At 71.7% G+C, this 57671-nt stretch carries 45 protein-coding genes (1 of these 45 running past the window's edge); 15 read left to right on the top strand and 30 right to left on the bottom strand.

Annotated elements, in window-relative coordinates:
* Positions 1-574, bottom strand: the 5' portion of a protein-coding gene (locus tag ACIRPK_RS13930) for an ABC transporter substrate-binding protein (protein ID WP_403037532.1). 770 nt of this gene lie to the left of the window's left edge; only the first 574 of its 1344 coding nucleotides appear in the window; it begins with the start codon at positions 572-574; its stop codon lies off the left edge, out of view.
* A gap of 283 nt (positions 575-857) precedes the next feature.
* Here ACIRPK_RS13930 and ACIRPK_RS13925 point away from each other — a divergent pair, with 283 nt between their 5' ends.
* The gene (locus tag ACIRPK_RS13925) at positions 858-2789 is read left to right on the top strand and encodes a DUF2264 domain-containing protein (RefSeq protein ID WP_403037529.1); all 1932 of its coding nucleotides are present in this window, start codon (positions 858-860) and stop codon (positions 2787-2789) included.
* A gap of 5 nt (positions 2790-2794) precedes the next feature.
* Positions 2795-3574, top strand: a complete 780-nt coding sequence (locus ACIRPK_RS13920; protein WP_403037844.1) for a sugar phosphate isomerase/epimerase family protein — start codon at positions 2795-2797, stop codon at positions 3572-3574.
* 25 nt (positions 3575-3599) lie between these two features.
* Here ACIRPK_RS13920 and ACIRPK_RS13915 read toward each other — a convergent pair whose 3' ends face one another.
* Entirely contained in the window at positions 3600-4670 is a 1071-nt protein-coding gene (locus ACIRPK_RS13915) for a substrate-binding domain-containing protein (protein WP_403037527.1), read from the bottom strand.
* A gap of 194 nt (positions 4671-4864) precedes the next feature.
* Here ACIRPK_RS13915 and ACIRPK_RS13910 point away from each other — a divergent pair, with 194 nt between their 5' ends.
* From ACIRPK_RS13910 to pcaB, 3 genes are all read left to right on the top strand, one after another.
* Positions 4865-5341: a GNAT family N-acetyltransferase gene (locus ACIRPK_RS13910; protein WP_403037525.1), complete on the top strand. Its 477-nt coding sequence runs from the start codon at positions 4865-4867 to the stop codon at positions 5339-5341.
* Between the two features lie 291 nt (positions 5342-5632).
* On the top strand, positions 5633-7537 hold the full coding sequence (locus ACIRPK_RS13905) for an FAD/NAD(P)-binding protein (protein WP_403037522.1): 1905 nt from the start codon (positions 5633-5635) through the stop codon (positions 7535-7537).
* Positions 7534-9003: a 3-carboxy-cis,cis-muconate cycloisomerase gene (gene pcaB, locus ACIRPK_RS13900; RefSeq protein WP_403037519.1), complete on the top strand. Its 1470-nt coding sequence runs from the start codon at positions 7534-7536 to the stop codon at positions 9001-9003. Before ACIRPK_RS13905 ends, pcaB begins: the two co-directional genes overlap by 4 nt.
* Positions 9004-9033: 30 nt before the next feature.
* Here pcaB and ACIRPK_RS13895 read toward each other — a convergent pair whose 3' ends face one another.
* From ACIRPK_RS13895 to ACIRPK_RS13840, 12 genes are all read right to left on the bottom strand, one after another.
* Positions 9034-10428 (bottom strand): DUF1254 domain-containing protein, encoded by a 1395-nt coding sequence (locus ACIRPK_RS13895; RefSeq protein WP_403037517.1) that lies wholly within the window; start codon positions 10426-10428, stop codon positions 9034-9036.
* 230 nt (positions 10429-10658) lie between these two features.
* The gene (locus tag ACIRPK_RS13890) at positions 10659-11729 is read right to left on the bottom strand and encodes a PP2C family protein-serine/threonine phosphatase (RefSeq protein ID WP_403037514.1); all 1071 of its coding nucleotides are present in this window, start codon (positions 11727-11729) and stop codon (positions 10659-10661) included.
* 381 nt (positions 11730-12110) lie between these two features.
* Complete coding sequence (locus tag ACIRPK_RS13885; RefSeq protein WP_403037511.1) at positions 12111-15641, bottom strand: hypothetical protein; 3531 nt, start codon at positions 15639-15641, stop codon at positions 12111-12113.
* 354 nt (positions 15642-15995) lie between these two features.
* Entirely contained in the window at positions 15996-17090 is a 1095-nt protein-coding gene (wecB, locus tag ACIRPK_RS13880; RefSeq protein ID WP_403037508.1) for a non-hydrolyzing UDP-N-acetylglucosamine 2-epimerase, read from the bottom strand.
* A gap of 135 nt (positions 17091-17225) precedes the next feature.
* Positions 17226-19718, bottom strand: a complete 2493-nt coding sequence (locus tag ACIRPK_RS13875) for an SdrD B-like domain-containing protein (RefSeq protein ID WP_403037506.1) — start codon at positions 19716-19718, stop codon at positions 17226-17228.
* Between the two features lie 49 nt (positions 19719-19767).
* Positions 19768-20193, bottom strand: coding sequence for a hypothetical protein (locus tag ACIRPK_RS13870; protein WP_403037503.1), 426 nt, complete (start codon positions 20191-20193; stop codon positions 19768-19770).
* A gap of 512 nt (positions 20194-20705) precedes the next feature.
* On the bottom strand, positions 20706-22070 hold the full coding sequence (locus tag ACIRPK_RS13865) for a glycosyltransferase family 2 protein (RefSeq protein ID WP_403037500.1): 1365 nt from the start codon (positions 22068-22070) through the stop codon (positions 20706-20708).
* The gene (locus ACIRPK_RS13860; RefSeq protein ID WP_403037497.1) at positions 22070-22555 is read right to left on the bottom strand and encodes an exosortase/archaeosortase family protein; all 486 of its coding nucleotides are present in this window, start codon (positions 22553-22555) and stop codon (positions 22070-22072) included. Before ACIRPK_RS13860 ends, ACIRPK_RS13865 begins: the two co-directional genes overlap by 1 nt.
* A gap of 222 nt (positions 22556-22777) precedes the next feature.
* On the bottom strand, positions 22778-25879 hold the full coding sequence (locus ACIRPK_RS13855) for a hypothetical protein (RefSeq protein ID WP_403037494.1): 3102 nt from the start codon (positions 25877-25879) through the stop codon (positions 22778-22780).
* A 329-nt stretch (positions 25880-26208) separates the two neighbouring features.
* Positions 26209-27000: a hypothetical protein gene (locus ACIRPK_RS13850; protein WP_403037492.1), complete on the bottom strand. Its 792-nt coding sequence runs from the start codon at positions 26998-27000 to the stop codon at positions 26209-26211.
* Positions 26997-28388: a nitrous oxide reductase family maturation protein NosD gene (locus ACIRPK_RS13845; protein WP_403037489.1), complete on the bottom strand. Its 1392-nt coding sequence runs from the start codon at positions 28386-28388 to the stop codon at positions 26997-26999. The genes ACIRPK_RS13850 and ACIRPK_RS13845 overlap by 4 nt, the downstream gene beginning before the upstream one ends.
* Positions 28389-28473: 85 nt before the next feature.
* Positions 28474-29523 (bottom strand): Dyp-type peroxidase, encoded by a 1050-nt coding sequence (locus tag ACIRPK_RS13840; RefSeq protein WP_403037486.1) that lies wholly within the window; start codon positions 29521-29523, stop codon positions 28474-28476.
* A gap of 269 nt (positions 29524-29792) precedes the next feature.
* Here ACIRPK_RS13840 and ACIRPK_RS13835 point away from each other — a divergent pair, with 269 nt between their 5' ends.
* Positions 29793-30629 carry a hypothetical protein gene (locus ACIRPK_RS13835; protein ID WP_403037483.1) on the top strand — a complete coding sequence of 279 codons (837 nt, stop codon included), beginning with the start codon at positions 29793-29795 and terminating at the stop codon, positions 30627-30629.
* A 25-nt stretch (positions 30630-30654) separates the two neighbouring features.
* On the opposite strand, the gene ACIRPK_RS13830 is transcribed toward ACIRPK_RS13835, so the two are convergent.
* From ACIRPK_RS13830 to ACIRPK_RS13820, 3 genes are all read right to left on the bottom strand, one after another.
* Positions 30655-31326, bottom strand: a complete 672-nt coding sequence (locus ACIRPK_RS13830; protein ID WP_403037481.1) for a class F sortase — start codon at positions 31324-31326, stop codon at positions 30655-30657.
* Positions 31319-31642, bottom strand: coding sequence for a hypothetical protein (locus ACIRPK_RS13825; RefSeq protein ID WP_403037478.1), 324 nt, complete (start codon positions 31640-31642; stop codon positions 31319-31321). Before ACIRPK_RS13825 ends, ACIRPK_RS13830 begins: the two co-directional genes overlap by 8 nt.
* Positions 31643-32422: 780 nt before the next feature.
* Positions 32423-33163 (bottom strand): hypothetical protein, encoded by a 741-nt coding sequence (locus tag ACIRPK_RS13820; protein ID WP_403037476.1) that lies wholly within the window; start codon positions 33161-33163, stop codon positions 32423-32425.
* A 474-nt stretch (positions 33164-33637) separates the two neighbouring features.
* Between ACIRPK_RS13820 and ACIRPK_RS13815 the strand changes: the two genes are divergently transcribed.
* A complete protein-coding gene (locus tag ACIRPK_RS13815) occupies positions 33638-34816 on the top strand; it encodes a hypothetical protein (RefSeq protein WP_403037474.1) in 1179 nt (392 codons plus the stop codon).
* 60 nt (positions 34817-34876) lie between these two features.
* Here ACIRPK_RS13815 and ispG read toward each other — a convergent pair whose 3' ends face one another.
* Genes ispG through ACIRPK_RS13795 form a run of 4 tightly spaced genes read right to left on the bottom strand, consistent with a single transcriptional unit; the run spans position 34877 to position 39815 of the window.
* Positions 34877-35977, bottom strand: a complete 1101-nt coding sequence (gene ispG, locus ACIRPK_RS13810; RefSeq protein WP_403037472.1) for a flavodoxin-dependent (E)-4-hydroxy-3-methylbut-2-enyl-diphosphate synthase — start codon at positions 35975-35977, stop codon at positions 34877-34879.
* An 18-nt stretch (positions 35978-35995) separates the two neighbouring features.
* A complete protein-coding gene (locus tag ACIRPK_RS13805; RefSeq protein ID WP_403037469.1) occupies positions 35996-37816 on the bottom strand; it encodes a 1-deoxy-D-xylulose-5-phosphate synthase in 1821 nt (606 codons plus the stop codon).
* Positions 37813-38778 carry a 4-hydroxy-3-methylbut-2-enyl diphosphate reductase gene (ispH, locus tag ACIRPK_RS13800; RefSeq protein WP_403037466.1) on the bottom strand — a complete coding sequence of 322 codons (966 nt, stop codon included), beginning with the start codon at positions 38776-38778 and terminating at the stop codon, positions 37813-37815. The genes ACIRPK_RS13805 and ispH overlap by 4 nt, the downstream gene beginning before the upstream one ends.
* Positions 38775-39815: a polyprenyl synthetase family protein gene (locus ACIRPK_RS13795; RefSeq protein WP_403037464.1), complete on the bottom strand. Its 1041-nt coding sequence runs from the start codon at positions 39813-39815 to the stop codon at positions 38775-38777. Before ACIRPK_RS13795 ends, ispH begins: the two co-directional genes overlap by 4 nt.
* Before the next feature lie 343 nt (positions 39816-40158).
* Here ACIRPK_RS13795 and ACIRPK_RS13790 point away from each other — a divergent pair, with 343 nt between their 5' ends.
* The gene (locus ACIRPK_RS13790) at positions 40159-41385 is read left to right on the top strand and encodes a hypothetical protein (protein WP_403037461.1); all 1227 of its coding nucleotides are present in this window, start codon (positions 40159-40161) and stop codon (positions 41383-41385) included.
* A gap of 44 nt (positions 41386-41429) precedes the next feature.
* Here ACIRPK_RS13790 and ACIRPK_RS13785 read toward each other — a convergent pair whose 3' ends face one another.
* The 3 genes from ACIRPK_RS13785 to ACIRPK_RS13775 form a co-directional block, all read right to left on the bottom strand.
* Positions 41430-42497 (bottom strand): family 2 encapsulin nanocompartment cargo protein terpene cyclase, encoded by a 1068-nt coding sequence (locus ACIRPK_RS13785; protein ID WP_403037842.1) that lies wholly within the window; start codon positions 42495-42497, stop codon positions 41430-41432.
* 42 nt (positions 42498-42539) lie between these two features.
* A complete protein-coding gene (locus ACIRPK_RS13780; protein WP_403037458.1) occupies positions 42540-43841 on the bottom strand; it encodes a hypothetical protein in 1302 nt (433 codons plus the stop codon).
* A gap of 1142 nt (positions 43842-44983) precedes the next feature.
* On the bottom strand, positions 44984-45235 hold the full coding sequence (locus tag ACIRPK_RS13775; protein WP_403037455.1) for a hypothetical protein: 252 nt from the start codon (positions 45233-45235) through the stop codon (positions 44984-44986).
* A gap of 226 nt (positions 45236-45461) precedes the next feature.
* Here ACIRPK_RS13775 and ACIRPK_RS13770 point away from each other — a divergent pair, with 226 nt between their 5' ends.
* Entirely contained in the window at positions 45462-46379 is a 918-nt protein-coding gene (locus ACIRPK_RS13770; protein ID WP_403037454.1) for a glutaminase, read from the top strand.
* Positions 46380-46495: 116 nt separating this feature from the next.
* On the opposite strand, the gene ACIRPK_RS13765 is transcribed toward ACIRPK_RS13770, so the two are convergent.
* The gene (locus tag ACIRPK_RS13765; RefSeq protein ID WP_403037453.1) at positions 46496-46795 is read right to left on the bottom strand and encodes a DUF4193 domain-containing protein; all 300 of its coding nucleotides are present in this window, start codon (positions 46793-46795) and stop codon (positions 46496-46498) included.
* A 1171-nt stretch (positions 46796-47966) separates the two neighbouring features.
* Positions 47967-48419, bottom strand: a complete 453-nt coding sequence (locus tag ACIRPK_RS13760) for an SgcJ/EcaC family oxidoreductase (protein WP_403037451.1) — start codon at positions 48417-48419, stop codon at positions 47967-47969.
* A 95-nt stretch (positions 48420-48514) separates the two neighbouring features.
* Between ACIRPK_RS13760 and ACIRPK_RS13755 the strand changes: the two genes are divergently transcribed.
* Entirely contained in the window at positions 48515-49009 is a 495-nt protein-coding gene (locus ACIRPK_RS13755) for a MarR family winged helix-turn-helix transcriptional regulator (RefSeq protein WP_403037449.1), read from the top strand.
* 7 nt (positions 49010-49016) lie between these two features.
* Here ACIRPK_RS13755 and ACIRPK_RS13750 read toward each other — a convergent pair whose 3' ends face one another.
* Positions 49017-50294 carry a YncE family protein gene (locus tag ACIRPK_RS13750; protein WP_403037446.1) on the bottom strand — a complete coding sequence of 426 codons (1278 nt, stop codon included), beginning with the start codon at positions 50292-50294 and terminating at the stop codon, positions 49017-49019.
* A 141-nt stretch (positions 50295-50435) separates the two neighbouring features.
* Here ACIRPK_RS13750 and ACIRPK_RS13745 point away from each other — a divergent pair, with 141 nt between their 5' ends.
* The gene (locus ACIRPK_RS13745) at positions 50436-51086 is read left to right on the top strand and encodes a TetR/AcrR family transcriptional regulator (protein WP_403037444.1); all 651 of its coding nucleotides are present in this window, start codon (positions 50436-50438) and stop codon (positions 51084-51086) included.
* 159 nt (positions 51087-51245) lie between these two features.
* Here ACIRPK_RS13745 and ACIRPK_RS13740 read toward each other — a convergent pair whose 3' ends face one another.
* Positions 51246-52082 carry an undecaprenyl-diphosphate phosphatase gene (locus tag ACIRPK_RS13740; protein ID WP_403037442.1) on the bottom strand — a complete coding sequence of 279 codons (837 nt, stop codon included), beginning with the start codon at positions 52080-52082 and terminating at the stop codon, positions 51246-51248.
* Positions 52083-52297: 215 nt separating this feature from the next.
* Between ACIRPK_RS13740 and ACIRPK_RS13735 the strand changes: the two genes are divergently transcribed.
* Positions 52298-52858 (top strand): carboxymuconolactone decarboxylase family protein, encoded by a 561-nt coding sequence (locus ACIRPK_RS13735; RefSeq protein ID WP_403037440.1) that lies wholly within the window; start codon positions 52298-52300, stop codon positions 52856-52858.
* Between the two features lie 427 nt (positions 52859-53285).
* On the opposite strand, the gene ACIRPK_RS13730 is transcribed toward ACIRPK_RS13735, so the two are convergent.
* Positions 53286-54647 (bottom strand): tannase/feruloyl esterase family alpha/beta hydrolase, encoded by a 1362-nt coding sequence (locus ACIRPK_RS13730; RefSeq protein WP_403037438.1) that lies wholly within the window; start codon positions 54645-54647, stop codon positions 53286-53288.
* 212 nt (positions 54648-54859) lie between these two features.
* On the opposite strand from ACIRPK_RS13730, the gene ACIRPK_RS13725 reads away from it, so the two are divergent.
* Positions 54860-56059 carry a sensor histidine kinase gene (locus ACIRPK_RS13725; protein WP_403037436.1) on the top strand — a complete coding sequence of 400 codons (1200 nt, stop codon included), beginning with the start codon at positions 54860-54862 and terminating at the stop codon, positions 56057-56059.
* Positions 56056-56706, top strand: a complete 651-nt coding sequence (locus ACIRPK_RS13720) for a response regulator (RefSeq protein ID WP_403037434.1) — start codon at positions 56056-56058, stop codon at positions 56704-56706. Before ACIRPK_RS13725 ends, ACIRPK_RS13720 begins: the two co-directional genes overlap by 4 nt.
* 94 nt (positions 56707-56800) lie before the next feature.
* Here the strand turns inward: ACIRPK_RS13720 and ACIRPK_RS13715 are convergent, their stop codons facing one another.
* The gene (locus ACIRPK_RS13715; RefSeq protein WP_403037431.1) at positions 56801-57178 is read right to left on the bottom strand and encodes a DUF5958 family protein; all 378 of its coding nucleotides are present in this window, start codon (positions 57176-57178) and stop codon (positions 56801-56803) included.
* Between the two features lie 141 nt (positions 57179-57319).
* Here ACIRPK_RS13715 and ACIRPK_RS13710 point away from each other — a divergent pair, with 141 nt between their 5' ends.
* The gene (locus tag ACIRPK_RS13710) at positions 57320-57592 is read left to right on the top strand and encodes a hypothetical protein (RefSeq protein ID WP_403037428.1); all 273 of its coding nucleotides are present in this window, start codon (positions 57320-57322) and stop codon (positions 57590-57592) included.
* Positions 57593-57671 lie beyond the last annotated feature (79 nt).

Genomic DNA, 57671 nt, shown 5'->3' with positions numbered 1-57671 from the left:
TCAGCTTCTCCGCGTCGGCGCGGTACTCGTCCCAGGTCTTCGGCGGGGCGGTGATGCCGGCCTTCTCGAACAGGTCCTTGCGGTAGAAGAAGGCCTGCGGGGCCGCGTCCAGCGGCAGCGCCCAGTTCTTGCCGCCGAGCGTGGTGAGCTCCACCGACTGCGGCAGGTACTTGCCCTTGAGGTCGCTGGACACCAGCTTGGAGATGTCCTGCACCGCGCCCTGGCTGACGAAGTCCGGCAACTGCCCGTACTCGGTGTTGAACAGGTCAGGGGCGTTGCCCGCCTTGACCGCGTTGGCGATCTTCGCGTAGCCGCCCGCGGCGCCGGAGGGGATCGCCTCGAAGGCGACCTGGACGTCCTTGTGCGAGGCGTTGAACGCGTTCACGACCTCCTGGGTCCCCTTGGCCCAACCCCAGAAGGTGATGGTCACAGGCTGCCCGTCACCGGCGGGGGCGGCACTGTCACCGCTGCTGCCGCAGCCCGCGACGAGCGCGACGGAGACGGCGGAGGCGGCGAGGGCGATGGCGGTGCGGCGGGTTCTGCGGCTGCGGGCGGGGGAAGGGCTGCTGGTCATGGCGCGGCTCCTGGGGAGGGGGCGGGGTGCCGGATCTGCCGGTCCTCGAATGACTGGCCGGCGAGTGGGATCATCCTGCGACCGATCTCCGATCGGAGTCAAGAGCACTGGATCACTTGATCCGAAGTGATCGGATCGAGACCGACGGAAAATGCTCCCCCTATCCCTGAACTGCGGCCAGGTCACAGAGCGATTTAGAGCAACGATCATTTGGTCAATATGACTTGACGGTTGATCCGACTCTTCCTAGATTCGATCGACAGCCCCGACCTAGGAGCCGGCCATGCCCTCGATCGAGCTTCCCCCCGAGGACCGAACGCTCAGCCCGTACACCGGATGGACCAGGGCGCACTGGGAGGCGGTCGCGGACGCCCTGCTGGCCGCGGTCCGGCCGCACGCCGGCCCCGACCACGCCCTCCTCGACCTTCCCGGCGGTCGCCCGAGCCGGTCCGGACGGCGCTCCGACGCCCTGGAGGGTTACGCCAGGACGTTCCTGCTCGCGGCCTTCCGGGTGGCCGGAGCCGGCGGCGAGGACCCCGCCGGCCTGCTCCGCGACTACGCCCGGGGGCTGGCCGCCGGCACCCGGGCCCCGACCGCCGAGCGCGATCTCGCCGACGGCGACCAGGTCTCCTGGCCGGACATCGCCACCTGCCCCCAGGCCCTGGTGGAGGCCGCCTCGATCGCCGTCGCGCTGCGCCTCACCCGGCCGTGGCTCTGGGACACCCTGGACGAGCCGACCCGCGAACAGGTCCGCGCCTGGCTGGCCCCGGGCCTGCGGCCCTCACCGGTGGACAACAACTGGTGGCTCTTCCCCGCCATGGTGGGCGCCTTCCTGGCCGAGGTCGGACTCGACCACGACGGCAGCGCACAGCGTGCGGCCGACCGAGGACTCGAGCGGATCGAGCAGTGGTACCTCGGCGACGGCTGGTACACCGACGGACGCCCGCGCGCCTTCGACCACTACAACGGCTGGGCCCTCCACCTCTACCCCCTCCTGCACGCCCACCTGAGCGGCGACCAGCACCTGCTCGACACCTACGGCCCCCGCCTCGCCGCACACCTGGAGGGCCACGCCCGCACCTTCGGCGCCGACGGGGCACCGATGCACCAGGGCCGCTCCCTCATCTACCGCTTCGCCGCCGCGGCGCCGCTGTGGGCCGGAGCCCTCACCGGACACACCCCGCTCACCCCCGGCGCCACCCGCCGGATCGCCTCCGGCGCACTGCGGTACTTCCTCGACGGCGGCGCCGTGGACGCGGACGGACTGCTCGCGCTCGGCTGGTTCGGCCCCTTCGACCCCATGGTCCAGACGTACTCCGGGCCCGCCTCCCCCTACTGGGCGAACAAGGGCTTCCTCGGTCTGCTCCTGCCCGACCGCCACCCCGTCTGGACGGCCACCGAGGAACCGGGACCGACCGAGGCGGCCGACGCCGTCCTCGCACTGCCGCAGCCCGGCTGGCTGGTCCACTCCACCGCCGACGGCCTGGTCCGCCTGCACAACCACGGCAGCGACGACCAACCCGCCGACCAGGTCCTGCCCGACAACCCGCTCTACGCCCGGCTCGCCCACTCCACCGCCACCGGCCCGGTCTTCGAGGGCCCTCCCGACAACCACTTCGGCCTGGTGATCGGCGGGCGGACCAGCGAACGCGGCCGGATCCACCCGCTCGGCACCGGCGACGGCTGGGCCGCCTCCCTGCACCATCCCCGCATCGAGGGCCGTGAACTGCCCGGTGTCACCGTCACCTCGGTGGTCCTCGTCTCGGGGTCCGACGAGATCCATGCCCACCTGGTCACCGGTGCCGAACCCGGCACCGAGGTGCGGCACAGCGGCTGGGCCGTCGCGGGAGCCGGAGCCGAGACCCGGACGGCCGGACCGCTCGCCCACTGCTGCGCCACCGACCGGCGGGGAGGACACCTGACCTCCACCCTGCGGAACGTCGACGGCTTCACCGCCGTCGCCCCGCACCGGCTGCCGACCGGCACCGCCCTCGGCCCGGTCGGCGCGGTACCGGTCCTGACCGGCAGCACGGGCCGCGCGGCCTCACTGTTCGTCAGCGTCTCCAGACTCGACCGGACCGCACCCCGGAGCTTCCCCGGCCTCGACGTGCACACCGACGGGCCCCGGCTGCGCGTGCGCCGGACCGACGGCAGCCGGTACGAGGCCGTGCTCACCCCGGGCCAGGTCACCGTCACCGTCCACCCAGGGGCGTGAGCACCGTGCCACTCGCCTTCTCCACCCTGGGCCTGCCCGGCCGCCCGCTCACCGACCACCTCCGGGCGGCCGACGCCCACGGCTACACCGGTTTGGAACTGCGCTGCTCCCCCGGCGAGCCCGTCCGCCCCGGGATGTCCGCCGGCCAGCGGGCGGCCACCCGGTCGGCGCTCACCGCCGCGGGCGTCACCGCGCTGAGCGTCGCCGGCTACCTGGGCATCGCGGCCCCCGGCGACGACGCCCGTCTGATCGACGACCTGCTCGGCCAGCTCCGCCTCGCGGCCGGCCTCGGCGCCCGTCACCTCCGGGTCTTCCCGCGCGGCGGCGACGGCCCCGCAGCCGAGGCCGACGCCCGGGCGGCCCGCCGGCTGACGGCCGTGGCCGACGCCGCCGGGGACCTGGGTGTCCGGATCCTGGTGGAGACGCACGACTCGCACCGCGGCGGGCGGGACGTGGCCAGGATGCTCGAAGGGGTGGACCACCCCTTCGTCGGCGCACTCTGGGACCTGATGCACACCCACCTCGCGGGCGAGTCACCCGCCGAGTCGTACGCCGCTCTCGCCCCCCGCCTCGGCTACGTCCAGGTCAAGGACATCGCCGGAGCGCACGACCTCACCCCGCTGCCGCTCGGTGCCGGCGTGCTGCCCGTCGCCGGGTGCCTCGCCCTGCTCCCCCGCGACTGCTGGGTCTCCTGGGAGTACGAGGCCCCCTGGTTCCCCGCCGCCGCCCCGCTGGACCAACTGCTGGGCCCCGGCGCGCACTTCCTGCGCCGACTGACCGCCTGACCGGCCGGCCCGCTGCGCCGACCGCTCAGCGGGCCCCGCCCTCCGGCACGCCGCCGCACGACGTACGGACCTTCAACTCCGGCAGCAGCCGGACGTGGTGGACCGGCAGCTCGGCCCCGCCGTCGATCCGCCGCAGCATCAGTTCGACCGCCTCGGCGCCCACCGCCCGCTTGGGCGGGGCGACGGCGGTCAGCGCCGGCGCCGCCAACGCGGCGAACACGTCGTCGTACGAGATCAGCGCCAGGTCGTCGGGGGCCCGCAGCCCCCGGGCCCGCAGCAGCGGCGCCAACTGGATCGCCTCCTGGTCGTTGTGGACCAGCACGGCCCGCACACCCTTGCCGACCGCCTCGGCGACCCGCCCGGCGATGACCTCCGAGTCGAGCCCGGGACGGTGGATGTCGATCACCGGCTGCGGCGCGAGCCCGAGCAGCCGCACCCCCTCCTGGTAACCCGCCCGCACCTGGTACGCGGTCCAGGTGTCCTCCCGCGCGGCGAGCAGCACCGACCCGTGCCCCAGCCGCTGCAGGTGCCGCAGGGCCAGCAGGACGCCGTGCTGGTGGTCCGACCCGACCGCGTCCAACTCGGCCGCGACGCTGTCCGGCGGGGCGAGCCGCTCGACCAGGACGGCCGGGACCGGCAGGTCCCGGACCCACGCCGTGTCACCGGCACCGGTACCCGGGCGCCAGTTCGGCGTCAGCAGCAGCCCGTCCAGCCCCGAGTCCAGCAACTGGTCCACCTGGGCCCGGTCGTCCGTGGACTCGTACGAGGCGATGCCGAGCAGCAGCCGGGCCCCCGCCGCGGCGGCCGCCGCGCGCGCTCCGTCGATCACCTCGTCGAAATAGGAACCCACGCTCGGCACCAGCATCCCGATCACCCGCTCACGGCCCTCCGCACCCGGCGCGAGCGCCTCACGGGGAAGCGAGACGGCACCGTGCGAACGGCGCAGCAGACCGCTCTCGGCGAGAGCCGCCACATCCCGCCGTACGGTGACCGGCGCGGTACCGATCCGGGCCGCCAGATCCATCACCCGGACCGAACCCAGTTCACGGACGACCTCGAGAATGCGCGCCCTGCGCTCCTCGGCAGTGTTGGTCATGGCAACCCTTCTCCCCGCCCGGAGCACCACGGCAGACTGCGCGCTCCCCGGCCAATTAGTATCACTCGCTCATGTCCTGATCGAGCGAACGCGGCCCGGCCGGGACAGGGTCGCGCTCGCCAGAATCGGTACCCGCAGAACCGACGCCGGCTCCGAAGGACGACCGCTCACCGCGCCAAGGAGAGGACCAGCCGATGACCAGCACCGCTGCCAGGCCCGCCGGGCCCGAGGACGCCGACGAGTTGCTGCGCCTGCGCGTGGCCGTCCTCGACGGCGGCCCGCTCACCGACGAGTGGCGCACCACCTTCCGCGACGACATGCGGGACCGCCTGGGCACCGACCCGAACCTGCTCGCCTACGTCGTCCCCACCGCCGACGGCGGCCTCGCCGCGTGCGCCATCGGCATCGTCTACCGCGGGTACCTCGGCCCCGCCTTCCCCACCGGCCGGTGGGGCCGCATCCACACCGTCGCCACCGACCCCGCCCACCGACGGCTCGGCCACGGCCGCGCCGTCACCACCGCACTCGTCGAGGCGCTCAAGGACCGCGGCTGCGGGTCCGTCGAACTGCGCGCCACCGCCGCCGGCGCGAGCCTGTACCGCACCCTCGGCTTCGAGCCCCTGGACGGCTTCATGGCACTCCGCCCCGGCCCCGGCGGCTGGATCCGGTGACCAGCCGCCCCGTAGCGAAGGCCCCTGGGAGCTGACCCGACGTCAGAGCGCAGCTCAGGCCGCCGGAGTCCGGAGCGCGTTTGACTCCGGCGCCGGGCGCTGGGCATGATGCTGATCATCCAGGTTAGCCGTGGTCGAGAGCTCCCTCACTCCAGACGCACGTTGCAGGAATTCCGCAACTGACGCCAAGGATTGGGGGGGCATGGTGTGGAACATCCACCCGGCTCCGAAGGAGCCGGACGCCCGTCGGCACCGGCCGGCATTCACGAACCGCGCACCGTGGCACCGGTCATGACCGGGCCCCGGATGAACGTCTGCCTGATCGGCGCGGGCCCCCGAGGGCTCTCGGTGCTGGAACGGCTCTGTGCCAACGAGCGGGCCGACCCCTTCCCCCGCCCCCTGACCGTGCACCTGATCGACCCCAGCCCGCCCGGTGCGGGCGGGGTCTGGCGCACCGACCAGTCGCGGCACCTGCTGATGAACACCGTGGCCTCCCAGGTCACCGTGTTCACCGACGACAGCGTGCGGATCGACGGCCCGGTCGAGCCCGGGCCGAGCCTGTACGAGTGGGCCCGCTCGCCCTCCGGGGCCGCGGCGGATGTGCTCGCCGAGGCAGCGGAGTTGGGCCCGGACTCCTACCCCACCCGGGCGTTCTACGGCGCCTACCTGCGGGCCATGTTCGAGCGCCTGGTCGAGCGCGCGCCGGGTCACCTCACGGTCCGGGTGCACCGCTCCCGGGCGGTCGCCCTCACCGGGGAGCGGTCACAGCAGGTCCGGCTCGCGGACGGCAGCACGATCGGCGAGCTGGACGCCGTGGTGCTGGCCCAGGGTCACGTACCGGCCGTACTCGGCCCGGAGGAGCGGCAACTGGCCGACACCGCCGCGAGACTGGGGCTCGGATACCTGCCACCGGGCAACCCGGCCGACGCCGAACTGAGCGCCATCCGACCGGGGGAACACGTCCTGGTGCGCGGCCTCGGGCTGAACTTCTTCGACCAGCTGGCGCTGCTCACCGAGGGCCGCGGCGGCACGTTCACCCGCGAGGACGGCCGACTGGTCTACCACGCCTCCGGCAAGGAGCCCGTGCTCCACGCGAGTTCACGGCGCGGTGTGCCCTACCAGGCACGCGGCGAGAACCAGAAGGGTGCCTACGGGCGGTACTTCCCCAAGCTGCTCTCGGCCGAACTCGTCACCAGGCTGCGGCAGCGGGACACCCGGCTCGACTTCCGCCGCGACCTCTGGCCGCTGATCGCCCGCGAGGTGGAGAGCGTGTACTACGGCGCGCTGCTGGACGCCCGCGACCGCCCGGCCGACCGGGAGCCGTTCACCGAGCTCTACCTGACGGCCGAGCGGGCCGAGCAGCGGGCCGAACTGCTGCACGCGTACGGCATCGACCGGGCGGACCACTGGGACTGGGACCGCCTCACCCGGCCGTGTGCGGACCGGGAGTTCGGCGACCGGACGGAGTTCCGGAGCTGGCTGCTCGGGTACCTGGCCCAGGACGTCCGGGAGGCGCGGGCCGGCAATCTCCGGGGCCCGCTGAAGGCGGCGCTGGACGTGCTGCGCGACCTGCGCAACGAGATCCGGCTCGCGGTGGACCACGGCGGCCTGACCGGCGGCTCGCACCGCGAGGACCTGGAGCGCTGGTACACCCCGCTCAACGCGTTCCTGTCGATCGGCCCGCCGGCCGCCCGGATCGAGCAGATGATCGCGCTGATCGAGGCGGGCATACTCGAACTCACCGGCCCCGGAACCACGGTGAGCGTCGACACCGACCGCCGGGCCTTCGTCGCCCGGTCCGGCCGGGTGCCGGGGCCGCCGGTCCTGGCCACCGTGCTGATCGAGGCCCGGCTGCCCGAGCCCGACCTGCGCCGGACCGCCGACCCGCTGCTGCGACAGCTGCTGGACGCCGGCCAGATCACCCCCTACCGGACGCCGGGCACCGACGGCCACGAGACCGGCGGGCTGCACGTGACCGGCCGTCCGTACCGGGTGGTCGACGCCGCGGGACGGGCGCACCCGCGCCGGTTCGCCTACGGGGTCCCCACCGAGGGCGTGCACTGGGTCACGGCGGCCGGTATCCGCCCCGGGGTGGACTCCGTGACCCTGGGCGACTCGGACGCGATCGCTCGCGTCATACTTTCGCTCCGGCCCGTGGAGCACCAGGAAGCCGACAGGATAGGAGCCAGCGCGTGATTCCCGAGACCCTGCCAACCGAGGCGGAGGCGGACACCGGTCTGCTCTCGCCGGTCCGGGCCGGCACCCCGATCGAATCGGCGGTCGGCGACCGGGCCTGGCTCCAGGCCATGCTGGACGCCGAAGCGGCGCTGGCCAGGACCCAGGCGGGGCTGGGGGTGCTGCCGAAACCCGCGGCCGAGACCGTCACGGCCCTCGCCCGGGTCGAGAACTTCGACGTAAGGGCACTCGCACTCGCCTCCCGGGAGACCGCCAATCCGGTGGTCGGCCTGGTCCGGACCCTGACCGAGCTGGTGGCCACCGAGCACCCCGAGGCCGCCGAGTACGTCCACTCGGGATCGACCAGCCAGGACATCCTGGACACCGGGGCGATGCTGGTCGCGGCCCGCGCCCTGCGGATCATCCGGGCGGACCTGGACCGGGTGGCCGAGGCGCTCGCCGGGCTGGCCGCCGCCCACCGGTCCACCCCCATGGCGGGACGCACCCTCGCCCTCCAGGCCGTGCCGACCACCTTCGGCCTGAAGGCGGCCGGCTGGCGGCAGTTGGTGCTGGACGCGAACCGCCGGCTGGCGCTGGTCGAGCAGGGCGGGCTGCCGGTCTCCCTGGGCGGCGCGGCCGGCACGCTGGCCGGGTACCTCGAGTACGCCCGGGCCGCCGACCCCTCGACCGACCAGGACCCGGGTGGCTACCTGGACCGCCTGGTCGACGGCTTCGCCGCCGAGACCGGCCTGGCCCGGCCGGTCCTGCCCTGGCACGCTCTGCGGACCCCGATCGCCGACCTGGCCGCCGCGCTCGCGTTCACGGCCGGGGCGCTCGGGAAGCTGGCGGTCGACGTACAGGTGCTGACCCGGACCGAGATCGGCGAGGTCGGCGAACAGCCGGTGGCCGGCCGCGGCGCCTCCTCCGCCATGCCGCACAAGCAGAACCCGGTGCTCTCCACCCTGATCCGCAGCGCCGCGCTCCAGGTGCCGGTCATCGCCGCCGGTCTGACGCAGTGCCTGGTCACCGAGGACGAGCGCTCCGGCGGCGTCTGGCACGCCGAGTGGCAGCTGCTGCGCGAGGCGCTCCGGCTGACCGGCGGCGCCGCGCACACGGCGGTGGAGCTCACCGCCGGCCTACAGGTACGGCCCGACCGGATGGCGGCCAACCTCGCGCTGACCGGCAGTCAGATCGTCTCCGAGCGGATCTCCGCCGTCCTCACCCCCCGGCTCGGCCGGGCAGCCGCCCGCGCACTGTCCTCCCGGGCGGCGGCAACCGCCGCCGCCACCGGCCGGGAGCTCGCCGAGGTGCTCGCCGAACTCCCGGAGCTGGAAAGCGTGTTCACCCCGGAGGCGCTGGCCGGGCTGTGCCGCCCTGAGGACTACCTCGGGGTGGCGGGACCGCTGGTCGACCGGGCCCTGCGGCCCGAACCCCCGGCCCGGGACGGGCAGCACGACCGGGGGGAGGGCCCGGCGGCACGGCCCTGACCACATCCCGGGCCGCCCATCGCCGGTAGGTCAGCCAGGGGTGAGGTCGCCGAGCTTCCAGCTGTGGTCGAAGTAGGGCTCCAGGGGCCCGTAGAACCGGAAGTAGGCGAACCAGTGCTTGCCGGGCAGCGTCTGCACCCAGTTCGACTCACCGTCGGCCGGAGGCTCGGGGCCGAAGTGGAGGTCGACGGAGCCGTCGGGGTTTCGGGTCAGGTCGGGGTCGCGGGAGCCGCGGTCGCCGCGCTGCTGGGGGTTGTCGATCAGGCAGCGGGTGGCGGCGTCGTAGACGGTGGCGGACCAGAACAGCTTGGCGGGCACGTCGGCGGGCACGTGCAGGGTGTAGGCGCGGCCGCCGTCCAGCCACTCGCCGTCGCCGCCGGTGTAGGTGGCCAGGTATGCCTGGCCCAGGCCGGGGGTCTGGCTCTTCATGGCGGCGGAGAAGCTGACGGCTTCGTAGAACCAGGCGGCGCGCTCCAGGAGTTGGTCGTGGTGCTCGGCGCGCTGGTCGGAGCGGTCAAGCATCAGGACCAGGTCCCACTGGCGGTCGGGCCAGTAGCGGGAGCCGTCGAACCGCTTGGCAAAGGCGTTCGCTTGGGCCATCAGCTCGCCCGCCGCGCTCGCCCGGGTGAGCAGGCGGGTCAGCCGGTCGTCGGGGTTGAAGGGCCGGCCCTTCTCGATGCCGAGCTGCTTGAGCATGGCGAGGAAGAAACGGTCGCGTTCGTCGACCACCTCGTCCTGGTAGATGGCGTGCAGGCGCTGCCAGTACTCCAGGCCGCGCGGCTGGTCACCGGACCACGGACGGCCCTGCGGGGAGACGATCCGGGTCGCGGGCGTACTCTCTCGCTGCCCGTACGGGTAGAGCCGGACCGCGTCCACCAGCTCCTTCGAGCGGACCGGGTCGGGGTCCAGGGTGCGGAACCCGAACATGATGTTGGTGCCGGTCGAGGTCAGCACGTGCAGCCCGTCGGCGTCCGCCGGGGCCTCCTGCCCGGGGGCGAGGACCACATAGCTTCCGCCCCGGCCCTGGTCGGGGCCCATCTCGCCCATCACCGCGATCTCGCGCTGCCAGAAGTCGGAAACTCCACCGGCGGTGGGACCGGCCGGGAGTTCGATCACCAGCGGGCCGGTGGCGGAGAGGTCGATGAAGTTGAGGATGTAGGGGGTGGTGGCGTTCGCGGTGATCAGACCGAGCCGGTCCCGGTAGCTCACGTAGCGGACCAGGTCGAACGGGCCCGCCCCGAACACCTCCTGATGGACCTTCTGCCACTGCGCGTACGACACCAGTGGCAGCGCCCACAGGTACGCCTGACAGGCCATCTGGTGGTCGAGCTCGTCGAACACCGACCCCAGGTCCGCGCGTGCCGGCAGCTCGCCGTCCATCCGCACCGAACCGAGCCCGCCAGGAAGCCGCACGTCATCGCCCATGCCCAGACGCTACGGGCGATCCGCACCCCTCGCATCCCGACCCACGGAAGACGTCACTGCGCCATGCGAGAGTTCACCGTTGGAGGGACGGCTACAGCTCGGCAGTCCAGGGATGCCCCGGGTGGACGCGGGCGAGCAGCCCGGTCAGGGTCTCGCGCTGAGCCAGGGTCATGTGCGGGACGGTCGCGTCGAAGTCCGACTGCGCCGCAGGGCCCGCGCACAGGGCTCGGTCAGGCCGGCCCGGTGCGGGTGATCAGCATGACGACGGCGTCGTCGTTCCTCGCCTTGCCGTGGGCGTGCCCGAGCAGGTCGGCGCCGATGCGGTCGGCGGCCCGGTCCAGGTTGCCCTGACCCCACGCGTGATCGGGGTCGGGTGGATCCATCAGCACCCCGAGCCGGTCGTGGAGCGGGTAGAAGGCACCGTTCGCATCCCGAGCCTCCAACACACCGTCAGTCACCAGTACCAGGACCTCGCCGGGGTGGAAGGCCGTCGTCCACGGAGTGTCGGCCTCCGGTCCCAGCTGGCCGAGTCCGAGCGGCAGGCCGGGTGCGGGCGGGTCGAGGTCGCGGACGCCGGACGGGCCGACCAGGATCGGGGCGACGTGCCCCCGGTGCAGCAGGGCGAGATGGGTGGGGTGCACCTCGACCAGGAGGGCGGTGACGAAGTCGCCGTCGTCGCTGAAGCGGCTGACGTTCGTGTCGGCCCGGTGGGCCACCGTCGCGAGGTCGGGGTCGTCCAGGGCGGCTTCGCGGAAGGCGCTCAGCACGAGCGATGCGGTCCGCACCGCGCCGAGCCCCTTGCCGCAGACGTCGGCGATCAGGATGCGGGTACCGAACGGGGTGTCGACGGCCGCGTACAGGTCTCCGCCGATCCGCGCCTCGGCCGCGGCGGCGAAGTACCGCATGCTGATCCGTACCCCGCCCACGGTGCTCGGCAGGGTCGGCAGCAGGACCTCCTGGGCGGCCAGGGCGACGGAGGTCACGTCCGCGAGGGTGGTCTCACGGCGGATGCGCAGGCGGGCCTGGTACGCACACAGGACGATCGCGACCAGGAACACCGCGCTGTTGGCGAGGAAGACCGAGGAGGTGAGCGGTTCTTCCGGGTGGTCGTAGCGCGAGAGCAGGTAACGCACCGGGAAGCAGACGAGACCGACCAGCACCACCGCCCTGGGCGTCGCGGTGAGTGCGGCAAGCGCGGGACAGAGGATCAGGAAGGGATAGAAGACCGTGTCCTGACCCGTGCCCACGTCGGCCACCGCGACGACGAGCAGGATGAGCAGGGGCAGCCGCACGGGCGTCACAGCTTGGACCAGACGGGTGCGGTGAACGTCGCCCCAGCTCACGAAACGCCCGCCGGGAGGCCCGGTGCCGAGGTGACTGCTGCGGTGAGGCGGGCATCGGGCCGGCCCGGGGGCTGCCGCAGAGAGCTGGTCGGCGAGCCTGCGGACCGCACGCGGGCGAGCGGGCGGTGGCTGCCGACTGATTTTTCACGGGCTCCGGGGGATTCTGCGACCATAGGCAATTGGTCTCACGGACCCGCAGGACTCCGCGAGTCGGGCATGCCCACGGAGTGACCGCCGTTGGTGGCGACGGCCGAGGACGGCATCGACTCCTGTCATGGATCGGCCCGGGGCAGGACCGCCGATCTGGCGGTCCTGCCCCGGGCCGATGGTCAGGTGCTACTAGCCCTGGGACTTGCGCTTACGCGTCACCATGACGATCAGCGTGCCACTGGCGAGCATCATCGCGCCTGCGAGCTCTGCCCAGAAGACGGTGACGCCCGTGTTCGGAAGCGGCGGCCTGGGCCCCGGCGGAGTCGGCGGCCGCGACGGGCTCGGCGAGGGAGACGGGCTCGGGCTCGGACTCGGCGAGGGAGACGGGCTCGGACTCGGCGACGGAGACGGGCTCGGCGACGGGCTCGGAGACGGGCTCGGCGACGGGCTCGGACTCGGACTCGGCGAGGGAGACGGGCTCGGACTCGGCGACGGCGACGGCGACGGCGACGGCGACGGGCTCGGCGAGGGAGACGGGCTCGGGCTCGGACTCGGCGACGGAGACGGGCTCGGCGAGGGAGACGGGCTCGGGCTCGGACTCGGCGACGGAGACGGGCTCGGCGACGGGCTCGGGCTCGGACTCGGCGACGGACTCGGGCTCGGACTCGGACTCGGCGAGGGAGACGGGCTCGGGCTCGGAGACGGGCTCGGGCTCGGAGACGGGCTCGGGCTAGGAGACGGGCTCGGGCTCGGAGACGGGCTCGGGCTAGGAGACGGGCTCGGGCTAGGAGACGGGCTCGGGCTAGGACTCGGCGACGGACTCGGGCTCGGACTCGGCGACGGACTCGGGCTCGGCGACGGCGACGGACTCGGCGCCGGATCCTCCGGAACCTCGATCGGCACGTCGTTGGAGATCACCGGGAAGACCAGGTCCCGAGCGTGCAGGCTGAAGTTGTTGGTGTAGATGTCCTTCCCGACGTTCCCGGTCGGCGTCAGCACCAGCGACAGGTCACGCGACTTGCCCGGCGCGAGCTCGCGCGGGTCGCTGACCATGACGGCGGTGACTGCGGCGTCGCCGGCCGGGCAGCCGGCCTGGCCGAACTCGGACTTGGCACACCACTTGGTGGTGCCGCCAGGCTTGTTCGAGGTGTCGGCCGGGTCGGGCTTGATGGTCCCGTGCGTGGCCGCAGTGAACTTCAGGGTGACCAGCGGGTCGTCCGGAATCGCCTGGAGCGACTTGAAGGCGAGGGTGCCGGAGAACTTCGTGGCCGGGGTCCGGCCGTCACCCACCCACGGCAGCTCGTCGATGATGTCGACCCCGCGCAGCGGAAGGGTCTGCGGGTTGCTGTAGGTCAGCTTCCACGGCAGGTCCGTGTCCCGGGGGACGGTCGGGGTGTCGGTGCTCTTGCTCACCGTGATGCCCGTACCGGCGACGACGGAGAGCGCCCGCGTGGCGGTCCGCAGCTCGACCGGGCTGAGGTCGTCGGGGGCCGAGACCGTCACCTTGTTCTGGTAGGAGCCCTCGGCCGCGTCGGCGTCCGTCGAGACCTTGTAGGTGATCGGGGCGATCGTGGTGTTGGCCTGCTGAGCCCGCAGCACCCAGGTGACGGTGGTGGTGCCGTCCGCGTTCTTGACCGCCGACTGCTCGGCGACCGAGGCACTGCCCGCGACGTAGCTGAAGCCCTTCGGCAGGGTGTCGACGACCGTCACATCCTGCGGGCCGGGCGCCGCGGCGTTCGACTTGAGCGACGGGTAGAGGCCGAACGTGAACGTCTGGCCCTTGAGGACCTGCCGCTGCTGGTCGGGGGTGTTCCCTGCCTCGGCACCGGGGTCGACGGTCTTCTTGTCGACGCGGGCGAGGATCGGGGTGATGATCAGGTGGTCGGCCAGGTTGCCGCTGGCGTAGTTCTTGTTGGGGTCGATCACACCGCTGACGGCCGGAGCGTACGCCGACCTGGTGTCGCGTGTCCAGGTGCCGCTCAGCGGCTTGAACACGGCCGCGTTGCGGACGATCTGACCACGGTTCAGGCCGGTGTCGTTGACCGTCAGGAAGGTGTAGAAGTCACGGCCACCACCCGCGGGCATCGGCGTCCTGAAGCGGACCTTGCCGGCTGCGGCCACCCCGCCCGGAACCTTCTCCGGGCTGTCGAACCACGGGCCGTCCGCGTCGTCGCAGGTCTGCCGCAGCTGGGCGCCGGCGCCGATCGGGTCGAGCCGGAGTGCGAGCGCAGTGGTCGGCGGGGTGGTCCGGTAGGCGGCGTACTCGATCGTCACGGCCGGCGTGGGCGGGATGACGGCCGCGTACTGGCCGTCGGCGTTCAGGCGGTTGCCCGCAGGGGCCTTGCTGATCCGCTGGTTGCCGTCGCCGAAGATGTCGCAGGCGACGAAGTTGGGGTTGTCGGACGTGTCCGAGGAGTTGATGAACACATGCGAGCGGACCGGCGTACCGGGGGTCACCAGCGCGTTGTTGTCCTTCTTCTTCGGCGCGGTGCCGGGCGCGTAGCCGTCGAAGGACTCGTACTCCTTGCCGAAGGTGCCGCTGGCGTTGACGCCGATCTGCTGGGAGTTGTCCTCCGTCGGCTCGGAGCCACCCTGACCGTAGTTCGTCTGACCGCTGGTGGAGACCGGCGAGAAGTTGGTGTACGTGTCGGTCAGCAGCGCGTTGCCACCGGACTTCGTTGCGGTGGCGTCGAGTTCCGTCTGCGGGATCCAGATCCGCAGGAAGCCGGCGCTGATCACCCCGGAGTTCTTCGCCAGGTCCGTACCGGTCGCGCCCTTGGTCGGGTAGGTCTCGGGCGTGCTGTTCGCGCCGGTGATGGTGACCTGGATGTTGTCGCCCGCAGCACCCTGGGTGCACCCGTAACTGCCGCTGTTCGCTGTGGTGTTGGTGGCGTTCCCGAGTCCGGAACGGCCGTACGGTGCGTTCGGGATGGTGGCGTCGTTGGTGCCGCAGGCCGGATTCGCCGCGTCCCAGGTGTACAGCCGGGCGCCCTTGGTCGGATCGCCGTTCAGCAGCTTCGTCAGGTCGTCGGTGAACGTCATCGGGGAGACAAGCGTCTCCTGGCCGAGCTTGCTGAAGTCCCCGCGTGCCGGGTCTACGGTCCGGGCCTCCACCACGATCGGCATGGTCTGGACCCGGCCGGGCTCCCCGTTCGGGCCGGCGGCCGGCCGGTCGGTGTAGGAGTACTTGCCGTCCTTGACCAGGTTGTACTTCGGCAGCGCGCTGACCGTGGTGTCCGGCGAGGTGGCGGTGGTGCCGGTCGCACTGTCGGAGTTGTTGGCCGTGGCGTTGACCGCGATGTTGAGCTTGTCGCCGTTCTTCGCGGTGCCCAGGACCTGCAGGACGAGCGGGACCTGCTGGGTCTGCGCCGTCATGTCGGGCAGGACGCAGGTGAGCAGCCCGCTGTCACTGATGCCCGACCCCGCACCGGTGCACTTGTCGGGAAGCACCGGCCACCGGGTGTTCGGCGGAGCCTGCACCGTGAAGCGCGGCCGCTCGGCCGTGCCCCGCAGCGCCTGGATCTCGATCCGGTAGGCGATGGTGTCGTTGGTACGGACGATGCCGTTGGTCGGGCTGCTGTCCAGTCCAGGACCGTCGGACAAGGTGAACTCGCCGGACCCGTCCTGGATGACGGCGGCATTGGCACCGATCGTGACGGGCGCGGCGTAGGCCAGGCCCCCGGCTGTCGAGCTCAGCAGGACGAGGATCGTCGTCCCCATCGCGATCCGCCGTGGGGTCAGGGACCCCCACGTGGCCGCAGTCCACCTGTGCATACAAGAATCCCTTTCGCGGGCTGCTATCTGGACATCCGCACTGCGGCATCGGCGCTTCCGGCTCCGCGTTCCGCCCGGTAGCTCGCCCGAGGAGGCGTCATGCCACTGGCGACGGAGCACGTCATGAACATTGGTAATCCGTGCGAGCGGGCTTTCGTGATCATGATTTGATGTGTCGCGGCAGCACCACCCGGTCGGCCGCGTCCCATCGCGGGTCTGCCATCGCGGCCGCCCTGGCGGAGGGCCCGGCCCGATCCCCTGCGGCAGCAGCGAGTCGGGCCGGGCCCTCCGCTTCGGGGATCAGACGACGTAGCTGCGCGCCAGGGCGGCGATGCGCCGGGACGCTTGGCCGTCTCCGTACGGGCTGGGGGTCGACGCCAGGCGCTGGTCGAGCCCGACGTCGTCGAGGAGGGCCTGAGCGACCCTGGTGATCTGCGGGCCGGGCGCCACCAGGTGGGCGAAGCCGGCCTCGATCGACTCGGGGCGCTCGGTGGAGTTCCGGACGACGATCAGCGGCTTCTTCAGCACGGTGGTCTCCTCCTGGAGCCCGCCGGAGTCGGAGATCAGCAGTCGCGCGGAGCTCGCCAGCGCCAGGTAGGTCCGGTGGTCCAGCGGCCCGGACGGGCTGAGCCGGTCCAGGTCCGCCTGGAGTTCGTGCCGGGCGGCTGCGGCCCGGGTGCGCGGGTGGGCGGCGAAGAACACCGGCAGCGGGAGCTTCGCGAACTGGGTGAGGATGGCGGCCAGTCGCTCCGGGTCGTCGGTGTTCTCCGGCCGGTGGATGGTGGCCAGGATGTACCGGCCGTGCTCCAGTCCGTGCCGGGCCAGCAGGGCGTGCCGCTCACCGTCCCTGGGGACGGCCGCCTGGGTGGCTTCGACGATGGTGTTGCCGGTCAGCATGATCCTGGACCGGTCGACGCCCTCGTTGACGAGGTTATCGGCGTCCCGGCGGGTCGGAGCACAGTGCCAGTCCGCGAGCACCCCGACCAGCATGCGGTTGATCTCCTCGGGCATCGCCCGGTCCCTGGAGCGCAGACCGGCTTCGACGTGGATGACCGGGATGCCGGCGAAGTGCGCGGCCTGGGCTGCGGCGGCCGCGGTGTTCGTGTCGCCCTGGACCACCACGGCGGCGGCCGGCTGCCGGTCGAAGTGCTCGCCGAGCCCTTCGATGATCCTGGCGAACTGCCGGGAGCGCGGCTGCGCTCCCACCCCGCTCAGGACCACCTCGGGAGGCGTCAGACCGTTCAGGAAGGCGCCCGACATGTCGTGGTCGTAGTGCTGCCCCGTGTTGACGAGGTATCCCTGGTTGCCCAACAGCCCGACGATGTGGGCGACTTTGACGATCTCGGGCCGGGTTCCGACAACCACGGCAACCCGGGACGAACAGCTTGGGGCCATCAAGGCCTTCCTTCCATAACAGGGTCCGGCAGGAGCGGCGGACACCGCCGCAGGGGGCACAGAAGAGCGCTGCGGCCCGGGCTTCACAGGGCCCTGGGCCGCAGCGCAGCCAATCAGGAGACGATCGGTCCGGGACTAGCCCCGGCCGTCGATCCCCTTCGTGACGAGCGAGTTGAGCTGCTCCGGCGTCACGGCACTCCCGGACGCGGGCGTCCGGAACTCGACCGTGGAGGTGACCGGGAACTTGGGGTTCTCCGACGACTCACGCTTGAGCGGCGGCTGGGCCGTCACCGAGAACTGCTTGGTGAACACCAGCGTGGCGGGGTCGACACCGGCCGGCAGGCCGGTCCATCCGTCCTCCGGGGCCATGTCCATGGTCAGCTTGTAGGTGGTGTTGGGCTCCACCCAGAAGTTCCACTGCCCCTTGTCGTTGGTGCGGACCTCGGCGATCGGCTCCTCGCGGTCGTTCCAGAGCACCAGGTGGACGTTGCCGAGCGGCGACTCACCCGGCTGCTGGATGCCGTCCTTGTTGGTGTCGAACCACACCCGGTTGCCGATCTGGATCGGAAGCACACCCGGCGTGGGCGGAATCTCCCTGGCCTGCACCAGCGCCAGGTCACCCATACCGTTGCCCTTGCCGAAGGTGACGGTCCGCCAGAGCTGGTTGGAGTACGGCTGGTAGCCACCTCCGGCCGTTCCCTTCGACAGACCGGTGGAATTGTCGAACCAGCGGACACCGCCGGTGTAGGCGTTGCCGTCGCCCAGGGTGAGGGGGTCGACCGCCGTGGTCACGGTCATGTCGGAAACCCGGTCGTACGCCAGGCCGCCCTGGGGGATGTGGTTGGTCGTGTACGCCCACGAGTCGCTGAAGTAGCCGTCCGACGGCTTCGTGTTCGGCCTTCCGTTCCGCAGGTAGTAGGGCCTGCGGGTGCCCGAGTACCTGCCCTGGCCGACCGTTCCGGGACAGGCCCGGTTCGAACCGTCGTCCCACACGTAGGCCCCACCGACCAGGCAGACCCTGCGCAGGTCACCGCCGGTGCCGCCGACCGTGCTCTGGGACGTGAACGGCTGGTCGATCGGCCCGTAGTCCTTCAGGCCGACCTGGTCACCGAAGCGGTCCCGGAAGTCGAGGATCATGTTGCCGGACTTGTCGAACTCGATCTCCGACAGGATCGGCTGCGCGTAGGCGTCCCAGGCGGTCCCGCTCCCGTACCACCCGTTGACACCCTTCGGGAACCACGGGTTCCAGCGCAGCTGCTGCACGCCACCACCGCAGACGGTGCAGATGTTCGCCCGGTCGTAGTCCAGGCTCTGGGTGAAGGCGGGCGCGGACTCGAACGCCCCGGTCGCCGGGTCGTAGCGGAGCACGACCGCCTTCAGCGCGGCCACCGCACTGTCGGGCGCCAGCCTGCTTGGGGGGCCACCGTTGTTCAGCGACTCGCCCGAGCAGACGCCGCCGACGTAGACCTTCTTCTCCTTCTCCTGGTAGCCGAGGCCCCAGGGACGCCAGTCGTCCGCGTTCGCGCACTGGTTGGGGATGGCAACGGTCTTGTTCGGGCTGACCGGCGCCGGCTGCTTGGTGGGATCGGTGGCGACGGTGGCCCCGGAGACGTCGAGCGTCACCAGTTCCTTGGTGTTGAGGTTCACCGTGAACAGCGTCTTCTCGTCCGGTGTGAGCTCCAGCGCCCCGAGGCCCTCCTTGCTCGTCCTGTCCCACACCGCCATCGAGTCACGGTAGAACGGGTAGTGGGTGTCCCCCGCCCGCGGGAACCGGTGCTTGGTGTCGCCGGCGCCGGGCACCGTGGCGATCAACGCCGACTTCTTCGTCTCCGGGTCGGTCGCGTAGATGGCACCGGAACCACCGGGACCGTAGTACGTCGACCTGCGGAGGAAGGCACCCTCCATGTACAGCTTCTTGGAGTCGTGCCACACCAACCCCCAGGTCGCGCCGATCTCGGGCATCGTGGCGATCACGTTCGGCTGGGCCTGGACACCGCGGTCGTCGGTGCCCCACGTGATGAGTGCCGGCGCTGTGGGCGAGGGTACACCGGGGCTTGAAGAGACCGTCGCCCCGAGGTAGATCGGTGCCGCGATGGCCTTGGCGCGCTTGAGCACGTCCGGATTCGGCGCACTCCCGGTGGGGTCGACCACGCCGATCGTCAGCGAGGCGTTCTTGCCCCCGGAGACGTCGACGAACTCGACCGAGGAGGACAGCGGCGTACCGGTCTGGTCACCGTCGGGCTCCTCCGACGGCACCGGCTTCTTGCGGGGCCCATAGGCCGGCCCGTACCACCACGGCGCCGCCGGCTGGAGCATCTCCACCCGGTACTTGCCGGTGGTCAGCGACGCCAGTGCCGACGCGTCGAAGGTCGCGACGCCGTCGGCGCCGGTGGTCCCGGTGACCTTGGTGTTGGTGTCGTCCGTGACGGTGATGGTCTGCCCGGCCACACCGGGCTTGCCCGACCGGAAGGTACCGCTGGAGTCGGTGTCGTGGATGACGGTGACGGTGATCGTGCCGTCGCCCGGCGCGGCGGCGGCCATCGGGACCAGCAGCGTGCCGGTCGTGGCCAGCACGGCGACCAAGGTGCCGGCCCGCACGCGGCCCCTGGCCCTACGGGTGTTGCTCACTGCGTTGGTCTCCCTACGTCGGCTCGTTGTCTCGAGCTGTGAGTGACGGTCACGCCGGGCGCCTCGCGGCTCGCCAGGCCACCGAGCGGCTGCCGCGCCGCCACAGGACGAAGCCCGTGCCGAGGCCGACGATGGCCAGCGAACCGGTGAACGTCGCCAGCGGGCCGTCCCCGAGCAGCGGGAACACCGGCGACGGGTAGATCCCGATGTCGAAGGTGTGGTCGTTCCGGCCGGGGGCTCCGGTCTGGATGTTGACGTTGCCGCTCGGGTCGGCATTGCTGTCCACCGTCGTCCCGGCGATGCCAGGGCCGGTCGTTTCGGCGCGCAGCATGGTGACCATGCCCGCCTCGACGTAGCGCAGCGCGGTGGGCTGGGAGAAGTCGGCTTCGGCCCGGAACCGGGTGTCACCGACGGGTCGGTACAGCGCGGGTGAAAGTGATTCGACCGCCTGATGCAGGGCGGTGGGCGCGGTCACCAGTACGGCTGCGGCTCCGAAAATGGGCCAGCAGATCACCGTGAAGCCGGTCACCGCGCGCCGCCACCGAGGCGATCTCGATCGGTACGCAGCAAAACGCACGACAATGTCCTCCGAGTCTCGTGTGGACTTGTGACACCGAAACCCGATGGTCGTCCACAGACGGACGGAGTGAGCGGCGCACAGGAGCATTCGACACTGACCTGGCCTCCGATGCACCCTTCACAGACTCGCCACACGGAGAGATTCACCGGTATGCCGCAACGCTCCGAGGCGTGAATCGGCGGCGAACATTGCTGATGGGCCATTAGGAGAAACTCCGTCCGAAGTAGCCGGAACAGCGCATTCGGCCCAGTCGCAAAACAACGAGGACGTCCCCTGCCGCAGCAGGGGACGTCCTGGTCACACTCGTTCAATTGGGCCGTTCAGCGCAGGCGCGAGAAATGCGGGAAAAATGATTAGCTACGCAACATCGGCCCGGTCGCCACCCTGGCACCCCCGCCCGGAATTTCTCACGCCTCCTTGGCGATCGGGCCGTCGAAGACAATCTCCGCATTTCTCCGGGTCTTCGACCAGCCGGTGCGGCCGGTGAGAAGGCGCACCATCGCCTTCCAGGAGGTCACGTAGAATTTATACGTATACAGCGTGTATGCCATTCCCCACCCGGCCGCCCGCCACCAGCCGCTGCGCCGCTCATTCGCCGCCACGTAAAGGAACGCCCAGATCGCGAATTGGCCCGCCCCGACGACCAGGTAGGCCGCGAACAGTGCCCACCCTCCGTCCATCAGGAAGGACCGCAGGCCCGCCGGGTTGAACAGGGCGGTCACCCCAACGGCGAGCAGCGGCAGCGGGTAGACGAAGGTGCCGAGGATCTGCAGCCAGGGTTGCACCAGGTAGTAGGTGAGCTCCGAGACCCCGGCGTTCGTCACGTGGTAGGAGGACCAGGCGTCCGGCATGTACCGCGAGCACTGCATGTTGCCCTGGCCCCACCTGGTTCGCTGGGTGATCAGACGCTTGAGGTTGAACAGGCCCTCCTGCGCGACGTAGGTGTCCCTGGTGTACTCGTTGCGCCACCCGGCGAGCAGCACGTGCAGGCCGAGCTCGAAGTCCTCGAGCAGTGATCCGCGCCAAGGCATGCCGCTCCCCTCGTCGATGTCGCGCAGCGCGGTCAGGCGGGTGAACTGTCCGTTGCCGCCCATGCCGACCGTGCCGATCCGCCGGCGCACCAACTGCAGGGCGGCGATCGGCACCCGGAACTCGATGTCCTGCATGCGCAGGAGCGTGCGGGCGAACAGATTGGCGGCCCGGCCGCGGTCGGGCAGCAGGTGGCGGTCGTCCAGGTTCAGGATGCGCACCTCGATCTGCACGGCCCCGACCGTGGGGTCGCCGAACAGGTGCGGCGCGGCGCAGGCGTCGAGGCAGTCCGGCTCGGGTGAGCCGTCGGCGTCGAAGACCCCGACCACCACGCGGTTGGGGTCGGCGTCCGGCGGCAGCCAGGCTTCGAGCGCCCGGTAGGCCGCGTTCAGCGCGTCCCCCTTGCCCGTCCGGGCCTCCGGTCGGCGGCGCGCCACCAGATGGACGTGCTCGTCGTTGGAGGCGAACGCGGCCACGATCGCGCCGGTGGCGTCCTCCGAGTCGTCGTCGATCACCCACAGGTGCGCGCCGGGGAACTTCCCGCGCAGGTTGGAGACGGTCCCGCCGATCACGGCCTCCTCGTCCCGGCACGGGATGAGGAAGTGCCACTGGAAGTCCTCCGAGCGGCCGAACGGCTGCGGCCGCCAGGCACGGTAGGCCCGGATCAGGGTGGTGACGTAGAGCACGAAGATGCTGCACAGGACGAGTGACAGGCTCTGGGCGATGGCGATCAGCAGTCGCATCAGACCACACCTCCCTGGGCGGAGCCGTCGGCGGGCCGCCGCTCCAGCCGACCTCCACGCACCCCGTACCGCAGGAACGCCGCGAGGGCCAGGATCATCGTGACCATGCTGAGCGCCGATCCCCCGAGGGTGTGCGACCAGAGGTAGCCCTCCTGGCCGTAGTGCACCGTGACCAGGGCGATCAGCACCAGCCGGATCAGGTTGCCGAGCACCACGATCCCCGCCGCCAGGGCGAGTCCTCCGAGCACCTCGCGGGCGGTCCGACGGGCCGACAGCAGCACGGCCGCCGCCATCAGCAGGAACGGCGGGACGAGCAGCGCGGAACTGCACGACTGGGTGACGTCGACGCCGACGATCTTCGCGTTGTCGAAGTTGACGAGCAGTGCGGTCTTCACCGCTGCGGTCGTCTCGTCCAGGAACAGCGAGTAGAGCCAGGCCGCGCCCCTGGCCTCCAGGGCGCGGAGGTACTCATTGAAGATGATCATGCACGCGCCGGCCACCGACAGTGTGCCCGCCATGGCGACGGACGCCGGCCACGGCCGAGTGGGCTGCTGGGATTCAGGGCCGGCCGGAAGTGGTGCGGCAGGCACTGCGGTCAGGGCCATCGGGCTCCTCATGGGTTGTACGCGGAACAGTTGACGACATGGACAGGCCCGGGGCGGGACCACAGACGCGATGGTCCCGCCCCGGGCTGACGGCTCGGACGACTAGCCGTCCTGGGCCTTGCGCTTGTGCCTCACCACGACGACCAGCGTTCCACCGGCGAGCAGGCTCGCGAGCGCGAGCTCCGCCCAGATCAGGTTCGTTCCGGTGTTCGGCAGCTCCGGCTTCGGCGGCTTCGGCGGCTTGCTCGGGCTCGGGCTCGGCGTCGGAGTCGGAGTCGGCGTCGGCGTCGGAGTCGGAGACGGAGTCGGCGTCGGAGTCGGAGTCGGCGTCGGCGTCGGAGTCGGAGACGGAGTCGGCGTCGGAGTCGGCGTCGGCGTCGGAGTCGGAGACGGAGTCGGCGTCGGCGTCGGCGTCGGCGTCGGAGTCGGCTCCGAAGTGACCCGGATCGGCACGTCGTTGGAGACAACGGGGAACACCAGCTCGCGGGCGTGCAACCCGAAGTTGTTGGTGTAGACGTCGCCGTCCTCGTTGCCGTTCGGCGTCAGCACCAGCGACAGGTCACGGGACTGGCTCGGCGCCAGCGTCCGCGGGTCGCTGACCATGACACCGGTGACCGCCGCGTCGTTCGCCGGGCAGTTCGCCTGGCCGAACTCCGGCTTGGCGCACCACTTGGTGGCACCGCCCGCCTTGTTGGACGGATCGGTCGGGTCCACCTTGATGCTGCCGTGCGCGGCGGAGGTGAACTTGAGCGTCACCAGGGCGTCGTCCGGCACCGCCGCCAGCGACTTGAAGGCGAGGGTCCCGGAGAACTTCGTCGCCGGCGTCCTGCCGTCACCGACCCACGGCAACTCGTCGATGATGTCCATGCCGGTGAGCGGCAGGGTCTGCGGGTTGTTGTAGGTCAGCTTCCAGACCAGGTCCGAGTTGCGCGGCACCTTGGGCGTCTCCGTGGACTTCCGCACGGTGATACCGGTGCCGGCGACGATGGTCACCGCACGCTGGGCCTGCCGCTGCTCCTCGGGGCTGAGGTCGTCCGGCGTGGAGATGACGACCTTGTTCTGGTACGTCCCCTCCGCTGCGCTCCCGTCGGTCGAGACGCTGTAGGTGATCGGGGCGATCGCGCCGTTCGTCTTCTGGTCCGCCAGCACCCAGGTGACCGTGGTGGTGCCGTCGGCGTTCTTGACCGCCGACTTCTCCGGGACCGACGCACTGCCCGCCACGTAGGTGAAGCCTGCGGGCAGCGTGTCGACGACCGTGAGGTCCTGGTTGTCCGGCGCGTCCGCGTTCGACTTGACCGACGGGTAGAGGGCGAAGGTGAACGTCTGTCCCTTGAGGACCTGGCGCTGCAGGTCCGGGGTGTTCAGCGCCTCCGTGCCGGGGTCGACGGTCTTCTTGTCGACCCGGGCCAGCACCGGGGTGACGATCAGATGGTCCGACAGCGCCCCGCTCGCGTAGTTCTTGTTCGGGTCGATGACACCGTTGACCGCCGGGGCGTACGCCGACTTGATGTCGTTCTGCCAGGTGCCGCTGAGCGGCTTGTACATGGCGGCGTTGCGGACGATGTCACCCTGCTGCAGACTGTTCTGGTTGACCGTCAGGAAGGTGTAGAAGTCCCGGGCCCCACCCTTCGGCATCGAGGTCTTGAAGCGGACCTTACCGACCTCGGCGATGCCGCCCAGGACGTCCTCCGGGTTGGTGAACCACGGGCCGTCGGCGTCCTCGCACTTCTGCCTGCGCTGCGAGTCGGCACCGACCGGGTCGAGCTTCCGGCCCAGCGCACCGGACGGCGGCTCGGCCGTGTAGGCGGCGTACTCGATCGTGACGGTCGGGTCGGCAGGGACCACGGTCGCGTACTGACCGGTCGCGTTCAGGCCGTTGTTGGCCGGGGCTTTGCTCAGGTGCTGGTTGCCGTCACCGAAGACGTCACAGGCGATGAAGCCCGGGTTGTCGGCGTTGTCGAAGGTGTTGATGAAGAGGTGGGACCGCACCTGGGTGCCGGGGGTCACCAGGGCGTTGTTGTCCTTCTTCTTAGGTGCCGTGCCGGGGGGACCGCCGGCCGAATCCTCGTACTCCTTGCCGAAGGCACCGGTGCCGTTGACACCGACCGTCTGGGAGTTGTCCGCCAGCGGCTCGGAGCCGCCGGAACCGTAGTTCGTCTGACCGCTCGTGGAGGTGGGCGAGAACCCGGTGTAGGTGTTGGTCAGCAGGGCGCTGCCCGAGGAGGCCGCCGTGAGGGCGTCGATCTCCGTCTGGGGCACCCAGATCCGCAGGTAGCCCGCGCTGACGACCCCGGAGCTCTTCGGCAGGTCGGTACCGTCCGCGCCCTTGGTCGGGTACGAGGGCGGGGTGCTGACGGCGTCCGTGATGGTTACGTCGACGTTGCCGCCGGCCGCGGCCTGCGTGCAGGCGTAGGTACCGCTGCCGACGGTGGTGGCGGCTGCGCTCCCCAGACCCGGCTGGCCGTACGGCGCGTTCGGGATCGTCGCGTCGTTGGCCGCGCAGGCCGGCTTCCCCGACGGGTCCCAGGTGTACAGCCGGGTGCCCGTGGTCGGGTTGCCGTCCATCAGCTTCGACAGGTCGTCGGTGAACTTCAGCGGCGAGACCAGCGTCTCCTGACCCAGCTTGCTGAAGTCCGAACGCGCCGGGTCGACGGTCCGGGCCTCCACCACGATCGGCATGGTCAGCAGCCGGCCGGCCTCACCGTTCGGCCCGGTGGCCGGCTTGTCGCCGTACCCGTACTTGCCGTTCTTGATGAGGTTGTACTTGGGCTGCGCGCTCACCGTGGTGTCCGGCGAGTCGGCGGTCGAACCTCCCTGGTCGGCGTTGTCCGCAGTGGCCTGGACCGAGATCTTGACCTTGTCCTGGTTCTTCGCGGTCCCCAGCACCTGCAGGACGAGCGGCACCTGCTCGGTCTGCGAGGTCATGTCGGGCAGCACACAGGTGAGCGTGCCGCCCGCGATGCCTGAACCGGCACCGGTGCATTTCTGCGGCAGCGTGGTCCACTGCGTGTTGGGCGGCGCGTTGACGGTGAACCTCGGCCGATTGGCCGTACCGGTCAGCGCCTGGATCTCGATCTGATAGGCGATGGTGTCGTTGGTGCGTACAATGCCGTTCTTCGGGCCACTGTCCAGGCCCGGCCCATCCGAGGCGGTGAATTCACCTGACCCGTCCTGCACCACCGCAGCATTCGCCCCGATGGTCACCGTGGCTGCATTTGCCAGGCCGATCGCGGACGAGCTCAGTAGGACGATGAGCCCCGTCCCCATGGCGACCCTGCGGGAGGATAGTGATCCCCGTACGGGCGCGGTCCACCTCTGCATACGAAATCCCTTTCGCGACACCTTGTCACGGAAAAATGTCACGGCATCACCGATTGGAGCCGCGCCTCAAATGGGCCGAGCATTTGATATGACATCAAGTCAGTGACCATCAACTTCGACCGGGCATATTCGTAACGCGCCGCGCCGACATCACCTGATCATTTACTCGACGTGTCGCACATACACCACTCTGTCAGCCCACATGGATAGGCCTAGGAGCCACCATTGGGCGCAATCTGCTTCAAATCACCAGCCCCGGCCAATTCGGCTGAATCAGTGATCTCCTGCTTCCCCCACCCCGAGAAATCAGAGCTGAACATCCCATTTTCGATAGGCGCCTGGAAACGGATCAGCTGCCCGGAGTCGTCCACCCAGAACTCGGGGGCCGCGGTGGCCGCAGCAGTGGCCTGCTGCTGCTCCGACCGCTGGCCCGGCCCCCGGAAGACGTCGGCGGAGGTCTCCCCCACCCGGTCGCGACGCAGCCACCTGGCACCGCCGGAGGCCAGCAACATCGGGTTCTCGGGCCGGTCGGAGGGGATCGCGAGCAGGGTCCAGACCGCCCGGTCGAAGGTCGATCGCTCCGGGTCCAGGGGCCGGGTCTGCCAACCGGCCTTCCCTTGCAGCACTTCGGTGTCGAGGTCCTTCGCCGCCAGCGCCTTCTGGTTCCAGACGATCGTGAAGTGCCCTGCGGTGCCGTCCGCACGCTTGGTGGTCAGGGTCGCCTCGGCGAGGTGCCCCTTCCAGTCCACCTGCCCGGACATCGACTCGTACTGGCCGGCCCTCCCCGAGAGCACGGCGGCGAACCGGGCCCCGCCGGCCAGCCCGGCCGTGAACCGGACGGTGGAGAGGCGTTCGGCCTCCGGTCCGGTCACCGAGTGGCTGCCGCCTCCGCCGCCCTTCGGGCCGCAGGACGTGGTCGCGGCGACCACCGCGAGCACCGCGACTCCGCACAGGAGCCACTGCCGGGCATCCCGGGGGCCCGCGCTGCCGGGGTCTTCGGTCACCACTGCGGCACCGCCTTCGGGTCCGTGGGGAGCGGCGCCTTGGCCGGATCGGCCAGCACCGCCGAACCGGTCATCGGGGCGCCGCCGAAGCCGACGGGAGCAGCGGCCTGCGGCCCCGGCGCCGGCACGTCGTGAAAGGAAATCCCTGGCGGGGCCGTGGCCGGGACGACGCTTCCTGCGGTCGCCAGCGGACAGGTGCCCGCCAGCGCGTCGGTCGGGGCGCTGGTTCCCGCGTTGTTGCCCGTGAAGCAGTTGCCGGTCGCGCCGGCCTCCGGACGGCCGGTGAAGGCGAGGTCGACTCCGTTGCCCGTCACGGTGTTTCCGCTCAACCGGTTGTCGGCCGGGGCGAATCCGTTCGCGGCGGCGACGATGACGCCCGCCGTCGGGTTGCCCGTCACCAGGTTGTTCGTCACCGTGTTGGCGACACCCCCGCCGAGGCCGATGCCGATGCCGAAACCACCGTCCGCCTGCTCCGGGGTGCCGGCGTCGGCGTTGTCGGTGACCACGTTCCCCGCGAAGACGGCGCCGTGCTGCGGCGCCAGCGCCTCCAGGGTGTCGGAGCCCATCGACACCCCGACCCGATTGGCGGAGAACCTGTTGCCCACCACCTGGAGCCCGGCCGAGGAGTTCGTGAACTCGGCACCGATCGCGTTGTGTTCGGCCAGGTTGCCGCGGACCAAGGTGTCGCACGGGTCGCACTGGCCCACGTAGAAGCCGGAGTCGGCATGGCCGGAGGCGTAGGAGTGCTCGATCAACCCGTCCCGGGTGTCGAACGCGTAGATGCCGTACAGGCCGTTGTTGTAGGCGGTGACGTACGAGGCGCGGAACCCGCGCATCGCCGGGAACTTCGTCGTGTCCATGGCCTGGTACTCGCCGCTGCTGCCGCCCCTGCCCTGGAAGTTCGGATCGGTGATCCCGGTGAACAGCACACCGTTGAACAGGTTGTTGCGGACCGTCATGTTCTCCACCGCCGACCCCGCGCCGGTGACCACGACACCGTCGCCACGCCTGAACTCACCGTCGATGACCACCGAGTTGCGATCGGTACCCTGCAGCACGATCCGCTCGCGGGTGATCCGAACGCTCTCCCGGTACGTTCCGGGTGACACCAGCACGCGGTCGTCGGGCCGGGCCCGGTCGACCGCCCTCTGGATGGTCGGCGCATCCTCCGGCACCCGGATGACGGCCGGGGGCGGCGGCGGCGCGGCCCGCTCGCCACTGCCGCATCCACCGGCGCCGGCAAGCGAGATGAGGATCGTCACGGCGAGCAGCATCGGCTTCCACCGGCACCCCGGCGACCAGGGAACAAGATGTAGTGTTTCGGACATGTCGCCAGATATACCAGTCTGGCACCGGCTCGAACGACCGGTCCTGAGGGTCCCCGCCACCCCGAATCGACCCTCTGCTCGAATGATTCCAACCGACGTACGGCACAGTGAAGTTCGCACCCGTTCCCCCGGTTCGGCTCCGAGGTCACCCCGCGGCGAACAGGCTCTCCCCCAACGACGCCCCCGCCGGTGCACCGGGCGGCACGTAGAGCACGGCTGAGGCGCGGTGTTCGACGAAGGGGGTGAGGGCGTCGCTCTCGGCCATCCGCCGCTGCACCCGGACGAAGAGCGCCGGGTCCGTCATATAGGCACAGAACAGAAGGCCCTCGTCGTCTGGCCCGTCCGAGTACGTGTAACCCCGTCGCAGCATCCGGGCACCGCCGTCGAGACGTGGGTTGGCGGCGCGGACGTGGGCCGTGGCGGGGATCACGTAGCGGCCGTTCGCGGTCTTGGCACCGAGGTCCGGCTCGTCGTGCTCCTGCGCACCGCCGAGCGGCCGACCGTCGTCACGGTGGCGTCCGATGACCGCTTCCTGCTCCTCGACGGACAGTCCGGCGAAGGCCCCGGTGCGCATGGCGATCCGGCGGTACACCAGGAACGTCCCGCCCGCGTGGGGCCCGTCCGGCAGCCAGATCCACCGCTCCCCCGACGCACCGGGGTTGGCGGTGCCGTCCTTGAAGGCGAACAGGTTGCGGGGCGTCTCACCGGCCGGCGTGGGCGGCAGGTGGCCGGCCTGGCGCCAGCGGGGCGCCAGCAGCCCACCCGCCTGCCGGTCCAACAGCTCCGCCGTCGCACCGAGGACTTCCGGATCGTCACCGGACAACTGCAGCAGGACGTCCGCGCCGCTGCGAGCCGGGTCCAGCCGGTCCCCGGGCAGCGCGGGCAGTTCGCCGAACGCTTCGGGGACGTGCAGCGGAACGCGCCGGGGCAGGCCGGGACCGATGCCCAGGACCGCGGTGACCGCCGCCGTCCTGGTGGTGCCGGTCCACCCGCCGAGCACCTCGCCCAACGCGGTCGCCACCCGGCTGCCCGAGGCGTCCGGAAGGTCGTACGCCAGGAGCAGCGCATGGGGCAACTGCGGTGCGTCGAGGCCAGGTTGGCGGACGGCCGGGACCGCCTGCGGCGGCGGGGCCGGGACCTGCGGCGAGCGGGGCAGGACCCGCTCGGCACTCCACGCCGCCGCAGTGGCGGCCAAGGCGGCCGCACCCCCCAGAAGCAGGCGTCGGGACGGGACGGGGCGGTTCGGCAGAGATGGGTGCACGGCGGCGATTGAACCCGGCCGACCGGGGTCCACGCGAGTCGCCGATTCGCACCGGGGGTCGGCTCCACCCGGACGGCTGCCGATTCCACTCCCCCGGGTGATGCCGCACTGGTCCATCCGCGCACGCGCCGCCACGGCAGTCGGCCGGGCCCGGAACGAGCACCCTCCTTCCCCTCTGAATCAGTGATCTTCCACCGGTACGTGTGAGCCGGACCGGCCTCGCGGATATGACTTTCGTGTCATCAACCCTGTTGCCCAGGAGGCCAATCGTGTCCACACCCGTCGCACTCACCGCCGTGCGCACCCCGAAGGCCGACGACCCGTCACCGCACCCGCCCGGGAGGCGGATCCGTCGACTGGTGACCATCCTGCTGTGCGTCACACTGGGGTCGGCCGTGACGCCCGGACCTGCCGAGGCTTCGAAAGCCCCGATGCGCATCGGCACGTTCGACGGCGAGGCGGTGACGGGAGTCTCCGTCGACTGGGGCTCGGTGCGACCGTCCGATCTCGAGAGGACCCCGACCTTCGGCGGCGGGACCGCCGACAACGGCTGGGCAGCGGTCATCGCCGTGTCCCCCGGGGGCCCGTCGCAGCGCTACTGGAGTGACCGGTTCGCCCGCCACACCGGCCCACTCACCGTCTCGCCCCAGCTCGCGAGCAGTGCCCTGATCCTCCCTCAGGGAACTGGCTACCGGATGACCGTCACGCTGACCAAGCCGGTCCGGCTGCGCTTCGCCGTGGCGGGCCTCGACCAGTCACAGGGCTCGGTCTCCTTCATGGTGTCCAACGGCTCCGCTCCGGCGACCCTGATGAGTCGTGGGATGCCGTTGACCGCCGTCGTCCACGATCAGAACGCGGTGAGCGTCGGAGGGCAGGGCAGGTCCCTCGTTCCCGGCTCCGGTGACTCCGACGCGGGTGCGGCGGAGCTGTGGACGAGGACGGCCGTGGACACCCTCATCGTCGACGTGCAGCCCAAGGGAAGCGGATCGTTCGCCCTCTCCCGGTTGCTCAGCCCGGACTCACCGACGCCGACCGCCTGACGAACCCCCGGCCCCCGGTCGGCCGTCAGTGGGCGTCGGTGAGGTGGGCGAAGAGCACGACGTTGTCCGTGTACTCGTGGTGGCGGTGGTCGTACGTCCCGCCGCAGGTGATGATGCGGAGTTCGGCCGCCGGGGTCGGCGCGTAGACGAGACTCGCGGGAAACGCGGTGCGCGGGAACGTCTTGACCTGGTCGACGGTGAAGGTGGCGGTGCTGCCGTCGAGTCGGCTGATCTCGACGGCAGCGCCGACGGGGACCGCGGACAGCGACCAGAACACCGCGCGGCCGCTCGGGGTGTCGACGTGGCCGGCCAACACGGCGGCCCCCGGCGCACCGGGCGTGGGGGTGTCGCGCAGCCAGGCCGCGGCGTCCGGCATGGCGTAGGGCGGCAGCTCCGGCCTGCCCTTGCCGTCCGTTCCCAGCGCCAGCAGCGGTGCGGTGAGCTTGATGGCGGCGATGGAGAGCCGCAGGGGGGTGGAGGGCGACAACGGCGCGTGCGCGCCGGGAGACCGTCGCTCGGGAGCGGGCGGGTCGGTGTGCGCACTCGGCGACCGGGGGGCGGGCTGCGCCGGAGCGGGTGGTCGCGGCTCGGGGGCGATGACGGCGTTGCGGACCGCCCCGACCAGGGCGACGAACAGCAGCGCACCGGACAGCACTTCCAAGGCGCGCCGGACCCGGCGCGGCCTGCGTTCAGGCACCGGCCACGGCTCCGCCGAGCTTGCGCCGCACCAGTCGCAGCGCTGCGGCGGTACCGGCCCCGCCGGTCAGCATCAGCGCGCCGTAGCCGGCCAGGACGAGGGCGGCGTCGGCGGGGCCGGCGCCCGCTCCCCAGCCACCGCCGGCGGCCGGAGCGGCCGGGTCCGCGACGACGACGCTGCCGGTGGCGACCGGGTCCCCGGCGCAGGTGGCGGTGACCGGGTAGGTGCCCGGCGGCGTGTTCGCCGGAACGGTCGCCTGACCACCGGGACTGTCGGGTCCGAGCGGGACCGGTGCCGCGAAGGCCGCGGAGGACACGGTCTCCGTTCCGCCCGGGCAGGGGGCTCCGGTGTGCAGGTGCACCGTGCCTCCCGGCCGCGCGACACCCGGGTCCACCGTGATCAGCGCGAGCGGGGCCGGCGCGGCCGCCGGTACGACCCCTGGACCGGTGGGGCAGGCGGCGGCTCCGGCCGGACTCCCGGACGGCACGGGGCAGTCGGCGGCCGGTGGATCGGCGGGCCGACCGCTTCCCGGGGCCGGGTCGGCGGCAGCTGCCTTCGCCGGCTGGGGCGAAGGGGTCATGCCGCATCGGGAGGGGTGATCGGCACACCACGCCGGGGGCATCCCGTCCCTGGGCGCCGCGAACGCCGGGCCGCCGACGCCCAGGAACGTTACGGCCGCCGCGGCGCCGACCACCCGCATCGCGAGTCTGGGCATCTACCGGTCCCCTCATTGGTGGGGCGCGCAGGACTCACCTGCACAGCCCACAGCTGTGGCAAATATTTATCGAATAGTTACAGGATTCCCCTTGACTCAAACCGGCAGATCCGCCATCGGGCTGATGATCACACCCACCTGGCGTGACACCTCAACCCGGTCGGCCCACTCCGCGCGCGCCCTTGAGGGCCGAATGCTCTTCTCTGCCGCCAATAGCCTTACCCGGCAGGGCCGTTCGTGACGGTGCGACCGAATGGGGGAGCACCGTCGAATCCGCTCGAACGCCCTCGGCACTGTCACCGGATCATCTCCGCCGCCGGCTTCCGCCATCAACCGAGATGGCGCGGCCGACGGCGGCCCGCACTCGGGCGAGGAAGCCGTTCAGGCGGTTCGGGCGCCTTCCAGGGACGCGAGGACGACCCGCTGCTGCTCGGGAATGACCACGCCCGTCTCGCGGACCGCGCGCAGCGTCTGTCCGCTCACGCAGATCCGGCACAGGCCGACCAGTGGAAACGCGCCCCCGACCAGCACGCCGGTGGAGGCCTCCTTCCCGTAGACGGGCCGCAGGCACCCGGGACAGGCCAGGACGTCCTCCTGGTCCCACCGCTCGGACGGCACACCGGACTTCAGCGCAGCGAGGATCGGACCCATGGCGAATCCGGCTTCCGCCCACAGCGGCAGCGGCAGGTCGGCGCGGCGCACGATCTCGGTGCCTCCCTCAGCACCGGGATCGGCCGGGCGGGTACGAACCAGCGACCCAACCCCCGGCTGCTCGGGATGCGGGAAGAACATGACGGGTCCCGATGCACCACCCTGATCACCGAGCACGTACGCCGTGCCGCTGCGGAACGCAGCCGCGAGATCCCGCAGGCCCTGACTCCCGTCGTCGCGCAGCCGCAACCGCCACATCCCGGGACTCCCGTCCACCTCGACCGGCGAGCTGGTGATCAGCAGTCCGTCGCCGGCGACGCGCACGTCGAGGTGCATCAGGCCCCGCGCACCGTGCACCCCGCTGCCGAACCACTCTCCCGAGCCGTTCCGTTCCGCGGCCTGCCTCCTGCTCTCCCTGCTCGCCCTGGCCTTGCCGGCCTTGCTGTCCCTGCGGGGCTTGGAGCCTGCCATGATCATCCTCGGATCTCGGGCGGCGGACCGGCCGACGGGCCACTCCCGTTGACGGCCCGCCGACGTCCTCACCCGAACAACGGCCCCGGGCCGCCGCAGGACACGAGCCGACCTGACCGTTCATCACCACCCCGCCGTGCGCACGGGCTTGGAGTCGTCCGCTCACCCGGATGCCCTGGTCGATTACGCACTGTTGCCATCGGGAGCGCAATGTAAGGAGCGAGCGGAAGGGCAGCTGTCCCCGCTCCCCGTCCGGTGGTGTGCGGTGACGAACAGGAGCAGTGGATGTCGCGGGTGAGCAGGTCAGTGGGCGCAGCGGCGATCGTGGCGCGGATGTTGACGGTGGGTGTCGTGGGATTGGCCCCGGTGGCGTGGGCAGGTGTGGCGCACGCAGCGCTGCCGCCCGGCTGCACGGGGACGCCGACGGCCGGTGCCGATGTGATCCTCTGCACGAACGGGGTACCGGAGGGTGCCGTGATCGACGGAATGGGCGGTGACGACCGGATCACCGTGACCGGGCGGGTGGAAGGTGAGATCAACGGCGGCGACGGCAACGACACCATCGTCATCACCGACACACCCCGGGGGCTCGGCGAGGCGGGCGGGGTCTCGGGCGCCGTACGCGGTCAGGCGGGCAACGACACCATCACGGTCACCGGCGGCCCCGGCACCAGCAACGACGGTGGCGGGCCGGGCATCTTCCTGAACGGCCTGGTGCACGGCGGCGACGGGGACGACACCTTGGAGGTGCGCGGCGGGAACGGTGGTCCGGGCGGCTCCCAGCTCTCCGAGGCTGTCGGCGGCACCGCGGTCGAGGGTGAGGTCCGCGGCGGGGCCGGGGCCGACCGGATCACGGTCCTCGGCGGAGCGGGCTACCTCTCCGCCGACGGCGGGGTCGGGATCGGCGGAACCGGGGCCGTGCACGGCGGAGACCCGGGCCTGGCGGACGCGCTGGACGCCGAGGACGGTGTGGACACCATCCGCGTCACCGGTGGCGCCGGAGGCGCCCAGGGGGCCGGCTACGGCGGCGACGGCGGCGACGCCGTAGCCGGCGAGCTGACCGGCGGGGCACGCGGTGACTTCATCACCGTCACCGGCGGAAGCGGCGCCGCCACCGCCGGAGAGGGCCCGGCGGGTCACGGTGGCGACGCGGTCGGCTACGGGCGCGTGTGGGGCGGAGACTCCGTCCCCGGGCTGCTGGCCTTCGAGGGCGACGACACCTTCACCATCACCGGCGGCCAGGGCGGCGTCTCCTCCAGCCCGCAGTACAACGCCGGCCGCGGCGGGACCGGGATCTCGCGGGGCGCACTGGACGGTGACCGGGGGGCGGACACCATCTCCGTCACCGGTGGAGACTCCGCAGCGGAAGCGGGACCCGCTGTCACCGGTCCCGGCGGCGACCGGACCGCTGTGAAGGGCGGCCCCGGCAACGACCGCATGACCTTCACGGCAGGTGCGGGTATTACCCACGACCCGGCGGTCGAGAAAGCCGACATCAACGGTGGCGGCGATTTCTCCGCCGACGGCGACGACATCATCAGCCTGCGGGGCGAAGCGGTGGACGTCACCGTCGACGGCGGTGCCGGCGACGACACCTGTGGCGCGGCAACCGGCGGCGCCACCTTCACCAGCTGCGAGAACCTCACCGACTGAGGTCGGTGCGACGGCCCGCCGCCTGCCCACCGGTCGGGGGGACGGCGGCGGGCGGCGCCGCTACTCGGCCGGCTCGGCCGGACCGCCTTCCTCGGCCAGCCGCATCGCCTCCTCCAACAGGGCTTCGACGATGCGGGATTCGGGCACGGTGCGGACGATCTCACCCTTGACGTAGATCTGCCCCTTCCCGTTGCCGGAGGAGACCCCGAGATCGGCCTCGCGGGATTCACCGGGACCGTTCACCACGCACCCCATCACCGCCACCCGCAGCGGGATCGGGAAACCCTCGAACGCCGCCTCCACCTCCCGGCTCAGCCGGTGGATGTCGACCTGCAACCGCCCGCAGCCCGGGCAGGACACGATCTCCAGCTTCCTGGGCCGCAGGCCCAGGGACTGGAGGATGTGACTGCCGGCCTTCACCTGCTCGACGGGTGGGGCGGAGGTGGACACCCGGATGGTGTCACCGATCCCCTGGTTGAGCAGGATCCCGAAGGCGACGGCGGATTTGACGGCACCCTGGAGTTCGGGGCCCGCTTCGGTGACGCCGAGGTGCAGGGGGTAGTCGCAGGATTCGGCGAGGAGCTGGTAGGCGGCAATCATGGTGCGGGGGTCGTGGTGCTTGACGGCGATCTTGAGGTCACGGAAGCCGTGCTCCTCGAAGAGCGAGCACTCCCAGAGCGCCGACTCGACCAGGGCCTCGGGGGTGGCCTTGCCGTACTTGACGAGCAGTCGGTTGTCGAGGGAGCCGGCGTTGACGCCGATCCGGATCGGGATGTTCGCGGCGGCGGCCGCCTGGGCGATCTCCTTGACCTTGTCGTCGAAGGCCTTGATGTTGCCGGGGTTCACCCGCACCGCCGCACACCCGGCGTCAATCGCAGCGAAGACGTAGCGCGGCTGGAAGTGGATGTCGGCGATCACCGGGATCGGCGACTTGCGGACGATCTCCGGCAGCGCCCGGGCGTCGTCCTGGGACGGAACCGCGACCCGGACGATGTCGCACCCGGCGGCGGTGATCGCGGCGATCTGCTGGAGGGTGGCGTCGACGTCGGCGGTCAGCGTGGTGGTCATGGTCTGCACCGAGATCGGGGCGTCACCACCCACCGGGACCGAACCGACCTGGATCCGACGGGAGTGACGGCGTGGCACCTGCGACGGCGGCATCAGGACTCCTTCGACTGCTCAGGTACGGGGATGGGGCCGGTCGGCCCTGGCGCACAGCACGGTGTGCACGATGCCCTTGGCGGTCAGTCCGGCGGCGGCCAGCAGGTCGGCGCGCGGTCCGTGTTCGAGGAAGCGGTCCGGCAGGCCCATCGTGGTGACGGGCACCTGTACCCCGGCGTCGGCCAGCGCCCGGGCGACGGCCGCGCCGACACCGCCGTTGCGGATGTTGTCCTCGACCGTGACCACCAGGCGGTGCTGCCGGGCGAGGGTGACGAGCTCGGCGGGTACGGGGAGCACCCAGCGCGGGTCGACCACGGTCGCCCCGATACCGGTGTCGGCCAGATACCGACCCGCCTTCACACACTCGTCCGCCAACGGCCCGACCGCGACGATCAGGACTTCGTGGACGGTGGAGCGGAACAGGACGTCGACGGGCCCCACCTGGTGCAGGGCCGCGATGTCGGCGCCCGCGACGGCTTTGGGGAACCGTACGGCGGTGGGGTGTTCCTGTTCGTCGACGGCCTCGGCGAGCAGGGTCCGCAGACCGGCCGGGTCGCGCGGGACGGCGACCCGCATGCCGGGGACGGAGGCGAGCAGGGGGATGTCCCACATGCCGTGGTGACTGGGGCCGTCGGGTCCGGTGACGCCCGCCCGGTCCAGCACGAAGGTGACGGGCAGCCGGTGCAGGGCCACGTCCATCAGCACCTGGTCGTAGGCGCGGTTGAGGAAGGTCGAGTAGACCGCCACCAGGGCCCGCGCCCCGGCGGTGGCCAGGCCCGCCGCGCTGGCCACCGCGTGCTGCTCGGCGATCCCGACGTCGAAGAACCGGTCGGGGAAGCGGTCGGCGAACCGGGACAGTCCGGTCGGCCCCGGCATGGCGGCGGTGATGGTGACCAGGTCGGAGTAGTGCGCGCCCAACTCGGTGACGTGCTCGGCGAACACGTCGGTCCAGGTGGGCTGCGCGGCCGCCGAACGGGGCAGGCCGGTGAGCGGGTCCAGCACCCCGACGGCGTGCATCTTCTCGGCCCGGTCGGCCAGCGCCGGCAGGTAGCCGTGCCCCTTGTCGGTGACCACGTGGACGACCACCGGTCTCTCCAAGGCACGCGCCTGACCGAGCGCCAGCTCCAGCGCGGCCGTGTCGTGCCCGTCGACCGGGCCGAGGTAGGCCAGGCCCAGCTGTTCGAACAGGTTGCCCGCCGCCGTACCGCCGCGCAGTGCGGCCAGGTGGATGGCGAGCGCGCCCGCGGTGGGGGCGTAGGAGCGTCCGTTGTCGTTGAGGACCACCACCACCGGACGACCGGGGGCGGCGCCGAGGTTGTTGAGTGCCTCCAGGGCGAGCCCGCCGGTCAGCGCGCCGTCACCGATGACCGCGACCACCGCCCGGTCGCTCCCGCCGTTCAGGGCCCGGGCCTTGGCGATGCCGTCGGCGTAGGACAGCACCGTGGAGGCGTGGCTGTTCTCGATCACGTCGTGGTCCGACTCGGCCCGGCTCGGGTAGCCGGACAGGCCGCCGGCCTGCCGCAGGCCGTCGAAGTCGTGCTGACGCCCGGTCAGCATCTTGTGCACGTAGCACTGGTGACCCGTGTCGAACAGCAGGGTGTCGTGCGGGGAGCGGAACACCCGGTGCAGCGCGAGGGTCAGCTCGACCACCCCGAGGTTGGGGCCCAGGTGCCCGCCCACCGCGCTGACCTTGTCGATCAGCAGGGCCCGGATCTGCTCCGCCAGCTCGGGCAGGCCGTCAGCCGGCAGCTTCCTGAGGTCCTCGGGGCCGTCCAGGCCGGCGAGCAGGTCGGGTTGCCGCAGCTCCGGCCCGGTGCCGACGGTGGTGGGTGCGGTCATGACTGGTCCCTCACTGGTGCGGGCGGTCCGAAGGTGATGTCTTCCACGGTGGTGATGTGCTCCTCGACCGTCAGCGGACCGAACCGGCCCAGGAACTCGATCACTTCGCCGACCAGGGCGGGCGGTGCGGAGGCCCCGGCGGACAGGCCGATGGTGTCCGCCGCCTCGATCCAGGCGGGGTCGATGCCGCCGGCGTCCTCGATCAGGTGCGCGGGGGTGCCGCGCCGGCGGACCACCTCGACCATCCGCACCGAGTTGGAGGAGTTCGCGGAGCCGACCACCAGCACCAGGTCGGACCGCTCCGCCACCGCCTCGACGGCGAGTTGACGGTTCGTCGTCGCGTAGCAGATGTCGTCCCCGGGCGGGGACTGGAGCAGCGGGAAGCGGGTGCGCAGCGCCTGGACCACCTCGGCGGTCTCGTCCAGCGCCAGCGTGGTCTGGGTCAGGTAGGAGACCCGGGAGTCGTCCGCGACCTCCAACTCGGCGGCCTGTTCCGGTGTCTCGATCAGGACGGTGGACCGCGGTGCCTCGCCGAGGGTGCCCTCCACCTCCTCGTGACCGGCGTGCCCGATCAGCACGATGGTGTCGCCCCGGGCGGCGAAGCGGCGCGCCTCGGAGTGCACCTTGGTCACCAGCGGGCAGGTCGCGTCGACGACCGTCAACCGCTGCTCCGCCGCCTGGCGTCGGACCTCCGGCGAGACGCCGTGGGCGGAGAAGACCACGGTGGCGCCCTCGGGTACGGCGTCGAGTTCCTCGACGAAGACCGCGCCGCGCCCGGCCAGGTCGGCCACCACGTGGGTGTTGTGCACGATCTGCTTGCGGACGTACACCGGCTCGGACCGGCCCGGGGCGTCCAGCAGGCGTTCCACCGCGTCGATGGCCCGCTCCACCCCGGCACAGAACGACCGGGGCGCGGCCAGCAGTACGGTACGGGACCGGGGTCGGCCCGGCTCAGCGGTCACAGCTTCCTCCGGGTGATCATCGCGGCCAGCGCGCGCAGCGCGGTGCTGTCGCCGCCGGGCGGCAGGGAAAGGTCGAGGGTCTCCAACGCCGAGACCGTGTACAGCCGGGCCTGTTCCTCGGCCCAGGCCCGGCCGCCGGCCTGCTCCACCAGTTCGGCGGCCCGGGTCACCTCGGCCGTGTTGAGCGGGCGGCGCAGGGTGTAGAGGGCGCGCAGCCGACGGGCGGGCTCGGTCCCGCCGGCGAGGGCCGCGACGACGGGCAGGGACTTCTTCCGGACCTGCAGGTCGGCGCCGGCGGGCTTGCCGGTGACGGCGGGGTCGCCCCAGATCCCGAGCAGGTCGTCGACCAGTTGGAACGCCAGGCCCAGTTGGCGGCCGAAGGCGTCCAATGCCGTCACCGTCCCGGCGGGTGCCCCGACGGCGAGCGCCCCGAGCGCGCAGGACAGTCCGAGCAGTGCGCCGGTCTTCCCCGCCACCATCTCCAGGCACTCGCGGAGGCTGACCTCGCCGCGCTGCTCGAAGGCGCAGTCCAGGTGCTGGCCCTCGCACAGCTCGGCGACGCAGACGCCGAGGCGGCGCACCGACTCGGCCAGTGCCGGGTGGTCCTGGTGGGCCAGCACCTGCGGGGCGAGCACGGACATCGCGTCGCCCGCCATGATCGCGTCGGTGGTGCCGAACGCCTTCCAGGCGGTGGGCCGGTGACGGCGCGTCTCGTCCCGGTCCAGCACGTCGTCGTGCAGCAGCGAGAAGTTGTGCACCAGCTCGACGGCGGCCGCCGCCGGCACCGCGTCGGCACCGACCCCGCCGGCCGCCCGGGCCGCGGCCAGGGTCAGCGCGGGGCGCAGGGCCTTGCCCGCTCCCCCGGTCCGGGCGCGGCCGTCGGCCTCCCACCAGCCGAGCTGGTAGCCGCAGACCAGCCGCATCCTGGGGGGCATCTCCTGGACCGAGGTACGCAACAGGGCATCGACGAGCCCGCGCGCACGGTCCAGGAGAGGCCCGCTCTGGTGTTCACCGTACTCGGCAGTGACGGCGGTCATCACCGGTCCCCTTTCCGTCGTCCTCGACAGCGATCAGGACTTCACCGGGCGGACTTGCCACGGGGCCGGCCGGCGTCCAGAGTAGCCAGTACGCTCCATTTCCCGGCTGCGCGGAACCCGTCGGGGTGCGCTGGGTGTTGAAAGCCCCTCACCTGTTGAACATCTGATTTTCCGTCAGCCATTGGCCCGCGATCAGGGGGTTGGCTTGAGTGTCCGTCGAACGCCGAATCTGAAGCTCCGGTCCCTCCTCGACGAGACCGGCTGGACCGGCCACAAATTGGCACAATCGGTCAATGCCGAAGGTGTCCGCTGTGCACTGACCATTCACTACGACCGGACGGCCGTGGCCCACTGGCTGGCCGGCACCCGACCTCGCGACCAGGTGTGCGCCCTGATCTGCCAGGTCCTCACCCGGGAACTCGGCCGCGGCATCGGGCTCCAGGAGGCCGGGCTCGCCCCCCGGGCCGGCCAGTCCGACCCGTCCGCCGACCAGCCGGTCCTCCCGGCCCCGCACGACCGGCTGCGCGAGCTCACCGAGGACACCCCGATCGGGCTGAAGACACTGCGCCGGCTGCCGTACCTGCTCGATCCCGACCTGCCGGAGGTCGCCGGGCGCCCCCGCCCGGAAGCCGCCCGCGGACGGATCGGAACGGCGCACATCCAGGCCGCCGAGCTGATGGTGGCCCTGTTCGCCGACGCCGACGAGGTGTTCGGCGGAGCCCACCTGCGCCCTGCCCTGACGGCTTATCTCTCCACCGACATCGCGTCCCACCTGGCCGCACCGGCCTCACCCTCGGTCAGCCGGAAATTCCGTCAGGCCAGCGTCGATCTCGCCTATCTCGCCGGCTTCACCGCCTTCGACGCCGGCCTCCACGGCGCTGCCCAGGCGTATTTCCGCATCGCCGCCCAGCTCGCCTCCGAGGTGAGCGACCGACCCCGCTACGCCATGACACTGCGCCAGATGAGCGTGCAGGCCCACCACTTGGGAAACACCCAGCAGTCGCTCCAGTTCGCCCAGGCCGCGGCCCGGGAGACCGGCGGCCTGTCACCACGGTCGGCGGCCTTCGTCACCGGGCAGGAGGCGCTCGCCCTGGCGGCCACCGGCGACCGGCAGCTGGCCCTGATCCGGCTCGGCCAGGCCGAGCGGCTGTTGGAGCAGGGCGAGGGGAGCGGCGCGCCACTGGGTGGCTACCACCGGGCCGCGTTCGCCCACCAGCAGGCCGAGGTGCTCGCGGCGGCGGGAGACATCCGCGGGGCCTGCCGGGCGCTGACCGCCTCGCTGCGCCATCGTCCCCGGCAGGAGCGCCGGGCCCGGATGCTCACCACCGCCCGCCTGGCCGGGCTCCAGCTCGGCCAGGGGCACCTCGAACTCGCCTGCTCCACCTGGGACAGGTTCCTCGACGACTACCCCCAGGTCATGTCGGCGCGCGGCGACACGGCCCTGCGCGAGCTGCGCACCGGGCTGCGCACCTACCAGCGGGAGCCGGCCGCCCGCCGGGTGCTGCTGCGTGCCGGACAGCTCCCCGCACCCCGGGCCGGGACGCCGTCCACGGCGCCCAGGCGGGGCTGACGGGGGGCTCCTCGGGCAGTGGCCCACGATCTCCTGCCGCCCTGTCAGGTCCAGTAGTCGGGGAGCGTGTAGCGGTCGGTGTTGGTCTGGTGCCAGCGGTGGTTGCCGGTCACCCAGGCCGCCAGGCCGTCCAGGAACCGGTCCAGCTGCGGGTGTCGGCCGCGCAGCCGGCTCGCGTCGTCCTCGAAGGCGTGCATCACGTCGTTGTGCACCTCGACGGCCCGCAGGTAGGCGCTCCTGGCGTCGCCCGTCTCGGGCAGCAGCACCAGCGGCAGGTTCAGGTGCGGGTGCTGCATCCGGAGTTCTTTGGTGTAGGAGTAGAGGTCGTTGACCAGGGTGGTGGCGTTGGACGCCAGTGCCACCGCCCGTTGGACGTCGGGGCGGGCGTACACCTCGGCGGGCAGTTCGTAGCCGGCCACCGAGTCGGTGATCGTCAGACAGGGCCGGAAGTTGTTGAACTGGCGCATCGTCAGGTACTCCCACACGGCAGGGACCCGGCCGTCGAGCTTCCAGGTCGCCTCGGCCAGGTAGCCCAGGTGCAGGCGGGCCATGTCGTGCCGGAACCGGTCCGCCTGCGCGGGGGTGGCGATGGCCGCGAAGTCGCGCATCGCGGTGCGGTAGCTGCGCAGTGCCTCGTCCGCCTGCACGCCCTTCTCCCAGTCGAGGTCGTACCCGCTGGTCAGGTGGGCGGGGTCGAGGGCGCTCTGGGCGATGACCAGCCGGGCGCCGAGCCCTTCGGGCGAGCCCCCGAAGTCCTCGACGTAGCAGTCGTCGATCACGTTCTCGGCGGCGAGCAGCTCGGCTGCGGCCATCAGGTGGTCGATGGTGGCGAAGTCGGGGTACTGGAGCACGACCGCCCGCCCGACGCCGAAGCCGACGAGCCCGTCCCGCCACTGCGGCGGGCAGACGTCCTCACGGGCGACCCACTCCGCGATCCGCGCGTCCACCTCCGCCACGGTCGCGGCATCGGGCTCGGGGACGGCCGGGCAGTACAGGCCGGGGATCGGGTCTCCTGGACGTGGCGGTGCCACGGCGGCTCCTTCGGTCGAGTGGGCGCCGGGCGCGGGCGCCTCCGTCCTGTCGGAGGCGCCCGCCTGGACCGGCGCACCCAGCTAACGTGCCGGGTGCCACTGCGTGACAGGGGCCGAGGAGGGCTACCTGTTGAAACGTGCCGGGGCGTTGAAATCGCCCGATGCCTCCGGCACCAGGGCGAACGGCTCACGGGCGGGCGCCTCCGCCCGGTCCGGTTCGGCCCACGGCCGGGTGGTCACCTCGTGCAGGTCCGTGGTGCTCGGCCCGAGCCCTTCCAGTACGGACAGCAGAGCCGCCGCCGTGCCCGGGAGCGTCCCCGAGCTCGGGGCCAGTCCGAGCACCGCCACCCCCTCGAGCCAGTGCGGTTCGATGTCCGACGCCGCCTCCACGTGCCGGACCACCGCCCGGCCCGCCCGGGCCGCCGCGAGGGTGCGGGCCACGTCCGGATCGCCCGACGGCCCGACGGCCAACAGGAGGTCGCAGCGCTCGGCCAGCGAGCGCAGCGCCGCCCTGCGGTCGCTGACGGCGTGGCAGTAGGTGGCGGGGTCCTGGGGAATGATGTGGCCGAACCTGGCCCGGACCCGCTCCGCGAGGCGCTCCGCCTCCTCCAGCGGCAGGCCGGGCTGGATCACCACGCCGACCTTGCCCGGGTCCGCCACCGGCACCGCGTCCGCCTGGGCCGCACCTTCGACCAGTGCGGTGACCTGCGGCGCCTGCCCGAGCATCGGGCCCGCCGCCGGCCCCTTCGCGCGCCCGACGACCAGGACGGTCTCCCCCTGCCCGGCCATCCGCCGGACTTCCCGATGCGCGGCGCCCACCAGGGGGCAGGTCGCGTCGACCACCTCCAACCCCCGCCCCACCGCCTCCGCCCTGGCCGCCGTCGCCACCCCGGCCGCGGCTATCACCACCGTCGCGCCGTCGGGGACGGCCGCCAGGTCCCGGACCACCTGCACCTCGGGACGTCCCGCGCCGTGCAGCCGCCCCCACGCGGGAGTGCCGAGCACGAACAGCCTCGACCGCCCGCCCGCCGCCAACCGGCGGATCGTCTCGGCCTCCGCCCGCTCGCCAGGACAGAGCGGGTCCGCACCGGCCACCATCATCCGACGGGTGCGCAGCACCGTCGCCCACTCCTCGACCGCCGCTCTGGCCGCCTCCTCCCCCGCGCCGGCGCCGGCGGCGGCCAGCCCGAGCACCCGGCCGTCGCGCAGCTGGAAGGAGAGTGCCGACATCACGGTCCCGCCCACCCGTTCGCGGTCACCTTCGCCCAATCGGTGCTCTTCGAACGACAGGAAGCGGACCTCGAAGCCCCGCCTCGACAGGACCCCGCCCACCAGCTCGGCCGCCGGGCACTCGACCGGTCCCCGCTGCGGGTGGCGGAAGGCCGTGGCCACCAGCACCTGCGCCGGGGCCGTCGGGTAACTCACCCTCCACTGATCGAACCTGCAGGTTCTCTTCACGTCACAACCCTTCCGATACGGCGGCACGGCCTGGAGTGATCACCTCGCTCACATCGTCAAACGCACACGAACAGACAGCAACACCTGGCACCCAGGCAGGGAGTCGGCCTCAGGCGCCCTCCCGCCGGCGAGTTCAACACCTCGGTGAGGTCCGGAGAGTGACGCTCCGTCACTACAGGGCAGAGAATCTAGCCCCACTCGTCGGCGCCGGTGCCCCTCATGACGCGACTTCACCTCACCTCACATCAGCCACTACGGCGAACTGCCCGGCGAAAGTCACCTCCTGCCCCGCCGGAGCGGCCCGCCCCGACGTCGCCCCGGGCCGGGCCCGGGTCGGCCACCACAGCCGGAAGCCACCCGTCCGCACCGGTCACCTGCAGAGACTGCGGCGGCCTCCACGCCCGGTACGCCCCCCGACCCCCTGGCCGTCGAACCCGGCCGCGACGTGGTGTCCAGCCGCCGTTCAACACCGGGCGTCTTTCAACAGTCCGGAGCCTGACCGGCCTTGCGGACCACACCCGAGGGCATGGCACGTACACACACCATCAAGGCGCCACCCGCTCCGACCTGCACGCGAGGGGTCGACTGCCCTACCCGACCGGTGGCCGCCGACCGCCGGATAACTTTTGCATCTCCGTCCGCGCGAAGAGCCCCCACTCCGATCCGACGTTCGGCGGGTGTGCGCACCCCGCCGCCCAGCGGGGACATAACGGGCCAATCAGGGCAGGCCGACCTCTGACAGGGCGTCACTGTTGCAAGCCGGACAAGCTTCGACCACGGGCCGCCGAACGAGCCCGTCAGCCGCCGGCCGGTGGATGGCTGAGCATGGTGGAGCTGGCGCCGGACACGGCCCGGCGGGGCGCCGGCCCCGCCCGGACCTGCCCTGGCCCAGCACCGTCCCGGCCGGCGGAGACCACCACCGGCCGCCTCGGGGGTGCCGCCAGCGGTGCCACTGCCGGCCGGGACGAACCGACCACCTGCGGTGGCCGGGGCGAGCACTCCGAGGCCGGCGAAGGCGAGCCTGGGCACCGACGTGGTCGAGCCGCCAAAGCGCCCTCTGGTACCGGCCGTTGACGACGTCGAGCGCGCCGGATCGGCCACCCGCCGGGTCAGCCCAGGTGGTGGGTCGGCCAGTGGAACCCGCGCAGCAGCGCGACCGCGTGCAGCAAGTCCCGGGCCGGGGCGAGGTTCCGTCCGCCGACGCTCCGCACCTCCCAGGTGCCGCTGCCGTCCGGCAGCGCGTCGCCCAGCGGCACGGGACAGGTGATGTCGGTGATGTCGGTGACGGCCACCGCGCCGTGGGCGCAGGTGGTCCCGTAGGTGCGGCCCATGCACTTGACCACCGCGGGGGGCGAGGTCATCTCGTCCACGCCCGGAACCACCGGCGGACCCGTCGGGTGGGCGCAAGCAGCATCGTCATCCGGGTTGACCTGGTCCATCATCCGACTATCACTCTCAGTTGCATCGTGCACTCCCAGAGTAACCATAGCGTGCGCACGAAACCTCTGTCCCGGCCCTTCCGGCATCCGACAGTCCGCCCGATGCTGGAGACACGCAGTGACGGCTGCGTCACACTCCGGGGGGACCATGGACTACCGAGTGCTGTTCGAAGACATCACCCACGCGGTCCAACCGGCACTGACCGGCGGCCGCGTCGCGCAGTACATCCCGGCCCTGGCCTCGGTCGATCCGGGCCGGTTCGGCCTCGCGATCGCGGAGGCGAACCCCCGGCTGAGACCGCACGGGACCGGGGACTGGCTGGAGCCCTTCTCCATCCAGTCCCTGTCGAAGGTCTTCACCCTGGCTCTGGTCCTGGCCGCCGACGGCGACGCCCTGTGGAGCCGCGTGGGCAAGGAGCCCTCCGGCTCCCCCTTCAACTCGCTGGCCCAACTGGAACGCGAGCACGGGATCCCCCGCAATCCCTTCGTCAACGCCGGAGCCTTGGTCGTCACCGACCGGCTGCTGACCCTGACCGGCGACGCGCGCGGCGCGCTGCGCGCCTTCCTGCGCACCGAGAGCGGCAACCCCCGCGTCGACTTCGACACCGAGGTCGCCTTCTGCGAGAGCCGCCACGGACACCGCAACGCCGCCCTGGCCCACCTGCTCGCCGACCACGGCCGGCTCGACAACCCCGTCCCCGACGTCCTGGACCACTACTTCTGGCAGTGCTCCCTGGCCATGAACTGCCGCGACCTCGCCCGGGCCGCAGGCTTCCTGGCCCGCCACGGCCTGCGCGCCGACGCCACCCGCCTGCTCACCCGCAGCGAAGCCAAGCGGATCAACGCGGTCATGCTGATCGGCGGCACCTACGACGCCGCCGGCGAGTTCGCCCACCGCGTCGGACTCCCCGCCAAGAGCGGCGTGGGCGGCGGCATCATCGCCGTCATCCCCGGCCGCTGCACCATCTGCACCTGGGGCCCCGCCCTGGACCACCACGGCAACTCCACCGCCGGCATCACCGCCCTCGACGCCCTCACCACCCTCACCGGCTGGTCCATCTTCTGACCCACCCGGCCGCACCGGGCGGAGCCGACCGCGCTCTCCGTACGAAGTCCGGCGAGGCGGCAGCACCCCGGGCCCACCGCCCCGGGCCACCGCCCGGGGCCCGTGGGGCGGGTGGGTCAGTCGCAGTCGTTGCAGATGGGCTGGTTGTTCTTGAGGCGGGCGAGCCTGCTGCGGTGGTGGACGAGGAAGCAGCTGGTGCAGGTGAACTCGTCGTTCAGCATGGGCTGGACGGCGACGGTGAGTTCCTCGCCCGAGAGGTCGGCGCCGGGCAGCTCCGATCCGTCGGCGGCCTCCAGGGCGTCGACGGCGTCGATGGCGGAGGCCGCCTTGTCGCTGCGGTGGGCCTTCAGTTCCTCGATGCTGTCCGTCGAGCTGTCGTCGTCGGTCTTGCGCGGAGCGTCGTAATCGGTTGCCACAGATGGTCCTGTCGTTGTGATCGAGCCGGTCGCCGCCGAAGCCGACGACCGGCACCGGGCTGCGCCTCGTCCTGGTTGGGGTGCGGTACCCCTGACGTCATGTCCGCAGTGGTGTGCGGAGTGTAGTTGACCTCGCGGCCGTGGGGCCCACCGTGCGGCATGAGCTGCGAACTTCGACCGGATCCCGCGCCGCACCCAGGAAGCGGCGAGGACTTCCGCCACGGCTGGGATCCGCAAGGTCGAGACGGTCGAGCGGGCGGGGCACGGCGATGGCGGAGAGCAACGACGATCAGCAGCCGGCCCGACCGGGGCGCCTGCGCGGGCTCCCGCTCGGCCTGGTGATCGGGGCCGGCGCGCTGGCTCTGGCGGGCATGGGCGGTTTTGCACTCCGAGGTGGTCACACTCCGGCCGCCGCACCCGTCCGGGAGCCTGTCGGCCTCACCCCCACCACCGGCCCGTCCCCGAGCGTGAGCCCGACCCCGAGCTCCGCACCGAGCCCCTCGCCCAGTGCCTCGCCGGAGCTGGTCACGTCACCGACCCCTCCGCAGCCGGAGCGGACGACAACCCGCACACCTGCGCCTGCGGCGACCCCGAAGCCGTCTGCCACTCGCCGTGCGAACACCGACCCGGGGCCCCGGCCGACGATCAGCCACGTCCCGGCTCGCCCCACCACGTGCCCACCCGGTCAGGTCACCCCGCCCGGCAGCGGTACTTACTGCGTCACCGTGCAGATCGGCACACCGATCCCCCGGACGTCCCCGCCGGGAACCCCGGTCGGCTGAGGCCGTCTGCCGGCCCGTCCATCCGGCTGCTTCTCCTGGCCGCCGGTCGTGGCGGGCCGTCCAGTCCGTGCCGGGGGGCTCCCGCGAATTGACGGCCTATCGGGAATGCCTTCCGTTACCGTCCCGGTTTCCCTCGTCGATTCGTCTTGTCCTTACGCCGGTTGCAGCTGGTCGGCGAGCCTTGGGCTTCTGCGGGACGTCGTGCGGATGGCACGGAGTCCGCTGTCGCCGCGCCCGACCTGCTCGCCGTGACCGGCGTCAGCGGCTGGGCATCGCGAGTACCGCGCGGCGCGGTAGCACGCGGGCCGCCAGGGCGAAGAGGGAGTTGGCCGTGCCGGGGACGACGGTCGGACGGGTCTTGCGGTGCAGCGCGCCAAGGGTGGTGCGGGTCACCGGCGCTCGGCCACCGGGACCAGGCCCGGGGCGAGCCGGTAGGACACCGCCTCCGTCAGCGGCCTGCGCCTGGTGTTCTGGAAGGCCGCGATCCGCCACTCGCCGTCGGCCCCGAGCACGAGTGTGTACGTCTGGATCTTGCCGAGCTTCGCGGGCCGGCTGCCCTTGTAGGTGTCGCCGCGGCCGCTCACCACGGCCACGCCGGGGGCGGGGAAGCGGATCGCCAGGGTCTCGTCGGCCAGCCTGGTGCCCTTGGCGAAGCCTTCGAACAGGGCGCGGTGGCTGGCCACGATGTCGTGGCGCCCCTGGTAGAAGGTGCCGACGTACGTGACGTAGGTGGCGTCCTCGGTGAACAACTCGCCGTACGCCTCGGCGTCCTGGCGCCCCCAGGCGTCGACCAACCGGTTCAGCACGGCCTGGATGGCGATGGGCTCGCTGGTGGACTGCATGACGGACCACTCCCCTTTGGTTAGACTGAAGCAGATGCTGTCCACATGCAGTATCTGCATGCGTGCAGATATTAAAGTAGAGGGAGACCCGGGTCATGGCAACAGGCAACGGTGCGGGAGCGCACACGGTCTTCCGGCAGTACCTGGACGCGGTCGGGCTCCAGGGGCTCGCCAGCGCGGAGGCGGCCGGCCTGCACACCTCGGAGTGGTACGCCCTCAGCCTCATCACCCTGGAGGGGGGCCTGTCCTCCGGTGAGCTCTCCGCCCGCACCGGGCTGACCACCGGGGCGACCACCCGGTTGATCGACCGCCTCGAACGGGCAGGCTACGCCCGGCGCACCGCCGACCCGGCGGACCGGCGCCGCGTCATCGTGGAGCCCGTGCCGGACGCGTTGGACCGGGTCGAGGACGTGGTCGGCCCGGCCCGCCGGCACATCGCGGCGCTGATCGGCAGCTATCCGCCGGAGCAGCAGGCGGTGCTCTTCGACTACTTCGCCCGCGCCGCACCCGCATTCCGGGCGGCCACCGAGGAGATCCGCGGCAAGGCGGCGCCCCGGCGCGGCAAGTCCCGCGCCGGGGCCGAGGGCTGACGGTCGATCAGCCGGAGCTGGGCCCGGTCCAGGCGGCCGGCACGTGGCCGAGGCGGACCCGCTGGGGGTGGTCGCCGACCGCGACGGTCGCCGTCCGCAGACCGGTGGCGAAGTCGATCGCGGTGACCTGGTCGGCGCCGCTCTCGGAGATCACGCAGGACCGCCCGTCGCCGCTCACGGTCGCCCAGTACGGCTTCGCGGCGGGCACCAGCGGGCCTTCCTGCAGGGTGGCCCGGTCGACCACGGTCGCGTAGTCGTCCATGGTGCCCGCCACGCACAGCTTGTCACCGGCCGGGCTGACCGAGAGCCCGTGGTGCCGCGAGTCGTTGACCCAGGTGGTGCGGTCCTCGCTGGTGGCGGGGTTCTTCGGCAGCGTCTTCACCCGGGTGATCCGGTCGGCCGCGACGTCGTACTCCACCAGACCGTTGAAGAAGGAGACCTGGAAGTAGAGCGCCGACCCGTCGGGGGTGAAGACGGCGGGCCGGACGGCGTCGGAGAGATCGGGGCGGCCGAAGGCGTCCAGCCGTTCGCGCATGTCGATCACCTTGACCGGGGCGAGGGTGTCGGCGTCGACCACGGTGATCCGGCGGTCGCCCTTCGTCCAGTCCAGCCACGGGGCGTCCAGCGCGGTGTTGACCTCGCCGATCGACATGTTCCAGATCCGTCGGCCGCCCTCGGCGAAGAGGTTCTCGTGCGGCTTGTCGCCGGTGCGGAAGGAGCCGAGCTCGGCACCCGTCCGGATGTCCAGGACGTGCACGGTGTTCGAGGTGGAGGCGGAGACCGCGACCCGGGTGCCGTCGGGGGAGACCGCCATGTGGTCGGAGCGGTAACCCGACACGGGGAAGCGCCAGTTGATCCGGCCGCTGCCGAGGTCGATGGACACCACGTCGGCGAAGCTCGGACGCGAGACCACCACCGACGAGCCGTCCGGTGTGGAGTACATGTCGTCGACGAACTGGTCGTGGCCCTCGCCGGGGCCCAGCCGGATGCCGAGGAAGTAGGCGAGCTTCACCGGGTTGAGGTAGATCTCGGTGAGGCGCTGGTCCTTGTCCGGGACGACGTTCACCCGGCCGATCCTGGCCAGGTCACCGCCGGAGCGGATCACGTCGGCGGTGCCGTCCCAGTTGTTGCCGACGAACATCACCTCCCGCAGGAGCGACGCCGGGCCCTGCGGTCCGCCGGTGCCCGCAGCGGCGCCGGTGCCGGTGACCAGCAGGCCGAGCGCGGCGGTGAGGGCGCCGAGGGTTCGGACGTGCCGGGAACGCCTGGATCGGACGGGGGACATCGCGGCTCCTTCGCCGGTGCACACAGAAGTCTGAAAAGACGGATAGTCAGATTGGTGCTACTCGACGGTAGGGACCCCTCGGCGCCCCTGGCAAGACCCCGGTACGCGACAATCGGCGGGGGACGGCGGAGGGTTGGGGCAGTGGGACTGGCCACGGGTACGTACGGCGGCAGGTCGGCACAGGAGCGGCGGACCGAGCGGCGGGAGCGCTTCCTGGCCGCCGGGCTGCAACAGTTCGGCGACCGGCCCGGCTACCGGGCGGCGTCGGTGACGGGGCTGTGCGAGGCGGCCGGGCTGTCGACCCGTCAGTTCTACGAGGAGTTCCGCAACCTGGAGGACGTGCTCGCGCAGTTGCACCTGCTGGTCAACGACCGGACCGAGCGGGCCGTGCTCCGGGCGCTCGCCGACGCGGCCGGTCTCACCTTCGAGCAGCGGATCGGCGCCGTGCTGCGGGCCTACGTCACCGCGGCCACCGAGGACCGGCGCCGGCTGCGGATCGCGTTCGTCGAGATCATCGGCGTCAGCGAGGAGCTGGAGCGCCAGCGGCTGCTCCGGCGCTCGCGCTGGGTGCAGCTGATCGTGGCCGAGGCGGAGGCGGCCGTCGCCCGGGGCGAGGCCGCGCCCCGGAACTTCGGGATCGCCGCGACGGCGTTCATCGGCGCGGTCAACGGGCTGCTGCACGACTGGACGGCCGGTCAGTTCGAGGCCACCCTCGACCAGGTGATCGAGGAGCTGGTCACCCTGCTGCTCGGCACCGTCCGCCCGCCGGGTCCGCCGGACAGCGCCCGGTAGTGCTCCGGCCCGCCTGCCCGCACCGGGACAGCCCGTGGCCGTCCGCCTGACAGCGGGTCAGGTGAGGGCGACCGCGGGGACCGCTACCACCACGCCCGCGTCGCCGTCCTGGTCACCGCCTTCACCCTGCCGACCACCGCCCTCGCCTGAACCCGCCGGTCAGGCGTTCAGCACGCCGGTCCCGAGCAGGCCGAAGAGGAGCAGGCCGATGACGATCCGGTAGATCACGAAGACGTTGAACGAGTGCTTGGCGACGTACTTCAGCAGCCAGGCGATCGAGGCGTACGCGACAACGAACGAGACTGCGGTGCCGACCACCAGCGGCAGGGTGCCGGTCCCGCTGCCCAGGGCGTCCTTCAGCTCGTACAGGCCGGCCCCGGTGAGGGCGGGGATGCCGAGGAAGAAGGAGAGCCGGGTGGCGGCCACCCGGTCGAGGTCGAGCATCAGACCGGCGGACATCGTCGCACCCGAGCGCGAGAAGCCGGGGAAGAGCAGCGCCAGGATCTGCGCCGAACCGACGATCATCGCGTCCTTGAACGAGGTGTCGTCCTCGCCGCGCTTGTGACGACCCATCTGGTCGGCCGCCCACATCACGCCGCTGCCGACGATCAGGGACCCGGCGACCACCCAGAGCGACGCCAGCGGGCCCTTGATCAGCGACTTGGCCCCGAGGCCGACCACGACGATCGGGATCGTGGCGTAGATGACCCACCAGGCGAACTTGTAGTCGTGGTGGTAGCGCTCCTCGCGGTTCACCAGGCCGCGCCCCCAGGCGGAGACGATCCGCACGATGTCCTTGAGGAAGTAGAGCAGCACGGCGGCGATCGCGCCGACCTGGATGACGGCGGTGAAACCGACCACGGAGGTGTCGTCCACCGGGATGCCCATCAGCCCCTCGGTGATCTTCAGGTGGCCGGTCGAGGAGACCGGCAGGAACTCGGTCACCCCCTCCACGATGCCCAGGACAACCGCCTGTCCGACAGTGATCGCGCTCACGTGCACCCTTCCCAAGGACATCGGGCAAACAGGCAGGAGACCGATATGCCGGCACTCCGCCCCTCACATGCGTCTACAGGAATGTAGACGTGCGCGGCGCCGCCGTCCAATCGCCCCGGGCGGCCGGGTTGCTCCGGAACGCACGCGCCCGTGGGTACCGTGAAAGCCCGGTCACCACGCACCCGTGACACCCCCTCAGCACCCGAGGACGCCCCATGCCCGCACCGACCCCACCCCGACCCGCCGGCCCCTCCCCCAGGATCGAACCGGTCCCGCCCGACACCTGGCAGGAGATCGCCCGGACGCTCCCGCTCACCGTCCCCGGCCCGGCGGACGCCCCGCTGAACGTCTTCACCGTGCTGGCGCGCCACCCCGAACTGTTCCGCACCTGGGTGGGATTCGCGGGCACCCTGCTGCTCACCGGTCTGCTCCCGGCCCGCGCACGCGAACTCGCGATCCTCCGCACCGCCCACCGGTCCGCCTGCGCGTACGAGTGGGCGCACCACGTCCCCCTCGCCCGCGCGGCCGGCCTCAGCGAGGAGGCCATCGCCTCCCTCGACTCCCCTGCCCTGGACGGCCACTGGGACGGCGAGGACCTGCTCGTCCTGCGCGCGACGGACGAGATCCACGACCTGGGCGAGCTGACCGACCGCACCTGGGACGCCCTGCGCCGCCTGTACGACGACCGGCAGCTCATCGAACTCGTCATCCTCGTCGGCCAGTACCGGATGCTCGCCGCCACCCTCCGCACCCTCCGGATCCCCCTGGAGGACTGACCCCCGGCGCGCAGCCTGCCCTCCAGGCCCCGTCAAGCCGGACCGACGACAAGCCTCGTGACACGGCCTCAGCCGCTCGGGCCGCTGGCCGCCGTCAAGTGTCTGCTCACCGGCGCACAGCTTTTCGCACGCTCGCCGCAGCTGGCGGTCAACGGCTGGTTCGCCAGGCACCGCGTCCGGGTGCAGGAGACCGCCGACCGGACCACCGCGCCACTGCACGGGCCACGATGGCCCCCGCACCGGCCTGTCGAAGTCGACCATCGGCCGGATCTGGAGAAGTCCGCACTCAAGCCCCCCCTGCAGACCCCCTTCAAACGGTCCACCGCCCCGCAGTTCGTCGCCCAGGTCGTCCGGGAACGCCGGGCCGGCAGTCGGCGGAACCCCACTGCCGACCCGGCGTCCGTTGCCGACCCGCTGGTACACCGGCCTACTGACCGGCCGAGCAGCTGTCCCCGACCGGCTCCGGCGAGGTGTGGCTCGGGGCCGGGACCACGCCGTTCCTGGTCCAGCTCACCAGGGCGTCGAAAGCCGTCACGAAGCAGGACTGCATCGGGCGGAGGCGGCTCGTGTCGGCCGCGACCAGGGCGTCGACGTGGGTACCGCCGGTGATCCGGTAGTACCGGTGCAGGTCGGCCCGGCCCGCGTCGGTGACCATGCGGTCGTAGACGTCGCCGCTCCTGGTGATCGGCAGCAGGGCGTCGAGGGTGCCCTGGATGGAGATCAGCGGCTTACCGATCCGGCCGTTCAACGAGACCCGACCGACCGCGTCGTGCACCTGCTGCGGGCGGGTGGCGTAGTCGTAGTCGGTGTCGCAGCCGGCGCCCGTGCCCTCCGGGCAGAACGGGGTGCCGGCCTCGGTCGCGCCGTCGTACTCCGGGTCCAGCTCCTCGCGGATCACCCGCTGCAGGGAGTCCCATTGGGTCTGGTAGTTGATGGGCCAGAGCTTCTCGGAGCCCGCCGGGTACCCGGCGGCGTACATCGCCTCCAGCGCGCCGGGCTCCTTCCGGTCCAGTCGGGGATAGGCCCGCAACGCGGGCGGAAGGTTGCTCAGCAGGTTGGGTTCCTCCTTGTTGATCATCAGCCCGTTCCAGTCCACGCCGCCCGAGTAGAGCTGCGGGAAGTGCTCGATCTGCCAGCGAACCAGGTACCCGGCCGCCGAGAGCCCGGCGGCGTAGGTGTGGCTGGGCGCCCGCCCGTAGTGCTTGGCCGCCGCCAGCTTGGCCGCGACCGTCAGTTGGGCCACCCTCAGGTGCCACTCCATGATCGCGTCGCCCGGCTTGTCGCCGTCCCGGTAGAGCTGGGGTCCGGTGTTGCCCTTGTCGGTGGCGGCGTAGGCGAAGCCCTTCGCCAGCACCTGGTCGCTGATGATCTGGTCGTTGGCGTACTGCCGCCGGATACCGGGCGGCCCGGCGACCACCAGGCCGCCGTTCCAGTGCTCGGGCAGCCGGATCACGAACTGACTGTCGTGGTTCCAGCCGTGGTTGGTGTTGGTGGTGGAGCTGTCCGGGAAGTAGCCGTCGAGCTGGACGCCCGGGACACCGGAGGGGTTGACCACGCCGAGTGTCGCCTGCAGGCCGCCGTAGTCCAGGGGGTTGGTGTGGCCACTGGCGACCGTACCGGCCGTGGTCAGGTCGGCCAGGCAGCTGGCCACCAGGCGCTCGGCGCCGGGCACCCAGGGCCGGTCGGACTGGCACCCACGGCCGGCGGCGTCCGCCTGGACGGCCGGTACCAGGGCCACCGTCAGCAGGGCCGGCACGAGGGCGACGAGACTGCGCCAACGTCGGGACATCGAGAACTCCTTGGAGTCGTGGTGCTGGGGATGCCCCTGACGCTAGGGGGCGGGCCCGGACGCCGAGGAGTGCCGAACGGCCAGAGCCCGGGCCGGAGGGCACATGACCTCCGGCCACCATGCACGGCCGGGCCGCCCACCTGGTCGCCGGGCCGCATAGGGTGCCGAACGGGCCACCACCGCGGCGGACCACCACAGTGAGGGGCACCCAGATGGCACCCGACACGACCGACCGGGCCGCCCGCCCCGTGCCGTGGATACCACCCGTGCTGTACGCGGCCGTCCTGGCCGGCGGGCTCTACCACGCCGCCGTCGCCGAAACGGCCTCCCAGCTGGGCCGGGTCGCGGGCTTCGTGGCCGGACTGGCCCTGCTCCTCGCACTGGAACTGGTCGAACGCCGTCGCCGACTCGCCCCGGCGGCGGCACTTCTGACGGTCCGCCTGCTCCTGTTCTCGGCCACGGCCGCGCTCGACGGCTCGGGCGTCTCCCGGGCCCTGTTCGTACTGGTGCCGTTCAGCGCGTACTTCACCTTGGGCCGCCGGGTCGCACTGCTCAGCGGCGCGGGCTGCGTCGCACTGCTGGTCACCGGGTACGGCCTCTGGGTGCCGCACTGGTGGCTTCGGTCGGCGTACGTCTCCGACCTGCTGATGTTCGCGCTGGCGCTGGCCCTCGCACTGTCGATGGCCGCCGTCGCAGTCGGCGAGCAGCAGGGCCGCACCCGGCTGGAGCGGGCCCTGACCGAGCTGGAGCGGTACGCGGCGCAGGTGGCCGAGCTGTCGACGGCCGAGGAGCGCAACCGGGTGGCCCGGGAGATCCACGACAGCCTGGGGCACCATCTCACTGCCGTGGCCGTCCAGTTGGAGAAAGCCGAGGTGTTCCGCGAGCTCGACCCGGCGGCCGCCGCCCGGGCGGTCTCGGACGCCCGCTGGTCGGCCGGGCGGGCGCTCACCGAGGTACGGGAGTCGGTCAGCGCGCTGCGCGAGGTCCGGCCGTTCTCGCTCTCCCGTGCTCTCACCGACCTGGTCCGCCATCTCGGGGACGACCGGCTGACCGTCTCGCTCGACCTCACCGGTGACGAACTCGCCTATGAATCAAGCAGGTTGACCGCGCTCTACCGAGCCGCGCAGGAGGCGCTCACCAACGCCAGACGGCACGGCCGGGCCACCCGGGTCCAGGTCACGGCGGAGTACGGCGAGCACTCCGCCCGGCTGGTGGTCACCGACAACGGAACGGGCTTCACCGTCGCGTCGCCCGCCCCGGGCTCGGGGTCGGGGCTGCGCGGCATGCGGGAGCGGGTGGAGGCGCTCGGCGGCCTGGTCGAGGTCCGTGACCGCCCCGCCGACGGGCCCACCGGCGTGGTGGTCACGGTCACCGTGCCGCGTGTGCACCGCGCGGCGGAGCTGGTCCGATGAGCATCGAGCCGCAGGTCCGGGTCCTCGTGGTGGACGACCAGGACCTGGTCCGCGAGGGGATCGCCTCACTGCTGGACATCCAACCGGGCATCAGCGTGGTCGGCACCGCCGCCGACGGCCACCAGGCCGTCGAGGCCGCGGTGGCCCACCGGCCGGACGTCGCTCTGGTGGACGTCCGAATGCCGGGCCTGGACGGTATCGGGACTGTCGAGGCGATCACCGCCCGGGTGCCCGGCTGCCGGCTGGTCATGCTCACCACCTTCGACGACCAGGAGTACGTCGCCCGGGCACTCCGAGCGGGCGCGGTCGGCTACCTGCTGAAGAACCTGCCCTCGGCAGAACTCGCCCGCGCGGTGGGCCTGGTGCACGCCGGGGTGGCTCAGTTCGACACCTCGGTGATCAGCCGGCTGGCCACTGCTCTGACCGCTCCGCCCTCACCACCCCCGGTGCAACAAATGCTGACCGCGCGCGAGTTGGAGGTGCTCCGGCTGATCGCCACCGGCGCCGCCAACCGCGAGATCGCCACCCGCCTCTACGTCAGTGAAGGCACCGTCAAGAACCACATCTCCCGCATCCTCGGCCGCCTGAACCTCCGCGACCGGACCCAGGCCGCCCTCTACGCCCGCGACCACGGTCTGCTCGAATAATGGACGGCACCTCCGGAGAACCCCTGATACCGGTGGTTTGTTAAACCCGCACGGAGGGATCGAGGGTTCGGCCGGTTTCGGCCCCTGCCGCCAGCTAATGCCAGGCATGGGTGCATCCATCGGCGCAGAACTGCTCCCGTCGGCGCTTGTCCGCCACCCCCAGTAACGCGACCAACAGCCGAAACGCCTTCCCGCGCTCGTCCTGCGGCAGGTTGACGATCTTTGTCAGCTGGCCGACCAACTGCCCACGCGTGATCAGCACCGCCGGGGTGTGCGTCGGCCGGATACCCGCGAGCCGTACGCTCTCGGGTCCGTCCTCCACCGTCGCCCGCGCCTGGATGCAGTGCCCGCCCAGATCCCGAAGAACCTCCAACTGGCGCTCGGAAGGCAGGGCTTCGAACCACTCGACACCCTGCCCGAGCGGGCGCAGACCCTGCGCCAGTTCGTTCAGCATGACCGTGCGCTCGTCCATCCGCCCGCCTCCACGATTCAGCCGGGGCCAGTGGCCCCCGAAGGCCATCGAACCAGATCGCGACGTGTGACTGTAGCGCCAGTACTCCAGCCGTAGATCGTGATCATGGATGCGGAGGCCGCTCGTCGGTAGCCTGGGTGTGTGGCTGAGACCTGGGACGAAGTGCAGCTGGTCGCGGACGGCTTCGAGCGCGTGTACGTCGAGTTGGAGTGGTACGACGGGCCGCGTGCCGGCCTCGCCGATGTCGAGGGTAGGCCCCACTACTTCCAGGGCAACGATGGGAATCACGCTGACGAGGCCGACGAGTACAGCGTCTGGCCCGCCGCCAACTCAGCGGTGGAACTGGAACGCGAACAGTGGGCGATCTTCGCCAGGTGGAATGAGCACCATGAGGCGGGCAGGGTCATTGCATGATCGCGATCTGTCCGGGTTGATCACGTGAGGCCGAGGGCTGCCAGGGGTCGGTGGTGGTCGCGGCCGGTGTGGCGGAGGG

Origin of the sequence: Kitasatospora sp. NPDC101801 (assembly GCF_044766665.1) — a bacterium.
GTDB lineage: Bacteria > Actinomycetota > Actinomycetes > Streptomycetales > Streptomycetaceae > Kitasatospora.
Note: the sequence above shows the minus strand (reverse complement) of the source record. Positions and strands in the feature narration are given on the sequence as shown.

Coding starts and splice junctions, on each gene's coding strand:
- ACIRPK_RS13925 (WP_403037529.1), top strand. CDS start 858: ATGCCCTCGATCGAGCTTCCCCCCGAGGACCGAACGCTCAGCCCGTAC.
- ACIRPK_RS13915 (WP_403037527.1), bottom strand. CDS start 4,670: ATGACCAACACTGCCGAGGAGCGCAGGGCGCGCATTCTCGAGGTCGTC.
- ACIRPK_RS13910 (WP_403037525.1), top strand. CDS start 4,865: ATGACCAGCACCGCTGCCAGGCCCGCCGGGCCCGAGGACGCCGACGAG.
- ACIRPK_RS13905 (WP_403037522.1), top strand. CDS start 5,633: ATGACCGGGCCCCGGATGAACGTCTGCCTGATCGGCGCGGGCCCCCGA.
- ACIRPK_RS13895 (WP_403037517.1), bottom strand. CDS start 10,428: ATGGGCGATGACGTGCGGCTTCCTGGCGGGCTCGGTTCGGTGCGGATG.
- ACIRPK_RS13885 (WP_403037511.1), bottom strand. CDS start 15,641: ATGGGGACGACGATCCTCGTCCTGCTGAGCTCGACAGCCGGGGGCCTG.
- wecB (WP_403037508.1), bottom strand. CDS start 17,090: ATGGCCCCAAGCTGTTCGTCCCGGGTTGCCGTGGTTGTCGGAACCCGG.
- ACIRPK_RS13865 (WP_403037500.1), bottom strand. CDS start 22,070: ATGCGACTGCTGATCGCCATCGCCCAGAGCCTGTCACTCGTCCTGTGC.
- ACIRPK_RS13860 (WP_403037497.1), bottom strand. CDS start 22,555: ATGATCATCTTCAATGAGTACCTCCGCGCCCTGGAGGCCAGGGGCGCG.
- ACIRPK_RS13820 (WP_403037476.1), bottom strand. CDS start 33,163: ATGGCAGGCTCCAAGCCCCGCAGGGACAGCAAGGCCGGCAAGGCCAGG.
- ispG (WP_403037472.1), bottom strand. CDS start 35,977: ATGCCGCCGTCGCAGGTGCCACGCCGTCACTCCCGTCGGATCCAGGTC.
- ACIRPK_RS13805 (WP_403037469.1), bottom strand. CDS start 37,816: ATGACCGCACCCACCACCGTCGGCACCGGGCCGGAGCTGCGGCAACCC.
- ACIRPK_RS13795 (WP_403037464.1), bottom strand. CDS start 39,815: ATGACCGCCGTCACTGCCGAGTACGGTGAACACCAGAGCGGGCCTCTC.
- ACIRPK_RS13775 (WP_403037455.1), bottom strand. CDS start 45,235: ATGACCTCGCCCCCCGCGGTGGTCAAGTGCATGGGCCGCACCTACGGG.
- ACIRPK_RS13770 (WP_403037454.1), top strand. CDS start 45,462: ATGGACTACCGAGTGCTGTTCGAAGACATCACCCACGCGGTCCAACCG.
- ACIRPK_RS13760 (WP_403037451.1), bottom strand. CDS start 48,419: ATGCAGTCCACCAGCGAGCCCATCGCCATCCAGGCCGTGCTGAACCGG.
- ACIRPK_RS13755 (WP_403037449.1), top strand. CDS start 48,515: ATGGCAACAGGCAACGGTGCGGGAGCGCACACGGTCTTCCGGCAGTAC.
- ACIRPK_RS13750 (WP_403037446.1), bottom strand. CDS start 50,294: ATGTCCCCCGTCCGATCCAGGCGTTCCCGGCACGTCCGAACCCTCGGC.
- ACIRPK_RS13735 (WP_403037440.1), top strand. CDS start 52,298: ATGCCCGCACCGACCCCACCCCGACCCGCCGGCCCCTCCCCCAGGATC.
- ACIRPK_RS13730 (WP_403037438.1), bottom strand. CDS start 54,647: ATGTCCCGACGTTGGCGCAGTCTCGTCGCCCTCGTGCCGGCCCTGCTG.
- ACIRPK_RS13725 (WP_403037436.1), top strand. CDS start 54,860: ATGGCACCCGACACGACCGACCGGGCCGCCCGCCCCGTGCCGTGGATA.
- ACIRPK_RS13720 (WP_403037434.1), top strand. CDS start 56,056: ATGAGCATCGAGCCGCAGGTCCGGGTCCTCGTGGTGGACGACCAGGAC.
- ACIRPK_RS13715 (WP_403037431.1), bottom strand. CDS start 57,178: ATGGACGAGCGCACGGTCATGCTGAACGAACTGGCGCAGGGTCTGCGC.